This window comes from Radiobacillus sp. PE A8.2 (assembly GCF_045635475.1).
Classification (GTDB): Bacteria; Bacillota; Bacilli; order Bacillales; family Amphibacillaceae; genus JBJGXI01.
Genome location: NZ_JBJGXI010000014.1, coordinates 1 through 57671 on the forward strand (window position 1 = coordinate 1; position 57671 = coordinate 57671).

Below are 57671 nucleotides of genomic sequence, written 5' to 3' on the forward strand. Positions count from 1 at the left end.
CACCTGTATGTGTAATTTGGAAGTGATAACTGAAATGAGGTACAATAGAGTTTAGCACGGTACTTTGTGATGGTGGGGACCACACATTTCAACCTCCTTCCAACAATTTTAATTGTAATTATAAATTGGTGGAAGGCAGGATAGTCGATGGAAATCATTGCAGAAATACTCTTGGGTACTTTTCGTAGCAGGAACTTTCTTTGTGAGGTTGCTAGAATACATCTGGAAACTCATCAAAGGCATGATCGACAAGAAAAGAACCCCCACCCGTGATTCCAAAATCACATAGGGTAGGGGTTCTTCTTTGTTTAACCAGTTAAGAAGGATGATTGGGTTGGTAGTAAAAGGGGGGATGAATATTGCTTGACATTTTTAAGGACTTTTTTTTACAGTTGGTATTAATAGCAACTCTAATATTTATCTTTCAAATTTTTTTGGCATCGAGATTTGAAAAAGGTAAATACATCAAAATAATCCAATCATTGTTATTTTCAAGCGCTATTATCATATGTATGTCTTTTCCTGCCTACATAACCCCTGAATTTCGTTTAGATATAAGAATTGTTCCACTACTTCTAGGAACGTTATATGGAGGATGGGGAACAGGATTATTCCTTTCTTTTATTATTATCTTATATAGATTTTATGTTGGTGTTGATTTAGGGTTTTATACAACGATTATTACCCTTATTATAAGTATACCTACTTTCATTTACTATCAAAAGTTGTTCTTGAAAGCTAATAAAAATAAAAGAATTCTAATAGCACTGTCCCTATCTGCTTCTTATTGTGTTATGGGAATAATTTCAACGTCGATCATTAGAGAATTTTCAATTGACGTTCTTTATGCACAACTCATTCAAACCGTTGTAACGTTAGCGGTTGTGTCGTTCTTTGTTGCTCTTAATGAAATGATAAAAGAAACGCTCAAAAAAAATCAGCAGTTGCAAACCGAAATCAAGGACGCGGAGCTTGCATTTTTGCGTTCCCAAATCAAACCACACTTTCTATACAATACCCTGAATTCAATTGCAGCATTATGTATTGATCAACCCAGGGAAGCGGAAAAATTAACGTTGGATTTATCCAGAGTTTTGAGAAGTGGTTTTGATTTCAAACAATTGGAGGCATTTACAACCTTAGAAAATGAATTGGAACTCGTTAATGCTTACGTAAATATTGAAAAGGTGCGCTTTGGTGCCAGATTATCTGTGATATACGATGTAGATGCAGATATGAATATTCAGATTCCTCAGCTGATATTACAGCCTTTGGTTGAAAACGCAATTAGGCATGGACTAATGTCTAAACTGCAAGGTGGAAATCTGAAAATATCCATTAAAGAAAAGGAAGCAGGTTCTGTCATTAGTTTTGGAGTTGAAGACAATGGATGTGGAATGAGTAAGGAAAAATTGGGAGAAATACTGAACTCAAATAAGACAAAGAAAGGTATAGGACTAGCGAACATTAATAAACGAATCAAGTTTTTATATGACCAAAATATCCGTATTGAAAGTGAAGAAGGAAAAGGTACGAAGGTTTTCTTCGAGATACCAGTATGACCAATGACATAGTAGGGGTGAACGAATGCTGAGAACGATTATTGTGGATGATGAAGAATTATCGGTGAAACGTTTAAAGCATATCCTTTCGGAGAGCGACATGATTGAAATCTGTGCTACATTTTTGAATCCTGTAAAAGCTTATGAATATGTAGAAAAACATCCGATACAACTCGCCTTTGTTGATATTTCCATGCCTGAAATTAATGGTATGAATCTTACTAGTATGTTGCTTGAACATGATCCTTTCATAGATATCGTCTTTGTAACCGGATATGATGATTATGCGGTGCAAGCCTTTGAAGTGAGCGCATTGGATTACCTAATAAAGCCTGTAACTGATCAGCGCATGTCCAAAACTTTGGACAAGATTAGACAGAAACATCAACATTTGATTGCAGAGTCTTCCAATCGCCATAATGATAATCTATTAACAGCGCAAGAAGTAAGAATTTTACGGCTCATCACAGAAGGGTTGACGAACAAAGAAATCGCTTTTCAATTGGACATTTCAGCAGAAACAGTAAAGTCACACATTAAAAATGTATACAGAAAGCTAAAGGTCAGCAATCGAATCCAAGCTCTGAAGCGTGCTAAGGAATTGAACATACTACAATGAATCACTCCTCACCCATTTGGGTGATTTTTATTTGTAGAGAGTAGATATATAGTTAAATAAGTCAGGAGTTGTTGCCTGAAGTATCGAGTCAGATCTCATAGCCAACAGGCAGCAATTCTACTCAAATTTAATAGGAAGGAATGGTAATTGAAGTAACGAAGTTTGTTTATCTTTTTGAAACTTGTATTTGGGGAATTTAGGGAGTTTAAGGGGAGAGTATATGAAAACAGTTAATTGGATTCGGTTAATTCGAATAAGCACCATACTTTTAGTTTTAATGCTATTTATCTCTGGTTGCACTTATAAGTTATATGATGTAGATATGGGACTACAGGATCATGAGATTTTGTATTTGCAGAAGGAGGATGGAAGTACTTTAGTGAAAGAACTAAATGATGAGGGAAAAGCGGATTTTGAAGAAGACTATTCGCTCGTTGGTTATTACGTGGAGACACCTATAGATACTGAGTCTGTCTACTGGGTTCCTGATTATAATTTAATAGAGGATTTCGGGGGTAGTTTAGGAAACTATACGTATACCTATGAATTTACAACAACTAGTGGACGTCCCACTAAAATTCCTGCTTCTGTAGAAATAAAACAGGTGATTAAAGATTCAAATTCAGACGAATACTTTGTAACCCTCTTAGTATATGATGAGAATGGCGATCGAGTAGATGGTAATACACATATATTTGTTAACTCACCATACAACAATTCATTAAAGTTTTTGGAATTAGATCGTCCAAGTAGTGCCCCTTATTATGAAGAATGGAGAGGTGGAAACGCTACAGCAACGGTTTTTGGTTTTCCAATTGATCAAGAAGTGTTTAATTATGATGATTTCAGAGGCAAACAACCAATTAAGGAACAACAGGAGCAAGGGGTTGCAGGCTTTCATGTGAAGTCAGATAACACGGAAGTCTTAGAAAATGGACCGATTTTTATTGATGTTTATAATGGGCCCAATACGGTTGCTTCTAAAGTTCCAGTGTTCTTGTTTGATTCTTGGGATGATGAAGTAAATTTATATGTGACATTTGATATCCTATCTAATAAAGCTGTCCTCGGGTGGCCAGAAGCTAATGGAAAAGAGGTAGGCTATCGAATTCAAGTCGATGGTGAAAAGATAGCAGATGTCATGCCAGATGATTTGGAGTCAAGTGATGTAGACGGAATAACTATGTATCATTACGACATCTCAGATTTGGTTCCAGCCCAAAGCTACAGTTTCAGCGTTGCACCTCTTTATCAAGATGGTGAAGAATTATTCGCTAATGCAGAAATTTCAACAGAGGAAGTCTTCTTAGATACAACGAAACCAGTTATTACTTTAAATGGTGATTCTACATTAAACGTAGAAGTTGGATCTGACTATGAAGAACCTGGTGCAAAGATAACTGATAATTCGGGAGAGGATTTATCAGAAGAGCTACACATTGATGCCAGTGCAGTCAATACAGACAAAGTTGGAAGCTATAAGGTCCACTATAGTGTGGAAGACAGTTCTGGCAACGAAGGAAAAGCAGAGCGTACGGTAAAAGTTGTAGATACAACAAAGCCGGTCATAACATTAGCTGGAGACAATCCGTTAGTAGTAGAATATGGAAACATATTCGTTGATCCGGGAGTAACAGCAGCGGACAACTACGACGAAGATGTAACAGAAGAAATAACGGTGGCCGGAAGTGTAGATGAAAATGTAGTAGGAGAATATACACTAACCTATACCGTGGAAGACAGTTCTGGCAACGAAGGAAAAGCAGAGCGTACGGTAAAAGTTGTAGATACAACAAAGCCGGTCGTAACATTAGCTGGAGACAATCCGTTAGTAGTAGAATATGGAAACATATTCGTTGATCCAGGAGCAACAGCAATGGACAACTACGACGGAGAAGTAACAGAAGAAATAACGGTGGCCGGAAGTGTAGATGAAAATGTAGTAGGAGAATATACACTAACTTATACCGTGGAAGACAGTTCTGGCAATATAGGAGAAGTAGAGCGTACGGTGAAAGTTGTAGATACAACAAAGCCGGTCGTAACATTAGTTGGAGACAATCCGTTAGTAGTAGAATATGGAGACACATTCGTTGATCCGGGAGTAACAGCAACGGACAACTACGACGGAGATGTAACAGAAGAAATAACGGTGACCGGAAGTGTAGATGAAAATGTAGTAGGAGAATATACACTAACCTATACCGTGGAAGACAGGTCTGGCAATGTAGGAGAAGTAGAGCGTACGGTGAAAATCGTAGATGATAATATTGTCAGCTTAGGTGAAGAACGTAAGGTAAGGAAAGGTGAAGGCTTCATTATTGAAGGAACAAATAGTTTTATCTCTATGCCGGAAGACCTTCCAGAAGGTACAACAATAAAGATTGAGAAGGTAGACGGTGAGCCTAATGGTGATTTGATAGTAGCTGGAGATGTATATCGAGTTACTATTGTATATCCAGGCGAAGCTTCACCACCACAAGATGGGTTCATTCTTACGCTTTCGTATGATAATGATGCTGATTCAGACTTAGTTAACATCTATTATTTTGATGAAGAAGCAAATGAATGGATTTTAAAAGGTGGTCAGGTAAATACTGAAAACAAAACGATTACGTTGAATGTCCCGCATTTTTCAACGTATGGTGTATTTCAAGAGGTAGGCAGTGATGAACAAGTTGACGACTCGGATGGAAATGAAACACCACACACAGATGTTAACGACGATGGAACTGTTTTGCCTAAAACTGCTACTCCGATATTTAACTGGTTACTGATAGGAACTATCATGTTACTGATTGGAAGCGCGTTAGTGCTTTGGAAGAAGCGAAATGTAGAAAGATAATAAAGTAACAGTGAACAAGTTTAGTCGGCTTTAGATATATGCTGACATACCCACCCGCACCTAGTCGGGTGGGTATTTTTAGTGGTTTAGGAGGAACGGAGGGTCAGGTTTCTTGTTCCGCGAGATGTTTAACGTTTTAAAGGGAATAAAATTCTCTTGAGAAAAGAAGTTGTGTCGATATGTCAAATGGGTAACCTAGAGTGACGGCAGTTGCAAATGAATTTTTGTAATATTTTATTTTCTAAAAAGTATTGACGAATGAAATTATTTGAGTTAAGGTATGTGTAACCGGTTACATGGAACTTGATTACTCGGTGAGTTGTTCTATGTAATAAAAATATTATAAATATGTAACCGGTTCCAAGGCTGGGTATAAACTAGACATGATTATTTTGCTATATTTAAAAAATAATATGTAACCGGTTACTTATGCGATGATATTTTCTCGTCCTAGGATTCAAATATTTCAATAATCTGAATATTCCCGCGCCGTTTTATTTATCAAAATATATATTATACCAATAGGGGGTACATATGAAATCAGTTAACATTGTCTCGCCGTGTGGAATGCTTGGGTATGGTTTCCCTAAGGAATCCTTCAATCAGGCCTTTTTAAAAGATATAGACGGAATAGTCGTAGATGCAGGATCAACGGATGCTGGTCCACATAAGTTGGGTGCAGGCGTATCGATTGTTAGTAAACGTGCTGTAAAGAAAGACCTTGAGATCATGTTGGAAGCAGGTATACCGAAAAAAATACCAATTATTATAGGTTCTGCAGGTGGAGCAGGAGCAAAGCCACATGTGGAACAAACACTGGCAATCTTATATGAAATTTTAGGCGAAAGATCGTATAAAGCCAAAATAGCAATTATATGGGCTGATTTTTCTCAAGAATTTGTGATTGATGCAATGGAAAGCAATAAAACAGAACCGTTATCAGTTAATATTCCACCGTTAACGGAAGAAGCGATTAGGCAAACGTCTTCGATTGTTGCACAAATGGGGCATGAGCCAATCGTTGAAGCACTAAAGCAAAATGCAGACATCATTGTCTGTGGGCGTGCTTATGATCCATCACCATTTGCGGCGATTGGTATTTATCATGGTATGGATGAAGGTCTTTCTTACCATTTAGGAAAAATACTCGAGTGTGGTGCACTATGTGCAGAACCAGGTACGACAAAGGATAGTATTTTAGGAACTTTATATGAAGATGGTTTTACAGTTGAATCACTAAATTCAAAACGTGTCTGTACCACAACGAGTGTTGCTGCACACACATTTTATGAGAAAGAACATCCTTACTTGTTGCATGGTCCAGGCTTTACACTCAATTTAGTGGATTGTACCTTTACTGAAATTGCACCTGGTATCGTAAAAGTACAAAACAGCAAATTCGAACCAGCTACCGCGCACAAGATCAAACTAGAAGGTGCAAAACAAACAGCATATCGCACGTTTGTAATAGCAGGTGTTAGAGACCCGCTCATGATTGAACGCATTGAAGAAATAGAAGCAGAGATTCGCAAAGAAGTAAGTAATTATTATGCGGAGATTTCACATGATGACTATCAAATTAACGTCTATCACTATGGGAAAGATGCAGTGTTAGGCAAGAACGAACCAGAAGTGTTTCATGGCCATGAGATTGGCGTGCTTTTCGAAGTGCTTGCGGTAACACAGGAACTCTCAAATTCTATCTGCGCCAATCTTCGTTCAACATACTTACATTACGGATATGATGGGCGCAAATCTACAGCAGGGAATCTAGCATTTCCTTTTGCCCCAAGTGATATAGAATTTGGTCCAGTTTATGCTTTTTCCATCTACCACCTTATGGAAGTGGATGATAATCCTTTCCAAATAGAATTCAGGGAGGTAGGGGTTCATGAGTAAATTGTATGAATTGGCAAAAATACTACGTAGTAAAAATTCTGGACCATATGAAGTAACAATGGATGTCTTATTCGACAATAAGGAAACGTATGAACGTGTGAAGAAATCTCAAGCCATCACAAAAGAAAATATTGCGAGAATTTACAATCTTAAGGACACTGATATTCATCATTTAGTATTTTTCGACCCTGCCTTAGGAATTAAAATTACTATGGCGAGAGAGGTTTCGTCAGGAAGTATAGGGGATCGCGATGTATACGGCGCACAACAACACGCACCATTAATGCATATTGAGATCGATGGGGAGTAGATGAAAATGAAGAGAATAGCCGTAGTCGGGAGTATTAATATTGACTACTTTGTAGAAAGCAACAAGTTGCCAAAGTTTGGTGAAACAGTGATGGGTAATAATTTTTTTATGGACCTTGGTGGTAAAGGAGCGAATCAGGCTGTAGCAGTCGCTCGTTTAGGTGGTGATGTAACGCTGTTTGGTTCAATCGGTAATGATGAACAACGTGTCCTGCTTATTAATCATTTTCAAAACGAAAAGGTAGGTATCGATCATTTAAACGTTGTGGAGGGTGTCTCTACAGGGGCGGCGTTTATTCAACTATTTCATAGTGAAAATCGAATCATTATTGTACCTGGAGCTAACGAATACACAAATGCTAACTATAGCAAAAAAATCAAGAACCAATTATTGCAGTATGATGTGTTCCTATTCCAACTTGAAATCCCTATAGAGACATTGGAATTTTTGATACCAATCTTACATGAACACAATAAAACAATCATTCTTGACCCAGCACCAGCAGAAAAATTAGATAAAGATTTATTGGATCAAGTAACTTATCTAACACCAAATGAACATGAATTTGCAACGGTACTGGGACATGAAGAGAAAATATCCGATACCTTAATCAAGTATCCCAATAAGGTCATAGTAACTTGTGGTGAAAAAGGCGTTGTATACCACAACGGTAATAAAATCGTAACCATTCCTGCGAGAAAGGTTAAAGCGATAGATACAACAGGTGCCGGGGATACATTTACTGGAGCATTCACCGTAGCGGTTTCCAAAGGAAAACCATTAGAAGAATGTATTCAATACGGTGTATATGCTGCTAGTTTATCTGTCATGAAAAAAGGTGCACAGGCAGGTATGCCGTTTCATGATCAATTAGAAACAGTAGAGGGGTGAAAGTGTTGAAGACCTTAAAAAGGATGCGTGAAGATTGGGTTTTATACTTTATGCTTTTACCCGGCATTGTGTTTTTCGTTATTTTCCATATCGTCCCTATCGTTGATATGAAGTTAGCTTTTCAAGATTATCGAATTATTGGCGAAAATACATGGGTAGGATTAAAGCACTTTAAAATACTTTTTAGTTCACCTGCTTTTATGGATGTTTTATGGAACACAGTTATCATTAGTACTCTGAAAATATTGTGTATTTTCCCGGTTCCAATCGTTATGTCTTTATTGATAAATGAAGTAAGGTCGGGACCATTCAGAAAATATGTGCAATCCGTGTCGTACTTACCACACTTTCTATCATGGGTTGTTATTGCAGGGATTTGGATCAGTTTGTTAAGCCCTGAAGGTGGAGTTAATATAATCCGGGATTTTTTCCAACTACCTTCTATCGATTTTATTACAAGTAAAGATCACATCAGGTGGGTGCTCGTATTTTCTGAAATGTGGCGAAGTGCTGGTTGGGATAGTATTTTATACATTGCAGCCATTATGAGAATAAGTCCAGCTTTATATGAAGCGGCGGACTTAGATGGTGCAAGTACCCTGCAAAAAATGCGGTATATTACACTACCGTCTTTAGTAAGTACAGTAGTTACGGTATTTATTTTAAATCTCGGTTTCTTTATGAATGCAGGGTTTGACCAAGTCTTTAACCTAATGAATGACTCCGTTATTAGTAAAATCGATATTCTTGATACGTATGTTTACCGGATTGGTCTCTTAAACGGGCAATTTGCCTATGCAACAGCAGCTAGTTTATTTAAAGGTGTTATCGGCCTATTTTTAATCCTAGGTACACACTTTATATCGAAAAAGTATACAGGGAATGGTGTTTGGTAATGGAGGGTTGTAGATGAGGAAATTTAGTTGGTCGCGCACTATTATATACAGCATATTGTTTATTGTCACATTGGCGGTGTTAATTCCCTTATTTAATTTAATTGCCATGTCATTATCAGACCCTGAGCGTGTAGGGGAATTATCGGGTCTAGGAATCTGGCCGAAAGGATTTTCCTTTATAAACTATGAAATTATTTTATCGAACCCGTTAATTACAAGAAGTATTTTTAACTCTGTTTTAATCACGGTTGTCGGTACTCTTTTGAATCTGTTTCTAACTTCAATGACCGCGTATGTGCTAGCAAGAACGGATTTTGTAGGCAAGAAGGCTGTATTAGTTTTCTTAATTGCCATCATGGTATTCGAACCTTCAATGATTACAGAGTATCTATTAGTACGTAATCTTCATCTGTTGGATAGTTATGCATCACTAATATTATATAAAGCAATTAATGTTTACTATCTATTTATCTTAATGCGTTTCTTTAAGGAGATTCCAATTAGTTTAATAGAAGCTGCAAGAATTGACGGTGCTGGTCACTTTAGGATTTTCACAAGAATTGTACTACCTTTATCAAAGCCAGCTTTAGCAACGCTAACTTTATTTTACGGTGTATACCATTGGAATGAATATTTTCGTGCAACTATTTATATAAGTGATCCGAATAAATGGCCATTACAAGTCGTGTTAAGACAATTCGTATTATCGCAGGACAATAAAACCATGCTACAAGGTACGGATATGTCTGCTGAAATGTTAGCAAAGATAGATTTTGGATCCTTACAGGCAAGTACAATTATTATCGCCGTAGTTCCTTTACTACTTCTGTATCCACTTATTTTACGCTATTTTACAAAAGGAACAATGGATGGTGGAGTGAAGGATTAACTTTTTGTTTACCTGCTACAATTAAGGGGGGGATGCTCACAAAATAACTAGAAATGTAAGGGATTACATTATTTAAAAAATGGAGATTTCAGGGAGGTTTATTGAATGAAAAAAATTATGTTATTGGTCATGACGGTACTCTTTGTTGGTATGTTAGCCGCTTGTTCAGATGATTCAGGGAATGAAAATGCAAATCCATCGAGTAATAACAGTGGAAATACGAACGAAGAAACAAATGACAATGGTGAAGATAATGCTACAAATGATGAGAAGAAGGTACTTAAAGTAGTATATAAGGATGATGGTCCTTCGAATGAAGTTGCTGTTAAGTATTATGAGAAATTAGCGGAGAAACTGAAAGAAGATAAAGGTTTAAATGTTGAATTTGAACTAGTAGAGGTAGCACAAGGGGATTATGCAGAGAAATTAACCCTATTATTAAACTCTGGTGAAATTCCTGATTTAATTTACTTCCAAGGTGGAGACCAACAGATTGCGAACCAGGATTTATTAGTAGATTTGACACCTTATATTGAAGAATCTGAAAATCTTAAAGATATTTTACAACCACATAATGTATCGAGACTAGAAAACTATCCGTATTTACTCTGGGTGAAACCACTTAGTCAAAAGACACCTGTAGTACGTTCGGATTGGTTTAACGCAATGGATTCATCACAAGCCTTATTAGATAACCCATCTCCAGAAAACTATGAAGCATTCTTCCAAGAGCTTGTAGACAGTGGCAATGTTGATTATGCAACAACTGTTTCTGGTGACATTAGTGAACTAGATTATATTTTTAACATGGCATTCGGCATTAATAAAACATGGTTAGAAACTGATGATGGTTACGTATTTAGTAAAGTATCTGATAAAGAAAAAGATAAACTTGCTTACTATCGTGATCTTTACGAGAAAGGATTATTAGATCCAGAATATCTAACAAAGCAATGGGATACGAAGGAAGATGCATTCTATAACGGAAATGCTGGTGTAATTGTTGGTACAAATGGAAAAGTAGTAGATTTCTATAACAGTCGTATGAAAGAAGTAAATGGGGATGAAGCAGCATTAACGGTTCTACCTCCAGCAGAAGGAGAATATCAAGGATTCGGTGCGACAGACGTTACAAAGGAATCACGTGGTTTAGCAATTTCTGCAGTATCTGATAATCAAGACCTTGCATTCCAGGTATTAGATTACTTAGCAAGTCCAGAAGGGCAAATGTTAGATCGCTTAGGGTTTGAAGGTGAGGAATACAATCTTGAAAACGGTGAAATCGCGTTAACAGACAAATACTATTCAGCATGGTATTCACGTTATTGGGAGCCATTAGAAGTAGACTTTGGTACACCAGTTAGTGAAGAGACACCGATGTTAAGTGAACCTGGAAAGAAATCACAAGAAATGGTAAATGAATATTTTACAGCTGATAATTCTTTCTTAATTCCTGAAGAATACGTGGCACAGTGGGATGCAATGCAAAACCTGTATAAAGAGTATTCAGCAGACATTATTACAGGTAAGAAACCACTTGATGCTTTCGATGATTTTGTTGAGGAATGGTACGCAGCTGGTGGAGAGAATTTAACTGAATTAGCAAATGATACACTGAAGTAGGGAGTTATTTTCCATGACAGAATTTACAGACAAAGTAAAAGGTGTGTTAATCTCAACGGCGCTAGGTGATGCACTTGGCGCCCCCGTTGAAAAACTTACTTATCAGGAAATAAAAGAAAAATATGGTCGTGTAGAATCTCTGGAAACGAAATGGTATAAGCAAGAATTAGGCAAGGATGTCAATAAAGGTAGACAACGAGGCCATGGTATTGTGACGGACGATACGCTAATGACGTTAGCATTATGCAATGTTTACAATATTGAAAAAAGGCATGTAGATGCTTATGATATGGCAAATGAATTTGTTAAAGAAATCGCTTTTCGAAAACGATACATTCCCGAATTTGGACGGGAAGACATGATTATTGAACGTCTATTTTACCCTGAGAAGCATATTTTCTTACGCCATACGCTAGCAAACTGTGAGCCACGTGAAGGTGGCTATGGCAATATGATCAATTGTGGTGCAGCGATGTATATTGCACCAGTTGGTATCGTAAATGCTGGGAATCCTAAGGCTGCCTACGATGAAGCAATACTATTTGCAATGGGTCACCAAACAAGCTACGGGTTAGAAGCTGCTGGCGTGTTAGCGGCATGCGTTGCAAAAGCATTTGAACCTGGTGTAACGGTAGAAAATGTGGTGCAAACGGCGATTGATTATGCTAAAGACGGAACAAGAGAGGCTATTGTCGCGATTACGGATGAGGCTCGGAAATTAAAAGGTGAAACACGTTCTTTTGATGAAGTGATTGCTACATTTCATAAAGCAATACAACCATATTCTCCAATGCGTGATGATGTTTCCAGAAGGCTAGAAAAAGTTGGTGTACCTTCAAATCATTACACCCCTAGTAGACTAGGGTCCATTGAGGAATTGCCACTTGCATTGGGGTTTATAGTCTACAATGACGGAGCTTATTATCCATCCCTATATGACGGAATTAATTCTGGTAGAGATACCGATTCTATTGGAGTCATGATTGGTGTTGTTTTAGGGGCAATGTATGGCGTTTCTATTATTAATTCAGAAGATATAGCCTTACTTCAATCAGCGAACCAGCTTGATTTCGATACCATTACTGAGAATTTTAGAGAAACAGCATTATCAATTATCCATAAAGATATGGATAAAATGGAAATAGTAAAAAGTATATTAGACTAATTTTGGGAGGTGATTCGCGTGATACCAAATGACTATTTAGAAAGAGTATATGCAGGATTTCTAGGTATGAATGCCGGTATCCGCTTAGGTGCTCCCGTTGAACCAGGAGAATGGACACCTGAGATGATTCGTGATGTGCACGGAGAAGTAAATGGATATTTAAAAGACTATGAAGTATTTTCTGCTGATGATGATGTAAATGGTCCAGTGTTTTTCCTTCGTGCCCTAATCGATGATGCTGTCGACCGTGAGTTAGAAGCACAAGATGTTGCCCGCGCTTGGCTTAATTATTCCAGAGAAGGAATTGGGATGTTCTGGTGGGGTGGAGATGGTGTCAGTACGGAACATACTGCTTATTTAAACTTATTGCGAGGTATTCCAGCCCCAAAATCAGGGGCTGCTGAGACCAATGGATTAGTGATGGCGGAACAAATTGGTGGGCAAATTTTTATCGATACATGGGGATGGTTATTTCCGAATGATCCAACAAAGGCTGCGGATTATGCTGAAAAAGCCGCGAGTGTATCCCATGATAAGAACGGACTCTATGGTGCGCGTTTTATTGCTGCTTGTATTGCCAGCGCATTTACTACCAATAAGATTGAAGCAATTATCGAAAGAGGACTTACAGAAATCCCTTCTGATTCGACATATACGAAAGTAGTTCGTGCAGTTCAATCTTTCTATGAAAAGCATCCGGATGATTTCTGGAAGTGTCGTGCTTATTTAGAAGAAGAGTGGGGATATGATAAATATACGGGTGTGTGTCATATCATTCCGAATGCCGGTGTTTGTGCTCTTGCGCTTTACTATGGTCAAGGTGATTTATCACGGACTATTGAAATTGCAACAGCATGTGGCTGGGATACGGATTGTAATGCAGGTAATGTCGGATCGATTGTTGCGACACTTACCGGATTAGACGGCGTTGTTGAAAGATATCGTAGACCTATGAACGATTTTATTGTTACGTCAGGTGTTTCTGGTTATTTGAACATATTAGATGTGCCTACATTTGTAAAGTCACTAGTGTTACTCGGGTATCGTGTTATGGATGAGACTCCTCCTCATGCCTTAGTTAATAGTCATAAGGAAGAAGAAGTATACTTTGATTTCATGCTCCCGGGTTCCACCCATGGATTCCGTACTAACTTACCATTTAAAGCAATTTTAAAAGCAAATGACACAGTAGGGTATCAATCTCCTGGTTCCCTAGAGGTTTTTATTGACCGTATGTTGGAGGAAGATAAAGCAAGGATTTATTATCAAACGTTTTACCGCAGAGAAGCTTTTAATGACGAAAAATATAAACCAACCTTTGCTCCGAAAGCTTATAGCGGACAAACGGTTTCGATGAAGCTCCACTTGGAAAAATATCAGGGTGAAGCAGTATTTGTTACCCCATATATTCGAGACACCTATTCAAAAGAAGTGATCGAATTAAAACGTTTAGAACTTGTTGAAAACGAGTGGCAGGATCTTATATTCACAATTCCAGATTCTAACGGGTCTTCCGTTCAAGAAGTAGGATTCGCCATTGAAAGTCCTTCCCCAAGAATGAATCGTTTATTTGCTAAAATATATGTGGACGAATTTCATATTTATGGTGCACCGAGCTATGACATCGATTTTTCTAAACAAGCGATGGAATTTTTAAGTGTGACGCCATTTGCCCATCACCGTGGTGAGTGGAGCTTAAAGGAAGGTCATATGGTTGTCAATAGTAAGTCGGATTGTGCTTCATTTACCGGCCATTACTATATGAAGGATGCGGTGATTGGATCCGTACTAAAGCCTATTTCTGGTGAGCATCATGCACTTGTGTTCCGGGCGCTTGGTACACAAAGGTATTACCAAGTAGGTTTTGCAGGAAAAGGGAAAATAGCTCTCTATTTAAATGATTTTGGGTTGAAAGTATTGGAAGAAGTAGAATATGATTGGAATCATGGGGAGCGCTACGTATTTGAAGTCGATGTTCATGGCGATTTGATCAAGTTCTCAATAAATGGGGAAGAAGTACTAGAACATGAGGATAACAACTTAAGCCTAAGTCATGGCATGATTGGCTTTGCCTTAGCTGAGGCAGGTGCTTGTTCCTATGAAAAAATCGAAGTGCGGCCCTAACCACTTGGTTGTATTACAGGACATGGGGTTTAAATTAATGAAGGTATAGGAGAATGGATTTGTGGTGAAAAAAAAGATAACGATAAGAGATATTGCAAAAGAATCTGGAGTATCCGTTGCTACGGTGTCGCGATACATTAATAAAGTAAGTTATACAAGCGAAGAAACGGAAAAGAAAATACAGAAGGTTTTAGATGAATTTAACTATACGCCTAATGCAATTGCGCGCGGATTAGCTAAGCAAAAGTCGAATGCTATTGCTTTTGTCACTCCAGATATCACGAATCCGTTCTTCCCTGAAATAGTAAAATCGATTGAGAGCATTGCAAAAAAACAGGGTTATAGTTTGTTATTAATTAATACAAATGAAAATGATTTAGAGAGTACAGAATTTTGGAATCGCTTGAAAAGCCGCTATATCGACGGATTTATTTTAGCAGAGTCGGATTTAAGTTCAGAAGTTCGAACGCATCTAGACAGCCTAAATATTCCTTTTGTAAGAATTGATAGGGCAGTTAACTCTGACAAGGATAATTCTGTAAGTGTCAACAACTATGAAGGAGCTCGATTGGCTACTCAGCATTTAATAGAGGTTGGTTGCCAAAAGATCGCACACATAAGTGGTCCAACATCCCAATTTCCGGCACTTGGAAGACTGAAGGGCTATAAGAGTGTGATGGATGCTTATGGTCGGGAAGTAATTGTCTATCAAGGTGGTTTTACGTTGGATAGTGGAGCCAAAGAAACAGAGGTACTACTTCGTGACCATTCGGATGTAGATGGGATTTTTTATTCAAATGATCTGATGGCAATTGGAGCATTACGTGCATTTAAAAAACTCGGGATCAGTATCCCAAAGGATGTTGCTATTATTGGATTTGATGGTATACAACTGACGGAGATTGTAATCCCTGAAATCAGTACCATCAGGCAGCCCATTGAGAAGATAGGTGAAATTGCTACAAATAATTTAATTAATGCTATCGAAAATCCAGACACCGAGTACTCTGACAATATCATACTCGATGTGGAATTAATTAAAAGAGAAAGTACAATCAGAGGTAAATAAGCATGCCCTCTACAATAAGACAGAAACGACATCAGTGTTTACTAGAAAAGCTAGGCTTTAATGAAGGACTCGTTTTGACAGCTGGCATATTACACTAAACACAGAGGCCGTTTCTGTTTTTTTATGAAATTCATGGAAAATCCGGATAGGTTATTTAAATAAAGTAAAGGGGAGAAAATAAATGAAATTATTCTACAAAATTTATATTGCGTCGTTATTTATACTAGCAATGCTATGTATACCGTTGACGACTGTACTCGCTGAAAGTGTTCAATCTAGTTCTACACTAAAGCTAGAATCCATGGAATCAGAGGCATTAATTGGCGATCAAAATCCAGACACGAATAGTTTGAACTATAAAATCTATCTTCCTGAAGGATATGATGAAAATCGCGCTGAAGGCTACCCGGTACTTTATTTATTACACGGCAGCCATGGTTCGGTAGATAGTTGGGATGATTTTTGGGATAGTCTAGATTCAATGATTGAGAATGAAATTATTGAACCGGTGATTGCAGTAGTGCCAGCTACAAACAATAGCTATTGGGTGGACTCGAATCGTTTAGGTAATTATGAAAGCGCAATCATAGGCGATTTGATTCCCAATATTGATAGTGACTACAACACAATTGATGATAGAAAAGGACGTTATTTAATGGGCTATTCTATGGGTGGGTACGGTGCGTTACGGTATTCCTTAGCCTATCCAGATAAGTTTAATGCTACCACGTTACTTAGCCCTGCCATTCAACAAGGCGAACCACCATCAACATCTAGAGCTTACACAGGTGGGGCATTTGGTGATCCCTATAATGCTGACATTTGGAACAGTAAAAATTACCCGGCGCTAATTAATAGTTATGTAAATCAGCCTTATCGTGTACCGATTTATACCGTTGTTGGGGATGATGATTGGAACCATTTAAGTGAAAAGGAAGATTTACCGGCAGATGCAAGTAAATACAATATGGAAGTACAGGCGGTTAAGTTATACCAGGCACTTAGTAGAAAAAATATATTTAACACCGATTTTCCAAAATGGGAAGCTGTCCCTGCCAACCCGGGAGAACTCAGAGTCGTAGATGGTGGTCATGATCTTGATGTTTGGTCGAAGGGATTTGAAGAGGGCATAAAATATATGTTTGATAAAGGTGAAGAAGATCCAGAATGGGCACCAAAGTATGAAGTAGCTAATTACGCAACTGAAAACAAAGGTACAATAACTACAAAAACGCTAGAATCACCAGTTCTTGCAAATGATAGCACATCAGGAGACACAATGGATTACCAAGTATATCTGCCGAATGGTTATTCTAGTGCTGCTAATACAAAGTATAGTGTATTATATCTCCTTCATGGAAGTTGGGGAGATGATAGTAGTTGGGATGATTTTTGGCCAATCTTAGATTCGATGATTGATAATGGCGATATGCCACCAGTTATTGCAGTTGCGCCAATTACGGGAAATAGCTACTGGGTAGATTCTGGCACTTACGGTTCAGTAGAGTCGGCAATCATCCAGGATTTAGTTCCAACGATCGAGCGAGATTATCCAACAGTCCAGGAACGTAAGGGAAGAGCACTTGTTGGTTACTCTATGGGAGGATATGGAGCAGTACGTTATTCTTTAGTGTATCCCGAATTATTTGGAGGCACTGTATTGCTTAGTCCAGCAATTGAAGATGGAGAAGCACCGATTACTTCTGGTGCTGTTACGAGAGGTTCATTTGGTGACCCATTTGACTCAGACCGTTGGGATGAGTTGAACTACCCGAATGCACTGAATGGATATGCATCTAAAGAATTTCAGGTACCGATGTATATTATTGCTGGTGATGATGACTGGAACCATTTAAGTGAAAAAGAGGACCTTCCAGATGATGCTTATAAATACAACATGGAAATGCAAGTGGTAAGCCTATATGAACGATTACATCGTAAAAATATCTATAATAAAGATTTTGAAAAATGGGAAGAAGTACCCGCTAGCCCTGCTGAACTACGTATCGTAAATGGAGGACATGGCATGGATGTTTGGGGGTATGGTTTTGAAGAGGGTATGCATTATTTAGTAAACAATGGATTACTTTTAAGTAATGAAGGCGATGATGAAAATCCGCTTCCAGATGAGCCTACAGATGATGCGAAGATTACGATTGAGGATAACGAGATCATTGATTTGACTGACGGGAGTTCGCTTTTAATAAATATAGATGAAATAAAATCCGTAGTTGAGATTACAGCCTCCCAAGTCGAGCAATTAAAGGACAAGAAAGTCATCATTCATTTGAAAGGTTTAGGTGTCGAGCTTAGAATTCCTGCAGAAAACCTTACAGGTGAAGGTGATGTTCAAATTATAATCAAAAAGGACAAAGATAACGGAGATGCACTAACCGCTGTTTATGATTTCAGCATTACGCAAGGTGATAAAAAAATTGATAGCTTTGGTCAGCCAGTAACTTTAATATTTAAGGTTGCTGATACGAAAGTTAGTAACACAAAAGACGTAAAAATCTATTATTATGAAGAAGAAAATGGAGAATGGATAAAGATAGGTGGTACGTATAAGGATGGAACAGTAACAGCTGAGACAGATCATTTCACTAACTTTACGGTATTTGAACGGAAAGATCAGAATGACTCAGAACAACCAACAGATGAACAGGAAGATCAGAATGACTCGGAACAACCAACAGATGAACAGAAAAATAACGAAGATGATGGGGAAACGGGTCAATCAACAGGTAATGAAAATACGGACAATGATGATGGAGCTGGCGATAAAACGGATAATGAACTCCCTAACACAGCATCTAATATGTTTAACTTTCTTATTCTTGGAGTGGTGTTTCTTCTGGTGGGATTATTTAGCTTAATTTTTATAGTGAGGTTGAAACGAGTTAGATTATGAAATCAGAGTCAGGTACCCCAAAAAGCCAAATTTACGAAAGGATAATACCCAACTTTTCGGACAATAATAATTCAATAGATTGACCATCAAAAGAAGAACACTCAGGTGTTCTTCTTTTGATGTGATCGCTTACACATCCATGTTGAGTAAGGTATGAAGTTTGCTGAGATTGTAATAATGCTAGCGAAATTAAATTAGTTTTTTGATTTTTCACTAGGAGGAAAGTTAATTTTTTAATGGATATGTGTTTCATAATTGGATTTTTTCTTCTTAACATTATTGGGAAAACAGGTTATCTTTGAAACTAGCAGACTAGTAAACACCGGAAAGAAAATGGGACCATTTATTGACATAGTAATTGCGCTGGGAATCTTAAAGAGGAAAAAATCCAAGGTTCAGACTCGCGCCGTGAGATATACTGAGGGAAATTCATGGAATAGGATACGATGTAACAAAAAACTACTGTAATGCAACTTTTCAACATAGCGCCAACGTTATTCTCCATAATCAAGGATTCATTTATTGTTTCTAAAATTATTGTAAGACTAGTGTAGTAACTTTATTTAGTAATATTATAATGCAGATCCAAATAGGGATACAAATAATAATTGCAACAAGGCAACCTTTTGCAAAATTTCCGTCATCTCGTTCCATTGTAAATAAGATCTCCCCTCAAATAAGCTAGTTTAAAACGTAATATGCACCCTGTGAGATGTCTGTGAATGTAGAAATCTGTGTGATTTAATTCATTTCATATGTAGTTCCACAGAATGGAATAACTGGCTTATGTATTTATATCGGTTAATCTTAATAAGAGTTTAGGGTTAGGTTTCGGATTTATGCATTTACCAGTTTTAATTACTTCATGCTAACGCTGAAACGTGAATATTGAACGGGCTATTGCCCTGCAACAATCTCCCCACGCTCCTGATACTTATTCATAATCGCAGCAATATCTGGCAACATTTTCGTCAGCGCAGGGGTTTTCTGTTTTTCAACAGGTTCCTGTCGCTCTTTAAAAAAGTCAGGTATTATTTCTGTTCGGTTATGACGTTTATTTGCATGGCGCTTCTTTTTCCTAAAGGTATCCTCCTCCATACGTATTTGTTCCACACTAGTGATCCCTTGTAGGGTCCAGTTATTGAGCACCTTTTTTACATATCCCCAGGAGATTTTGTTATAATCCAACGCTCGTTTCATTGCTTCTAATACTAACGCCTCACCAACATCCGTGATCGATTTTTCTAACTCATTCCGCATGTAGGGCTGCAATTTACCAAAGTTTTGTTCGTAAAACGTGACTGCTTCTGTTGGGATTGTGTTATCTTCTTCTTTTATATTGTCTTGTTTAGCTGTGGCTTCCGCGCTTTGCTCTTTCGTCTGGGTTGTGAATTGCTCTGTAGGATGCTCGATCATGGATAAAAGGCTTACCATTTGATATTTGGCGGCTTGATTTCCACCTTGTGATTGAAAGCTGATATACCCTTTTTCCTGTAGCTGCTTTCTAGCACGCTTAAATGCGCTGTCTTTTAATCCGGATTTCATTTTGAGGACGGTGGCCGCGACGGTGAATTGCTTTTTCCAACCGGTCTTATTGCTAATGTGCATCAGTGTGTACCATAAAGTGATTGCTGATGAGGAAAGTGGGTTTGTTTCGATGTGGTTATAAAAGGCATTGATTTCTTTAATATAGTTCATGAGATTCTTCCTTTCGGGGAGTGAATGGTTGGTTAGATCGTGGCATCTGGTTGTTTAATCGTGGGGAGAATTGTAGCATACACATCGCGGTTCGTTGCATTTGTTTTTCCAGTTGGAAATACGATTCGTGCATCGATAATGCTTGTCCGGTCTGAAATGCAATGATTGATTTATAATCGGATTTTTTCAATGGATGGTTCGATTGGATTGCTTTCACGTGGGAGAAGAAAATCCAGGTGCAATCATAATGTTTGGCGGACTGCGTTGGAAATGCGTAGATGTTGTAGCTAATGCTGATCGGAATAGGTACCTTTTTACGGAAGTTGAGTTTATGGGTGACTGCTGCTCGCCTACCGTCATAAGAAGCACCATAGTCGATGCATGCACTTTTGATCAGTTGCAGCGGCGTTTTCTTCACGTACAGCGTCCTGTCGCGTTCATAGACGATCGTGTCATAGTCAATATGTCGAGCTGGGCATAGCGCCATGGTGGATATGGTAATCGCATAGTTAGTGTCGAAAGTTCCGTTAATATCTATGTCTAGTACTTGGTAGAGTTTGAAAAGCGTTTCAGACGAAGGGGCACCTTTGCGACCGAGCTCCATTTTGCCAAGATGTTTAGCATCCATGTCGATCAAGCCCGCAAGCTCCTCTAATGTCATCCCATGTTTTGTTCTATATGCTCGAATAGATTTGCCTAACTGCTTCGCAAAAAGTACGTCACTCACACCCATCGCCCTTCCTTTTACCAATTATCAAACGAGCGAAAGAGAAACACCACGTCCTATAGGACTCTTTATGGTAAAAAGTGGGTATTTTGAGGAAAATATTTTTAGTAGATTGATAGGGATGGGGGGAGGGGGATCTAGTTGGTGGTTGACATGGGTTGTTGGGTAGTTTTTGAGGAATCTGTCGAAAATGCTGTTATTGTTATATTGTTTTGTTTTTTAATTGTTTCGTTTATATAATGGGGCCGGGGTGTGGTTCGTGGTGTGGCTTGGAGTGTGGGTCGTGTTGTGGTCCATAGTGGACTGCAGGCCTCAGTTTGATCATCTCCTAGAATGGTTAGGTTTTTGGAACCTAGAGCGATTTTTTGAGTTTAGGATGTGAGAATACAGAGTAGAAGAGCTATTAAGCAGAGTTTGGTAGCTCACACTGTCATAGGTGGCAGCTAGATTATCTCCATATGTATGATGCATAGAAAAGATACACAAAATTGCAATAGGATTTACCTGATGACAAGCTATGGTGGTTTTAGTTTGTTGCAGGTGCGTTTTAATTATCATAGAGATTGCCAAGAAACACCACGGTGCTAGCGCCATATTTTTACATAGAAAAAGCAAAGAAATATTCTTTGCTGGGATGTCACAGTATTGTTTCAGTTCAAATAATGGGACCGTGATCCAGTTTGAAGTGTTGTCTTATAGTGAAAGGCAGGCTGACCTTTGTCAAAATACGACGAAGTCTTGGCGAACTATTAGATAAAATAACAAAAAGTTGGGGGTGGAGGAAGACTAATAGATATCGAGGAAAGTTGCTGGGGTTTTCATAAGTTGTATTTGAAAATCGTTTTTCTAGAACATTCTCGTCGCAAGGGAAATAAGCTTCAACGTTTATTATAAATAAGTAACTTTTTCAGACTCTGATGCCTGTATCGAGGATATAGAATATTACGAGGACAGAAAGATAGATGAAGAGTTGATTTTATTGCTTGCCAGTGGTACCTATATCCATGGCGGTCGCAATATCATATTTAAGTAGCCGACTGGTTCCGATAAATCATATCTAGCAAGTGCATTTGGATTATCAGCATGTCACCAGCTCTATAAAGTGAAATACATTCGCCTACCAGAACTATTGGATGAATATTCACACACGAAATTAGCTGCAGACGGAACTTATCGGAAATGGATAAAGAAATATAAAAAAGTTGACTAACTCATACTTGATAAATGGCTACTTGAAGTATCTTCAAAACAACTCTGATTAACAACAACATAAAAGCAAAACCCTACAGTTTATAATACAAGTACACTGTAGGGTTTTATTATGGTTGATAAACTTAGGGGCATTTTGTTTTCCTTAAATGAGATTTCAAATCTACCTCCTCAGACAATAAGAATAGCATAATACTACTTATCACAGTAAGTGGTTCTTTTAAACGTGTGAGTGTGAATTACGCTTTTCCAATTATTAACAAGAATCTATGTCTGAAAATCAAAAATTAAATAACGGTTTTTCAAAAGCATAGGTAAGCGTTTTCATATATTGTTAATATATAAGAAAGCAGAAATTCGATTTGAGTGGACAAACAAAGGTGGTGATAGATGGCGGTATAATTTAGATCGCATTATTAGGATGATTGAACAAGTATCCTAATATGCAATTTTATGAAGGGAGTAAGAATAGTGGAATCTTTTTAGATCCATTGATAATGACTATGGGAATATTACGCTTTAATTTTCGTTCAGAAATTTTAGGAATGAGTACGAATATTACAATTTGCTATCCTACAGGATCTTTAACAACCGGGCTAGGTTTTCGGCATCCAGGGTTCAGTGATGATTGGAAACAACCTTATGAGTTGGGAATGAAATTTCAAACTGTTTACTTACTTCATGGTGGAGGTGAGGATGATACTGTCCCATACCGCTATACTCGATTGGAGCAATATGCGGAAGAAAATATGGTCATGCTGGTTTCTCCTTCTGTAAACGACAGCTTTTATATGAACACAAAATATGGAATTAAATATTTCGATTATTTAACACAAGAGCTACCTCAAGTGGTGAAATCATTGTTTGCTTCAGCACCTAGACGTGAGAATACATTTATAGTTGGAATGGCCATGGGTGGGAGTGGGGCACTAGGATTAGGTCTTATGAAGCCTGATTTATACGAGGCTGTTGTGGATTTATCTGGTGGAATCGGTGTAACGCTTGATCGCGAGGAATATATCCGCAGTTTGCATTGGCATTTTCCTCGTGTTCGACACACTTTGTTGGGAGAGAGTGATTTTGTCGGATCGGAACACGATTTGAGATGGTTTGCGGAAAAGAATATGTCGGATGGGGTTGACGTACCTAAGATTTTTATCGGTGTAGGTGAAAAGGATTTTATTCGCGATAGAGTTCGCGAAGACTATGAAATTCTGAAGAAATTGGGTTACAACTTAGTTTATGAGGAAGCTCGAAATATGAAACATGATTTTGATATGTGGGATGTTTACTTGAAAAAAGCGCTAAGTAAATGGCTTCCTCTTAAGAGGAAGCCAATCTATGAAACATAGCACATGTAAAGTTAATAAATAAGGGGGATTTGAATATGTTTCGAAAAGTATTGTCACTTTCGATCGCTGTAGTTTTGTTAGCTATTATACTTATGGGTTGTACAGAAAGTTCTGAAAACGAAGGGACATCACCTAGTTCAGATAACACTTCTGAAGAAGTGTATACAGTGAACTTCGCCTATCATGCACCAAAAGAAGGGAACCAAAAAGAAGTAAATGAGTTAATTAATGAGTTAACGATGAAAGAATTGAATATGAAAGTAAATCTGATCCCATTGACTTGGGATACGTATAACTCAAAATTACCTATGATGCTTGCATCTGGTGAACCTATTGACATTACGTTTGCATTTGCATTTAGCATGCCGAGCTTTATCGACGGCGGTTATATCGTAGATGCTTCTGAGTACGAAGAATATACAAAAGATATTTATGACGTATTCAACGAGGAGATTCAGACCGGATATATCGGTGATGCATTAGTGGGATTCCCTATGAAGAACGTTAGAGCTACTCCATCTGGAATATTTGTAAGAAAAGATATTTTCGATGCACTTGGCTATAAAGAATCCGATTTTAGCGACGTCACGACAGATGATTACTCTAGCTTTGACAAGATTACAGAAATGTTTTCAAGGGTTAAAGATGAATATCCTGAAATAACTCCTTTCGATGGATTCCGGACTTTTGGTTTAAATACGTTCACATATGTCGATAGTTTAGGCAACAATTATGGTGTTCTTGAGGACTACGGACAGACGACAACTATTACGAACTGGTACGAGTCGGATCAATTCAAGCAATTTGCTATGTTAAATAGAAAATGGTTTACAGAAGGTTACTCGTCAAAGGATATTGCAGTCGATAAAGAGTTGGGCCAAGCAAAAGTGAAGGCTGGAAATACCTTTGCAATTTTCGCTTCATATGGTTCTAATATTATTGCCGAATTAAAAGCGCAAACGGGTTACGATATGGTGCATATTCCGGTATCCAAAAAAATGAAATCAACAACAGCTGTGAATGGTGCGCTAAATGTTGTATTAACTACATCAAAAGATAAAGCAAAAGCGTTTGAGTTCTTAAATTGGGCTTATACGAGTGCTGACTTTAACAATCTTCTCAATTGGGGGGTTCCAGGCAAGGATTGGATCGTGAATGAGAATGGCATGGCTGATTATCCAGAGGGAGAAACAGCTTCATCAGTAAACTATCACTCGGATTACGGCTTTATATATCCAAACCAGTATTTGATGACCCCTTGGGAGGGCAGTCCGGAGAATATCTGGGAAAAATACGAAGAGTTTGGTGAAGACGCACTGGTTTCGAAAGCTTTTGGCTTTAACTTTGACCCAGCTCCGGTTGCAGAAGAGTTAGCTAGATTAGGGAATGTACTTGCAAAATATGAAATTCCAATAAGCTTCGGGGCTGTTGATCCAGAAGAGAACCTTAAAAAGCTAAATGATGAAATGTATGATGCCGGATTGCAGAAAGTCATTGATGAAAAACAAAGGCAGCTAGACGCTTGGTTAGCTGAACAATAATAGCGTAATTATTCAATTTCGGAGATTACTTTTGCGTAAGTGGAGGTAATCTTCGAATCAACAGAGGTGAATTGCCAAAATGATGAAGAAATTCGTTAAAATGAGAGAGTTTATTCCACTTTATCTCATGATGATACCTTGTGCTAGTTATCTTATTATTAATAACTATATTCCAATGTTTGGGATCATAGCCGCTTTTAAAAAGTTTCAAGTGACAGAGGGAATATTCGGTAGTCCATGGATAGGTTGGGAAAATTTTGAATACCTTCTTGGTTCCGGAGACTTAGCTATCATTGTCCGGAACACCCTACTGTATAATGCTGCTTTCATTATAGTTAATATGGTTGTCGGTCTCTTGTTGGCCATTTTTATTTCCGAAGTTAAAAACAAACGCATGAAGCAACTATATCAGAGTTCTATACTATTGCCATTCACTATTTCGATGGTTGTAATTAGCTATATTGTTTTTGCCTTTCTAAGTCAAGAAAACGGAATGCTCAACAACACAATCTTACGAAGCAATCCTGTTCAATGGTATAGCGATCCAACTTGGTGGCCCCTGATTCTGATCCTTGTTGAATGTTGGAAAAACGTAGGGTACGGTGCATTGATTTTTATTGCGGGAATAGTCACCATCGATCGATCTTTATATGAAGCGGCGGCCATTGATGGTGCGGGGAAATGGAAACAAATATGTCACATTACACTGCCATCGTTGGTCCCTTCTATTATTATTTTGTTTCTATTAAGTGTCAGTAGAATTGCATATTCGGATTTCGGACTCTTTTATTTAATTCCTCAGAACTCCGGTACTCTGTTTAATGTTACGTCTACAATTGATACGTATGTTTACGGTGCATTGATGTCTCCTGGCGGGATCGGTCGATCAGCTGCGACAGGATTAATTCAGGCAGTTGTAGGCTTTGTACTGATTATATTTGTCAATGGCTTTATTCGCAAAGTGAGTGCGAAAAATGCGATTTTCTAGAAAGATAGGTGGTCAACGATGAAAGAAAAAAAAGCGTATCAGGTTATAGTCAACATCGCTCTCTTATATGTGACTTTAATTATGATTCTTCCATTGGTTTTATTGTTTATTAATTCTATAACCGACGAAAACACACTTATAGCTAACGGATATTCCTTCTTTCCATCAAAGCTAAGTCTTGACGCATATGAATATATAGCTACTAATTTCTCAACCATTGGTCGTGCTTATGGTATTTCAATCATTGCAACAGCCACAGGGACGTTCGTTGGTCTTCTAATTACTAGTATGATGGCTTTTTCATTATCCATTAGGAAATTGCCGGGAACTCGAATCATTAGCTTCTTTGTATTTTTCACCATGCTATTTAACGGCGGACTAATGCCAACCTACGTTGTATGGACTAGCTTAGGAATTGTAGACACGATTTGGGCTTATATATTGCCATTCTGGTTATCAAATGCATTTAACATTATCTTGGTTCGATCTTATTTTGCCACGAGCATTCCAGAGGAATTATACGAATCTGCCAAAATGGATGGCGCAGGGTATTTCAGAATATTCTTCACGATGGCAATTCCTCTTGGAAAACCAATATTGGTCACGGTGGGGCTTTTCTCACTCCTTCTTTATTGGAATGATTGGCAGAACGGACTGTATTTTATCACAGATCCTCAAATGCTAAGTATACAAGCATTGCTTAACAAGATGAATCAAAATCTGCAAGCAGTACTACAAAATGCAACTTATTCGAGTTCAGGTGATATTCAGAATCTTCCTGCAGTTTCTATTCGGATGGCAATTGCCTTTGTGGCCATGCTACCTATCCTGGTCATGTATCCATTTCTGCAGAAGCATTTTACCAGTGGAGTTATGGGAGGAGCCGTGAAGGGGTAACGGTAAATTGAATTTATAATATATTATCGTTAATAAAAAGAACAAACAACAGGGGGAGTGGTATTAGTGAATGAGAAAATATTCATTAAACCAGGGACGCCGAACGATGGAAACAGGGAATATCTACCTGAAGCAATCCAAGGCTCAAATATGGTTGTAAATGAGAATGGAAATAACTCGCAGGTATATCCAACAAGGTTAACAGAACACAGTGACTCGTTGGCTGACGGAATTCCAGATACTTGGTATGAATACGTTCCTAGTTCTTATGACGGAGCCTGTAAAGTGCCTTTAGTCATATCGTTGCATGGAGGATTGATGACTGGTTGGGGACAGTCCATTTATTCCTCATGGACGATTGTATCAGAACGAGATGGGTTCATTGTTGTATTCCCGAACGCGCATGAAAGACGAATATGGGTTCTTGAATGCGAAAAAAAAACGATGGAAATTTTAGGTGAACCTAACCCGGGTGGTTTTTACATGCATACTCCCCCAAAGCAACCGGAAGATAATCACGACTTAAAATTCTTGCTCATGTTAATCGAGAGAATGAAGCAAAAATATAACATAGATGAATCCAGAATCTTTATGCATGGTATGTCTATGGGAGAGATTATGTCTAGCCAGTTCGCGAGGTATTATGGAAGAATACTTGCCGGCCAAGCTGGATCTGCGGGTGTAACATGGCCAGAGGTTCTTTTCGATGAACAAGGAGAAGTTATTAACAGGGCAGGTTCAATACCCATCTGGCAATCTCGTGTTGAGCATGAAAGTATACCCCTCCATGAAGATGAGACAGATGAATTCGTAAAAAGAAATCGTGAATATTGGAAAAAGATCAACTTAATCGACCAATTTCCAGAAATTAAAATTGTAGGTGAGGACAATTTTGCGTTTTATCAAGGTGATCATGCAGATTATGTATTCCGTGACATTAAAAATAGAGATCATGGACAAACCTTTGATGATGCCGAGCTTATATGGGATTATTTGTTCTCAGGATTACAGCGAGGGAAGAACGGCGAGGTTGTGAATAACGAGCCATTATGTCAGAGAATAGGGGATGCGTATGCCATCGCTTTAGCTACGGGCAGCGCCAAGGCATATGTTAACAATCGGATAGTTATGATGAGCGGACCTTCAATAATGCATCAAAAACTGAAGTATCACGGCCTTAATGGTGAAGCAATTGTAAGAGGCGAATACTTTTTGGTTCCGATCTCGTTTGTCGCAACTGTTTTCGAAGCGATATATATTTCAGAAGAGGGGGGACGTTTTGGAGAATTGATTTTGAAAGACGGTAGGACGCTTCAATTCGCTCAGGGTAGTATCGGTTGTGTCGTGAATAATCGGGTACATTCCATGTTTTGTGAAGCAGTGTACAAAGATGGAGAACTTTATGTGCCTATTGAATGGATTTGTAAGAAGGTTTTTGATAACCACACATCTAACTGCGAAGACGTGCTTTATATTACTGATCATTATGCAGAACTCTCTTTGAATATGGCTCTTATCATCCGTGACGAAATACTAAAATGAACTTGAGATATAAAAGGTAGAGAAAAGGGTGTACTAATAGGATTTGTGCACCAACTTGGGAGGACCAGATGAGTGAAGCGAGCAAAGCAGTTGCAGAAGGTGTGCAAACTGTTTGGAACAAGGAATTTATTAAAGTCTTTGTAATGAACATCTTTTTGATGATGGGACTATTCATGATGAATGCGCTTGTCCCCACGTATGTAGAACATTTAGGAGCAACTGCAGCAATCGTAGGTTTAGTAACCAGCATGTTTGCAGTTACTGCTCTTGCTGTTCGTCCAATCGTGGGGCCGTCAACTAGCTACTTTAAAAACAACCGATTACTAGCAGTAGCTGTCGCCATAACAATCATGGCATATATTTGTTACGGGTTAGCAGATAGTATCACGATGGTCATTGTAGGGAGGTTGTTACATGGAGTGGGCATGGGTTTTTTTGCACCTATCAGCATTGCTCTGGCAAGTAATGCATTGCCCAACAGAAAAATTGCCTCTGGAATTGGTTATTTTTCGTTAGGGCAGGCCATTGCAACCGCCATTGGTCCTGCTGTTGGCCTAGAGATGGTACATCGCTTTGGGTATCAGGGTACCTTTTTCATAGGAGCTCTAATCATGGGAATTGTGCTTGCACTTTCGCTGAGGTTGAAATCCGATACTCCTAATAGAAAAGGGGACTTCAAAATAAGGATTACAGACATTGTAGCTAGAGAAGTATATGTTCTCGCGGTACTAATGTTTTTATTGGCATTCGCTTATTCGTGCATTAACTCTTTTATTCTGATCTATGGAGGGGCGGCAGGTATTAGGGAAATAGGTCTATTCTTTACGTCTTATGCGCTATGTTTGTTTATTTCCAGGCCGTTCAGCGGGAAACTAGCAGATAAATATGGAGTGGATAAATTACTCATTCCGGGGATCATCATTTTTGCATTGTCTTTTATAATAATTAGTCTTTCTCGTACACTCCCTATGTTTTTATTAGCAGGAGCTGTTTCAGCCTTCGGATACGGAATATGTCAACCCATCATTCAAACACTATGTATACAACTAGTCTCTAAAGATCGCCGTGGCGTGGCGGGAAATACAACCTTTATCGGTGTTGATACTGGATATTTGATTGCTCCTTCCGTAGCAGGTATGATTGTAACTTTTGTGCAAAACAACGGCGGAACTGTGGTGTCGGGATATGCAATTATGTTTCAGGTGATGACGATTCCAATTATCCTTGCGTTAATTATCTTCTTATGGAAGCGAAGATTTATCCTTATGAAAATCAAGGAAATGGAATGACAGTAGTGTCATTGTTATCAATTAGATTTTTTCAAACCCTAGGAGGTAAGTGTGTATGTCTATAGCCACTCTGAATTTTGAAAGTCAATATCTAAATTCAAATCACGAAATCAGCATTATTTTGCCTAATAAACCACGTGGAATTAACTCCAAGGACTTTTATGAAAACCAAAAAAAATATAAGGTACTATGGCTCTTGCATGGTACTTATGGTGACCACACGGATTGGGTTCGCAGGACGAATATTGAATTATACGCTTGCGAAAAAGATCTTATTGTCGTCATGCCAAGTGGTCTCAACAGCAACTACTCCAATTGGGAGAATAGCATGCTCGGATTCAATATGTACGACTATTTGACAGAAGAACTCATGCCCTTAGTTTACAACTGGTTTCCAGCTTCGGACAAACGCGAAGACAACTTTATTGCGGGACTATCAATGGGTGGGAGAGGCACCATGAAATTTGCAGTGAACTTTCCAGAAAAATTCGCAGCCGCAGCCGTTTGTTCTGCTGCACCTGTAAATATTCAAAATCTGACAGAAGAGGATTTGCGAAAGGACGACTTTTTTTCTCGTCGTATGTACGGAATGGTACAAAATGCTGGCGGACTAGATAAATTTAAAAACTCCTCTGAAAATGTTTGGGATATTCTCGACTCTCATGCTGGGAGCGGCAGACTGCCTAGACTCCTATTTGCTTGCGGCACCGATGATAAGATGATTTACGATAATTTATTGGTATTTAAACAACATGCCGAACAAATAGGTCTTAAAGCGGAATTCTGGAAACTTGATGGATACGGTCATGAATGGAGATTTTGGGATTTAGCGATTCAATATGCTCTCGAATTCTTCGGCTTGGAAAATACAGGAGCAAGTCCATACTAATAAATAAAGGAAGGATAGTGGATATATGGAAGGCAAAAGAAGAATAAAGATCATCCCCGGAATGCCGAATGATGATAATCGGGATTATCTTCCGGAGGCAATTAAGGGTTCCGATATGGTTGTGAACGAGAATGGTAATAATTCGCATGTTTATCCTGAGAGATTGACTGAATTCACCGACGTTGTGGTTGACGGTGTAGAGGATACTTGGTACGAATATGTTCCTGCCTCATATGACGGATCTGAGAAAGTGCCTTTGGTCTTATCGATGCATGGGGGGTTAATGACCGGCTGGGGGCAAGCAATATATACGTCTTGGACGCATGTCGCTGATCGTGAAGGATTTATAGTCCTCTTCCCAAGTGCAGGTCAAAGACGTTTTTGGCTCATTGAATGCGAGGAGGAAAAACTAGAGGAGGCAACTAGGCCACGAGAAGATGGAGTATTTTTAAATAAACCGCCGGAAAACCAGGATGAAAATCACGATATGAATATGGTTCTGGGACTAATCGAACGTGCAAAACATAAATATTGTATAGACGATGGAAGAGTATTCATCCAAGGTATGTCCATGGGTAACTTGATGACGAGTCAAATGGCGCGGTACCACGGCAATGTGTTTGCCGGGAAGGCGGGGTCCGGTGGTCCATCGAGTCCAGGGATTCTATTCGATAATAATGATAAGGTTATCAATCGTGCAGGTCCGATTGCGGTATGGCAGTCTAGACTTGAACACGACCAGGTTCCTCCACATTTCCAAGGTGACACAGACTATGTTGTCCAGCGGAATCGCGAGTATTGGAAGAGAATCAATCAATGTCGAAATTTGCCGGAAATCAAAATTGTTGGTGAGGACAACTTCGCGTTTTACAAAGGTGAGCATGCGGACTTTGTGTTCCGTGACGTGAAAAATAGAGACCATGGACAAACCTTCGATGACGCGGAACTTGTATGGGATTATTTGTTTTCAGGCATACGGAGAGGGGAGAATAACGAAATTGTGAACTCCAAACCCTTGTGTGAAAGAAAAGGTGATGCTTATGCCATCGCTCTTGCAGCAGGCAGCGAAAAAGCGTATGTCAACAATCGTTTGGTTAAGATGAACGGACCTTCGATCAAACATCAAAAGCTGAAGTATCATGGTCTCAACGGAGGTAGTATTGTAAGAGGCGAGTATTTCTTGGTGCCGATCACATTTATCGCTACTATCTTCAAGGCGACATACATTCCGTTACAGGATGGACATTCAGCTGAATTGATATTAAAGGACGGCAGAACATTACAATTTGCAAGAGGAAGTATCGGTTGTGTCTTGGAAAATAGCATCCATTCCATGTTTTGCGAAGCAGTTTTAAAAGACCAGGAGTTATATGTACCAATCGAATGGATTTGCAGTAGGGTATTCAATAACCATGTTTCTTCCTGTGGAGATGTGCTTTATATTACAGATCACTATGCTGAGCTTTCTTTGAATATGGCTCACCTCATAAGTGACGAAATATTGACCTAATAAGGAGTGAAAGTTATGGCAGTCATAAAGATGAACTTTTTGTCTCAAGCCTTAAAGATGCAGACAAATATTACAGTTATTTTACCGACCTTCAGTTTTGAAGACAGCTTACAAGGTTTCGATGCCACCTATGTGCATAGGATGAAATATCAAGTTATGTATTTACTACATGGCGGCACTGGAGATGACAGCGACTTTGTCAATTTCACCAACATTGTTCGGTATGCAGATAAGCACAAATTGGCTGTGATTATGCCTTCCGCTAATAATTCAAGTTATACAGATTACGATGGCACGGATTTTTATACTTATATATCGGAAGAATTGCCAAAGATGTGCGAAACGATGTTCCCAATCTCTACCTTAAGAGAGGATACATTTATTGCGGGGTTATCGATGGGCTCGCACGGCGCGATGAAGATCGCAATGAATCATCCTGAAAGGTATGCGGCTGTTCTCTTGATGTCCGGCGCATCCTATCGCCCTGGAGTTCCAAGTGTGGTTAAAACGGTAAATGGAAAATACCACTTTGACGTTGAGATGCCAATTCCTATGAAGAGCGGGCTCCAGGATAAATTAAACAATCCTGAATTTATTAAGGGTTCTGTCAATGACGTATATGCTATCTCGAAAAGAAACGTAGAGGAAGGTAAGAGACTCCCTAGCATATTTTTCCGGGTAGGGGACTGCGATCATGCCCTTTATAGAGCTACTCTGGCGGAGAAGGACTTGCGAGAGTGGGGTTATGAAACGAAAATGGAAATCGTTCCTGGTATGGGGCATGAATGGGACTTGTGGGATGATTCCATACGTATTGCCATGAGGGACTGGCTCCCACTAAGACACCAGGTTATTTACTCGGAAAATTAGGAGATGGAGGAAACATAATGAAGAAAATTTCAAATCAGATCATGTTAATAACTTATGCGGATAGCATGGGCAATAACCTGAAAGACCTCTACGAAGTATTAGGTAAATATTTTAAAGGGGTTATTGGTGGGGTTCATATTCTGCCTTTCTTTCCTTCTTCAGGTGACCGAGGATTTGCAGTCATCAACTACGATGGGGTAGATCATGCATTCGGAAACTGGATGGACATCAGGAAGCTTTCTGAAAAATATTATCTAATGGCGGATTTCATGATTAATCATGTCTCCATAAGAAGCGAAGAGTTTAAAGATTATATGAAAAGAGGTGATGCTTCTCCTTACAAAGAGATGTTTATTCATTGGGAAGAATTCTGGACAAACGGTGAACCCACAGAAGAAGAATTAGAAGCCCTTTATCGTCGAAAGCTTCAAGGTCCTTATAAAGAATTTATACGAGAAGATGGTAAGGTCGTCAAGCTTTGGAATACATTCTTCGAGGAGCAGGTTGATATTGATCCGTGGGCATTGGCTACACAAGATTATTATCAACGGAACTTGGAACGCATCTCTGAATTTGTTCCTTTGATCAGGTTCGATGCTTTCGCTTATGCATCAAAGAAGCCGGGGACAAGTTGCTTCTTCGTCGAGCCAGAAGTTTGGGATGTACTCGATATAGGTATGAAGCCGCTCAGAGACCGAGGTACAGAAATGCTTCCAGAAATCCATGAGAATTACCGCATTCAATTAAAAATGGCAGAACGTGGGCACTGGGTATATGATTTTGCGTTGCCAATGCTAATGCTACATGGCTTGATGACTGGGCGTACAGATAGGTTAATCCATTGGTTGAAGATATGTCCGCGTAAGCAGTTCACGACATTAGATACCCATGATGGTATAGGGGTTGTCGATGTTGCTGGACTGCTGGAGGATGACGAGATAGATCTCGTTAGAAATAAGGTAAATATGAAAACAGCAGAGCTTCAAGAATATACGAAGCTTCCTGCCGGTATAGTAAAAATGTCTGGAGCCAAAGCAAGACAATACCAGCTCATGTGCACCTATTACTCCGCTCTCGACGAAGACGATGCGTCATACCTTCTTGCGCGAGTTGTGCAGTTATACTCACCCGGCATTCCTCAAGTTTACTATGTTGGGTTGCTAGCTGGAGAAAATGATGTCGAGTCTCTTAAACGGATTGGCGAGCCTAGGAGTGTTAACCGCCACAATTACGACGAAGAAGAAATTGTTGAACGCATGGAGCTTCCAATGCTAAAGAGGTTATATGAAATCATGCGCTTTCGAAATAATTATCCGGCTTTCGATGGCGAGATCTTAATCAATGAAAAAGTGAAGAACGGAACATTGGAAATCACATGGAGTAATCATGATCGCTGGACAAGGCTTCGTGCAGATTTCCAAAGCAAGGAATTTCACATCACCTATGTGAATGAAGATGGAGCGGAAGTCTCTTTATAGGTATCCTTTTAAAAGTGTACGGAAATAACTCCTGCAGAAAATTGATATTAAGGGGAATTTCTGGTTTATGAAAGTTTTGAAATTTAAACAAGTTTGGCAGTGAAGACTATTTAGGGAAGAGAGAAAGATGAAGAATAATTTTGATTAAGTGAACTTTTAGCTAAATGTAGAGTAATTGGTTGATTCTCAAGTGTTCACCGAGCTAACATTCAAAGAATTTAGCATGAAAGCACGGATAATTCGTGAAGAAATCCTTAATTAGATAAGGAAACTTATGAACCAAAACCTTACAAATACATGAACAAAGTGAAAGGATGAGAAAAGTTGAAAAGTAAAAACAAAATAAATCCGGAACTTGAGAGAATAATGGAAGGTTTCCCTATTATCGACCTTCACAATCGCACAATTCCAGAGGATTTCGTCCTTCCGAAACTTGAGAAGTCGCCACTCGTTAAGACATCAACGAGAATGATTCAAGGCCCGGAAACTGATCTTCTGATGAAAATATATGAACCTGTTAACAAGACAGAATCATATCTGCCTGCTTTCATGTGGATGCATGGCGGGGGTTATATCATGGGACATCCGGACTTGGATGATAATTTGTGTGAACAATTTGTACTGAACGCCAATTGCATCGTTTGTTCCATTGATTACAGACTCGCCCCGGATCATACTTATCCGGCTGCTATTGAAGATTGTTACTCGGGGTTGAAGTGGATGGTTAAATATGCAGATGAATTACAAATCGATTCGTCTAGAATCGCAATTGGAGGGGCTAGCGCAGGAGGCGGACTCACCGCAGCTCTTGCTCTACTTGCCCGTGATAGAGGAGGACCAGAGATTATTTTACAAATGCCGTTGTATCCGATGATTGATGATCGCAACATTACACCTTCTAGTCATGAAATCAATAAAGATAATTTCCCTAATGTATGGAATAGGGAAATGAACCAGCAGGCATGGGGAATGTATCTTGGTACTGCACCAAGCAATGCACACATTTCTTATGCTGCAGCGGCAAGGGCAAGAGATTTGACGGGTCTTCCCCCAGCATATACCTGTGTAGGTGCACTTGATCCTTTTAGAGATGAAACGATTGAATATGTTGCGCGTTTGGCTCAGGCTGATGTCCCTGTTGAATTTCATTTGTATCCTGGATGTTATCATGGTTTTGATTCCATTTATAACGATGCTGAGATAAGTAGACGGGCAAGGAAAGAATACATCGACGCATTAGCTCGTGGGCTGAATCCGAAAAAATACTAATAGCCGTCACTTAAGTAGAATGTGAAAGTGAAAGTGAAAGGTTAATAGAAGGAACGGGATGTCGACTCTCTTAATTATGAATCTGAATGTATAGGTAAAATGTAAAACCACTAGTATGAGTAAGCGTTTTCATATATAATGTATAAAAGTTCAGCTTAAATGAATAAACAAGGCTACGGGCTAAATCGATGGGAAGAGTAATAAATTGACGCTCTCAATTTATTACTCCTTCCTCAAGTTGGAATTTAAGAATCAGATGTTTCTCTTAGGTGAGAGGATGATCGGTACATGAAAACAAACAAAACTATTATCAATTCAATCCGTTTCAAACTCATTGCCGGAATAATTATTGTAATGCTTCCCATCGTTATGTACCTTATATACAACAATGTTTATTCTATTAAAGTAGTCAGAAATCAAGTTGCAGATTCAATAGGTAGTACAGTAAATTTATATATAGATATTGTGGATCAGAATTTAGATTCATTGGATACGTATTTAATGCGGCTTATTATCGAGGAGAATGGTTTTCTGCCATTGGAAAAAGCAGCTTCCAAGGATCCTGATACTTACCAATTGGAAAGGTTCCGTATCTTTCAAAAAATGTACGAAGATATGGTTTATTATGAAAAGCTTGAATTCACCTTTGTCTATAATATTGATAACAAAGAGATGATTTTTGTTCCTAACGAGCAAAAGCCGAGAGTGGATATGTCAAATTGGCAAGAGGTTAAAGTTCCATTAAATGAGTTCCTTCAATCCCGGTCATTGGAGGTGGAGTTCGGGTATATGTGGTTTGACATCAAATTTGAAGATGACTATTATGTCATGCGCATTATGAGGTCGGGTAGTCAATATATAGGAATGGGAGTTAAGATCGATGACCTTCTTGGGCCGGAGCACTTATTGAGCCTTGGTGAAAACGGGCGAGTGGCATTCACTAACGAAAATAATGAGCCACTCCATGATGACATCTTATTTAAGGAGCATGACGTTAACTTAGCATACCAAAATAATGATTACAGGCTGACTGGGGGAAATGAAGGATATCTCATCGTCGGAAATTCCTCTTCCAAAGGTCGATTCAACTTGGTAGCGCTGGTGCCGGATAAAGTGATTTTAGAACAACTGCCCTATCTGTTGAGAATTACGTATGTAATTGCAATTGCTTCTTTACTGAGCATAGCTGTTGCACTATTTGCTCTGAGAAGAGTTGTACTGCTACCGATCCATCGGATGCTTATAGCGATGCGCAAGGTTAAAGAAGGTAATTTAGATGCTCGAATATCACCTTATCGGACTTCTAACGAATTCGGGACTATGAATGAGACGTTCAATGGCATGGTTTCGGAAATTCAACAATTAAAGATCGACATTTACGAGGAACAACTGATGAATCAGAAAGCAGAGTTAAGGCAGCTTCAACTACAAATTAATCCGCATTTTTTCCTGAATACACTTAATATTATTTATTATTTGGCAATGGACAAAAAATCACCTCTAATACAAGAGCTATCCATATCATTGATTCAATATTTTCGATTTATGTTTCGAAGTGATATGGACTTCGTCTCTTTGCAGGAAGAGATCAAGCATACAGTCAACTATTTGCATATTCAGGCTTTTCGTTTTCCAGATAATTTATCTTATAAAGTTGATGTGCCGGAGGAGTTGTTTTCAGTTTCTTTGCCGCCCCTTTTGATTCAAACATTTGTTGAGAACTCAATAAAGTACGCAATTAATACAGATGGACAAACTTATATTCACATTTCAGTTGAGCAACTGTCTAAAGGTGATATGTTTATACAAGTTATGGATAATGGTCCGGGGTTTCCAGAAGAATTGCTACGGAGTTTAAAGAAAAACATGAATCCTATGTCCGACCAAGGAGAACAAATCGGTTTATGGAACGTGAAACGTAGGCTGGAACTTCTGTACAAGGGTAGGGCAACGATTAATTTCAGCAATAGAGACGGCGCGCTGGTTGAAATTATTCTACCAATGAAACTAGGAGATTAGTCTTCTCCTTATATATAGTCACTAAAATTATTTAGAGAGTAATATCGGAATGGTGATAGTTAACATTTGATTTTTTAGAAAGCAATTTAACAATAGTTTTCAAGTAATAACTTACGTTTTATTGAAGGGTTAGAATGAATGAAGGTTGTCCGTGGTCGTGTTCATCTCTTTATCAAAAGTATTTGCTTTAAAGGAGGGATATGAATGTTTAGGTTATTGATCGTGGATGATGAAGCTATTATCGCAAACGGTATTAAGTCTAGTGTTGATTGGAAGAGTATAGGCTTCTCTGAGGTAGAAACAGCTTATAATATTCGTCAAGCGAAGGATGCATTTGCCTTAGAGTCATTTGACGTGATGATCAGCGATATTGAGATGCCACAGGGGACTGGCTTCGACTTATTCGCTTGGACTCGTGAGAAGTATCCAAAAACTGAGTGTATATTTCTTACTTGCCATGCAGAATTTGAATTCGCGAAAAAGGCGGTTCAACTAGGCAGTCTTGATTATCTTTTAAAGCCAGTTCCGGCAGAGGAACTAGCAGGGGCAGTTACAATGGCTCTTAATAAGATTTGGAGGGAACGTGGAATTGCCGCTAGATTGCTAGAACAATTTTGGTTAGAGGTATTACGTCAGGATATACCAGCACGAATTGATTTCATACTGAAACAAGCGACAAGGCACCACCTTTCATATACAGAAACAACGTTATTTCTTCCTGTTCTTATTCATATCGATTTTTTTAATAAAGAGCTTAGCGCTAAAGATGAAAGCCCTATACTTTATGCTTTGAGGAATGCACTGGATGAGCTTGTAATGAGTCATTTCTACGACGCGCATTCGGTTCATTTGAGTCGTAGCGATTTTGTCCTTATTATTCCTTCAGAATGCTATTCGAATCAATTAGTGGATGAACTTCACGTGAAAATGAATAATTACTGCAATACTTATATTCAAGCGTGTGAAAAGAATTTTTATTGCCATCTTTCATGCTATATAGGAAAAATGATCCCCATAGATCGCTTGGCTGAAATGTGTGAGACTCTTGTTGAAACGCAGAGGAATCAAGTGAATGCGGCAGGTAGAATATTTCTTTTTGACGAGGAGCCTCATGTGGTTTGTGACGTTAAGGTCCCCAATATGCAAGTTTGGTCTGAGATGCTTAGAAACCTTGAGAAGAGGCGGCTGCTTGATGAGGTGCGTGTTAATTTGGAGAGTTGGAAAAACGCAGAAAATTTAAGTGTGAAACAGCTTCAATTGTTTTATCAAAGCTTTCTACAATCGGTGCTTCATACATTACAACAATCGGGTCTGAGAGCAGAGGAAATATTGCACGAGCTCCTTGCACCAGAACTAGCAGTGACCGCAACCCATTCGGTACGAGATTTGCAAATTTGGGTAACAGAGGTCATTGAAATTGCTGTTTCAAGTATGAAGGCTTTGTCTTCAAATGAGACGATTGTTGAGAAGATCCAGCGATATATTGAATTGCACTTGGATGATCAACTCTCTAGACAGTATATTGCGGACTATGTTTGTTTAAGTCCTGATTATGTTGTTAAACTTTTTAAAAAAGAAACAGGTTTGTCGATCTCGGATTATATCTTGAAGGAGCGATTATCTCGTGCGAAGGAACTATTGATCAAATCAAAGATGTCCATCAGCGATGTGGCATTGTCTGTAGGCTATACGAATTTCTCATATTTCTCGACCATGTTCCGCAAAGAAACATCAATGACACCTCAGGACTTTCGTAAACAACATGCCTAAGTAAGTTAAGTGCCATACAATTCACTTCAACAGGTGGTAAAGAACTGTTCAAACCAATATGTACGATGAAACACTTGAAGTAAGAGTTATAAATTACTATATTTTAAGCGTTTAAGAATTGATACGTTAAATAAGCCGCCTCTTGAGCGCTTTCTTATTAGAGGATAGCTGTGTACTTCACGGTAACCATGAATGAATAATCACTTGTAGTCACCGTGAAGGATAACAGACTATCCACAGACATTTTCGTGTGTGTTATCAGATTTAATTTAAGTGATCTGATAGTTTCATACTGTAACATTTAAACAATTTTAATTCAATAAGGTATTTCAATGCATATTTCATATTATCTTGTACATGGAATTAACTCGTCTAACCTGAAACTCAGTTAATTTAATTGGATAGTCATTTGCTGAAACTGTTAGTGTAAGTTCTTCATCATTTAAAAAGAATAGTTCTGTCATCACAGATTCTCCATCATTAATAAATAACTCCACTGAGTTACGATCAATGATTAGACTTAGCTTATCTAATTTTGAGATTTTCATTTGACCTTTGCTTAGAAAATCAACTGAAAAATCTCTTTCACTATTATTTTCTCGATCTACTATAATGTTATTTTGTTGTGCAGTAATTTTAATGAAATCCTTGCTTCTGTTGGCAAGAGTAAACGTTAAAGCTCCTGCTTTACAATTTTTTATTTTTGTTTTTAATAATAAGGTGCAGTCAGTTAGTGAAAAGTGATAAGGTGATTCATCTGTTAATTCTATGTGATCAACTTCAAAATAAACATCACTTCTTGGTATGGATAAGGGAGTCTGAAGCAAATAATGTGTATTGTTTTGTTTAATTAAGCTTAATTTTCTCGGTAATGTCATTTGCCCTCTAAACGGATAAGTTGGTACTTCATTTGCATATAGCCAATTATTCATCCAACCGATCCACCATTTTTCTTCTGAATTACTCCATGTTACTGCTGCATAAAAATCACGACCGTAATCAGCCCATTTCACGCTATCTTTATCGTCTTCACAGTGAAACACTTCACCATCAAAATGACCTGTAAAGTATTGTACAGCTGAACCGCCGTTAGGACCACCTGGGTTCACACTTACAATTAAGACCCATTTGACCTCTTGTTCTCCTTCAACAAATAATGAAATTAAGTCTGGACATTCCCATACGCCACCATGTGCACCAAATTCCTTACCAAACTGAGAAAGAAAAGTCCAATTTAGCAGGTTAGGTGATCCATAAAATTGAATATGATCACCACACGCTAAAGACATTATCCATTGCCTGGAAGATGCATGCCAAAACACTTTAGGATCTCGAAAATCTGATAATCCTGGATTATCGATTACTGGATTACCTTTATACTTGTTCCAAGTTCTACCTTTATCATTGGAATAAGCAATACTCTGCGTTTCTTTATTGTCACTATGGTGTGTAAAAACTGCTATCATTACAGCACCATCCCCGTTTTGTAAATTACTTGTATTTTCTTCATCCACCACTATACTTCCAGAGAAAATGTATCCTAACTCATCTGGATATAGAGCAATCGGTAGATCTTCCCATTGATAAAGATCTTTACTTATTGCATGCCCCCAATGCATCGGACCCCAGATAGTACTATCCGGGTGATATTGATAAAATAAATGATATTCTCCATCATGATATACTAAACCATTTGGATCATTCATCCACTGTGTATGTGGACTAAAATGAAAACTTGGACGATACTTCTCCGTTTGCATTTTACCAACTCCATTTCTGGAACTTATTATATTAACCCAGCAAGGTACACTCTTGAACAATTATTCATTTGAAATGATAAAACTATAAAGCTACAATTACATATATTTCAATATAGATTAACTGTTTATTGCTAAATATAGCGCTCCTTTTATCCCTGCTTCATCAGTTAGGCCTGGTGAAACGATGTATTGATCAATTTCTTTTCCCGTTAAATAAGGAGAGCTTACATAGCCATTAAGCATTTCGATTACCCGTTTGCGAATAAGCGGTAAAAGTTGTTGCTGATTCATTACCCCCCCACCGATAATAATGCGTTCTGGTGATAGAATGTAAATATAGTTGGTTAACGCCTGCGCTAAATAATATGCTTCGATTTCCCATACTTTTGTATCATTTGCTAGTTCATTTCCCTTTTTACCCCAACGCTTTTCTAAAGAAGGACCTGATGCGATTCCCTCTAAGCAATCTTTGTGATAAGGACATGAGCCCACATACGTATCTTCTGGGTGACGCCTTACTTTAATATGACCCATTTCCGGATGAGACAATCCTTTTAAGGTTTGACCATGAACGTATGCTCCCGCACCAATCCCTGTACCTACTGTCATATAAAAACAAGTGTTTACATCTATCGCATTACCCCATTTTGCTTCAGCCATAGCAGCAACATTAACATCTGTATCAATTTTAATCGGAACATTTAAAGCTATTTTAATAGTTTCTCCTAATGGATAGTCTACCCAATCATTTTTTGGTGTTTTTTGTAATTGTCCGTAAGTATTGCTTTCTTCGTTGATATCAATCGGACCAAATGAACCTAGACCTAATTTTTTAATGCCTTTGTTTTTAAAAAAATTAATTACTTTCGGTATAGTAATTGTTGGATGTTCTGTTGGAATTACTTGCTTGTCTAAAATATCTCCTTTTTCATTGCCTACTGCTAATACAAATTTTGTTCCACCTGCTTCAATGGCACCATACATGAATACAATCATCCTTTCCAATCTATATAAAAGCTGTGCTTATAAAAAGCACAGCCAGTAAATTTAAACATTATCTAGGCCATCTATCTTTCGCCTCTAATAATGGTTCAAAGTGTTGATGAGGTTCTGTCTGATACCAATAAGCAACAGAACATACATCATCTTGTCTTTCAAAAAGTCCATTCTTATAGACTCCAATTTGTTGTACAGTTACTTTTAGCTCTTTTTCAAATCGAATCGGATCTAGAATGTGCCAACGATAAAAGCCTCGCATTGGCGGCACATCATCATTATGATAAGGATTGTGAACCATTTCGTCATGTTTCGAATAATAAGGATAACCTAAATAGGGTGTGTTATACGTATTTTCAACCGTTTTTCCATTCTCTTGAGAAGCGAAACTCCAAGCACCGCCAAAGTAATCTTCCATACCTGTTCCGCAAATAGTAGGATAATCTGTATCACCATCTAGATACATTTTGATTTCTCCTTCACCCCACCAATATCTTTCTAAAGTGGCCAATCCTATATAAGTTCCAATATATTGTCCTTTTCCTTTAATGCCATCGATAATGACATAATCTTCAGCATTATTTGTAATTTTTTGTCGGTTCCATTTTGCGTGAAAATAAGCTGTATTACTTGGTAATTCATCATGGATTGCATAATCAATTTGATAGAACAGAGCAGGGATAGGCCCCTCGTGTTGATTTTCTATGGTGATCTTCGCTTTTTTATGAAAAGGCATAGGAAAATAACTGTTAAATCCTCGTGTTGGATTAACCGCAATTGGTAATGAATTGACGACACAACCTCTCCCAAATCCATTACAGAAAAAATCACCTAATGGCGTTTCAACAGATGGATGATCTTCATCATCCCAATACATTCTTAAGACGAGATCACGAAGTACGAAATAATTTTTTTCTGTTTGATCTGTAACAGTCATCCATATATGTTGAATAACTCCTGGACCATCTATATTACATAAGGTGACCGTTTCACCAGGTTGCACATCTCTCAAACAGGGTGAGCCTTTGCGAGATGGTCCTAAGTGACTAGATGCCTTACCACCTGCTCCTTTTTCTCCTCTAGGATTTTCTGCTGTAATCGCTCTTGATTTTACATTACTTGTTAAAGGTAAAGTAGATAAACTATTCAAAAACATATCGTGAAACATATCTTATCGCTCCTATTTGTTATTGTTTGACGCCGCCTTGCGTAATACCTTCCATAATGTTTTTCTCAAAGAATAGGACAAATAATATGATAGGTAATATAATAAACCAACCCATAGCACTAATCAGATCCCACGGAACCTCGAAGTTACTTTCTCTTGGCACGGTGGTAATTCCAACACTCAACATCTTTATTCTATATGTGAAAAATAATGGAGTGAAAAATTCATTTAAGCTAAGAATAAAATTAATGATTGATACTGTAGCTATCGCTGGCTTCATTAAAGGAAAATAAATTTTAAATAAAATATGGCCAAAATGAGCACCATCTATTTGTGCTGCTTCTTCTAGTGACATTGGAATCTGTTTTACAAAGTTATACAAAATTAACACAGAGAATGGCAGTAATAAACTTGTATACAAAATGATTAAACCTAAATAAGTATCTACTAGATTAAACGATTTCATAAAATCATATAGTGGTCTTGCTGTAATGACAGGTGGTATTAAGGCTGAGAATAATAATAATCTGAACGACCAACTGATGCTATGGAACTTTTCAAATCTTGCAAATGCATATGCTGCTGCTGTACCTAAAATAATAGTTGCAAATAATGATAGACCAGTTACCACCAAAGTATTCCAAGCCATTACTTCAACATCTAAGTCAATAAATAAATCGATATAATTTTGAAATGTAAAATTCTCTGGGAAGTAATTAATTGGTGTCGAAAATAGTTCTCCTCTTGGTGTAATAGAAGAAACAAAAATCCAATACAAAGGAACTAATATAATAAAAGCAACAGATAACGTTAATCCCCACCTAAAGATAAAATGAAATATATGGTTTTTCTTTGTATTCACGATATCCCTCCTAGTACTGTGCCTTTTTAATAAATAATAAATTAATGGCACTAAACGCAATCATGATAAAGAATAACAACAGGGCTAGTGCAGACGCGTATCCTATATTTAAGTTCGTAAAGGCTTCTACTGCAATCCGATAAGCTAATAAACTAGTAGAATCGCCAGGACCACCAGAAGTCATCGCATATACTAAGTCATACATGGTTATTCTCCACATAGTAAAGAAGATACATAGTGTCAATAATGTAGGAATTATCATTGGAAGCGTTATTTTAAAAAACGTTTTAATTTTATTTGCGCCATCAATTTTAGCTGATTCGTATATTTCTTCTGGTATAAATTGTAGTCCAGCTAAAACTAGAATTGCGAAGAAAGGTATATCTTTCCATAAATCTACTAATATAACCGATAATTGAGCAGACCATGGATGAATTAACCAATCAAAATGAAAATCTGGATTGATTCTGCGAATTAAATCATTAATTAAACCATAACTATCATTAAATGCCCATTTAGCTGCAATTCCTGTTACAACCATCGGCATAGCCCACGGTATTAAGGTAATAGTTCTTAAAAACTTTTTTCCTCTAAACTTAACATTTAGTAATAAAGCTAAAAACACACCTAGAATCACATGAAAAATCATCGAAACGACAGTGAATATAATAGTAAAATTAAGAGAAGCTATGATCTTATCATCTTGAAAAATATTAATGAAATTTTGTATCCCTACAAAAGTTGCTTCTCCACCTTTAAACATATTTATTTCAAAAAAGCTATTAATAAAAGTTACAATTAATGGATAAACAATTGTAAAACCTCTTACGATTAAAACGGGTAAAATTAATAGCCATGCGAGTTTCCATTTTGCAGATTTTTTCATAGTTCCTTGCATCTATATCACTCTTTCTTATTTAAAGATTATCGGAAGAAGTATACTTCTTCCGATAAAAGTTATACATTAATTGGTTAATCGATCAATCTCCTCTTGCGCTTGTTCCACTGTCTCATCTAGAGTAATTTCATCCGATATATAATTTTGAAATATACTACCGATACCACTGACGAATTCCATAGACTGTGGTACTAATGGTCTACCTCTTAGCGTACTTTGTTCAATATATTGTTGAACACTTTCCAAACCTGGAGCAGAGAAATCAGGATCATTTAATACATCTAACCTAGCTGGTAAACGACCAGACATCTCATAATAAGCAATTTGTCCTTCAGGGGATGCTAAATACTCCAATACTTTTTTCGAAGCTTCTTTCTTTTCAGATGATGCATTAATAACATGGTGCCAAGAAGCAATATAAGCATCATTGGTTTCAAACGTTGGCATAGGAGCGATATCTAAATGTTCTGGACCATAAGCTCCTGCTTCATCAAAAGTAGGAATAGCCCCTGTATACATAAACAACATGCCATATTTGTTATCAATAAATTTCTGGATCATTGGATCATAAATATCAGCCAATTGACTTAGTGGAGTTACTTCTTCTTCGTGTGCTAAATCATATAAGAATTGAAGTGCTTCCTGTGTTTTAGGATTTTCCCAATCAAAATAATCTCCACCAAACAAGTTAATAAATGTACCTATTTCATTAAATACATAACTTCTTTCCCAGGCACCACCATAACCATAAACATCTTCACCCAAATCAGTAACTGCTCGAGCATATTCCAAAAATTCTTCTTTATTACTAGGTACCTCCATGCCTGCTTCATCTAATAATGCATGGTTAACCCAAAATGCTAATATTTCTAAATAACTTGGTACAGAATAAACACTTCCTTCATAAGTTGGAATATCATTCATATACTGTTCTGCAAAATTCGAAATAACATCTTCAGTCATCACATCATCTTCCAGAGGCTCTAAATAACCGGCTCTCGAGAAGGCTGTCATCAATTCATCATTAATATGCATCATATCAATTTCTGTATCTCCGGATGAAAGAATTGTAGTCATTTTTGCTACCATATCATCCGGGTTAGAAGGGGTGACGACAACATCAATTTCTACACCTGTTGCATCTAAAATTTTCTCTTCTAATTCACCCCAACCTGGTCGTGATGAATCATTTGTCATCCAAGTAATTGTTTCACCTTCTACACTTTCAGAACCACTATTTGAATTTTCTCCACTACTTTCATTATTATTTGAATCTTGCTCACCACTGCTTGAATTATTAACACCAACACAACCTATTAATAATGAGAATAGAAATCCGACAACCATCAACAATAAAAAAGAGCGAAACTTATTTTTTGACAACGTAAAAACCTCCCTTTAATTAAAAGCGCTTTCATACGATGAAGGATCCTTCAATTTGAATTATAAATTGCTTGAAAAGAATAGAAAATGCAAATTTCATAGGATTTGTTTATAAAAATTCTAGGTACACTTAAATTCTTACAAAGAAGATAGTATATTAAGTAATAATAAACCTATAAAGTTGGTGACTACAGGTGTATAAATTCCACGATAAAATAAAATCCTTTTTTTCAAAGTTCAGAAATAAATTGATGATTAATTTCTTAATAATTGCTGTTATTCCCTTAATTATTGTTGGAGGCTTATCGTACGTGCTGGCTTATAACATTGCAAAAGATAAAATTGTAGATTCCGTATCTTACTCAAGCACACAGTTAAATGCATCATTAGCAGAGCGTTTTAACCAAATGAAAAATGCTGCTGATGTTATGGAATACCATATGTATACCCTAATACTACAGCCGGATAGTTCTTTATCTCGTCAGTTGACTACATATAGTAATGTTCGGAATAGCTTATTTAATTTAAGCAGCACTTTTAATTTTGGTAATATTAGCGTCTATTCTGATGAACGTTTTATTTTTAGCAATGAAGGAATTACTTTTTTTTCATTTGACGATTTACAAAATAGAAACCTGTCCTTGACTGAACTTGTACCGAAAGCAAATGAAAATAATTGGGAAGTGATGCAAAATATTAAGGAACCTTTTATTAAATATAATTCTAATGCATCTCAAGATTACATATCGATATTTAAACCATTTCAATTAGCTAATAGTGATCAAATTGAATATGTCTATTTTATTGATATTCCTGTTAATGAAATTGAAAAAGTACTAAAAGAAAGAGAGTTGGAAGACTCTATAAATATTTTTATTACAGATGAACAGGGGGAATCCATAATTGGTGAAGCTAATCATTTGCAAATTTCAACTATAAAAAATGTTTTGAATTCCGTGACATCAGAAGAAACTACTGTAATCGAAATAGAAGATACAACTGTAATTACAATAAAAAATCCTGTTACACAATGGCGTATGATAACAGAAGTGCCTAACAAATATATAAGAAGTAATACAAAAATCTTAATTAGTATTTTATTAACCACACTAATTTTAACTGTCTTGATTGCTATAATTAGCAGTCTATTCATTTCAAATAATTTAAGTAAACGAGTAAATAAAATAGCATCCATATTAGATCATTATAAAAATAAGAAAAATGGAACAGAACTTACTAATGTTCATCTACCTGTTTTGAAAAAAAAACAATTTCATGATGAATTTGACCGTCTTTCACTCGTTTTTAATGAAATGTCTAACAAAATGAACCATGATTTTGAGAAGATATTAGAAATGAAAGCAATAGAAGAAAAGATGCAATTCGAATTACAACAAGCAAAGATAAATCCACATTTTCTGTATAATATTTTAGATTCTATTAAAAGTTGTCAGAGTTCAGGTAATATTCAAGAGGCTAATAAAATGATTACTAGATTGGCAAAGTTTTATCGATTATTATTACGGAAAGAAGAGGAACTAATATTAATTAAAGATGAGCTAGAAATTGTTCAATTATTTATGGAAATTGAGAGTATAAATAAGGAAAACATTTTCACTTGGGATATCAAAACAGATGACATGATTGAAAACTTCTTAATTCCAAAATTTGTTTTGCAACCTATAATTGAGAACGCTATTAAACATGGAATTAGCAACTGTAAAGAAAAGCTATATATCCAGATAAATATCTCTTATGACGATAATTATATTCTAGTTAATATTCAAGATAATGGCGATGGTATTGAACAGCATAATTTAAAAGATTTAAATCAAACCCTTACCTCTAAAACAGTTGACTCTGAAAACTTCTTTGGAATTAGCAACGTGAATTTTCGATTAACTAGATTTTCTAATCATCAGGATCCATTGCAAATTACTAGTCAATTACATGGAGGTACGACTGTAGAAATACGAATTGATCCGATGTTACCGGAAAGTGAAATAGACTAAAAGGGGATTGTACCAATGAAAACGGTCATTATTGTAGATGATAATTTTAAAACAAGTGAAGGGATTTATCAGCAAATCAATTGGGAACAATTAGAAATCAAAGTGATAGATATTTTTACAAATCCCAATGAAGCACTTGAATGTCTACAAAATCAATCAATAGATATGATTATTACTGATATTAATATGCCTTCCATGAATGGTATCGAATTAACAAAAAAAGCTTTAAAATTGCATCCGATGATTAAAGTGATTTTTATTAGTGCTTACGATGAATTTCAATATGCGCAAGAAGCTATAAGATTAGATGTTTGTGATTACATAGAAAAACCTATAGATTTTCCATATTTACATGGCCTATTAGATTCTATGGTTAAAAAGATCGATGAAGAAAAAAGTATCCTTTTTCAAATTAGGGAAAACAAACCGCTTTTAACGGAAAAATTTTTTGTTGATTTAATCGAATCAAATCCGTATTATGCATCCTATCATTTAGCCAATCAAGCTAAATTCTTAGAAATAGATACGGAAAATGAGCAGTATATATGTGTTATTTTTGATATTAAAAATTTGCGGTCATTGATGACAAATCATAAAATAGAACACTGTCATATTACACTAATTCAGTTACGAAATGCTTTTTATCATTCTTTTGAACCTATTGGAACTATTCATTCTTTTCAGCAAGGCGATGACCTGATTTTCATCATAGGAACAGAACAAAATCAATGCAATCAATTAAATCAAGATATTGAGAAATTTTTGCGCTTTTTTCAAACCATCCTTTCCTATAAAATTGGTATAGGTGTCATCGTACAGAATATTTGGGATATTTCTATTTCATATAAAAGAGCAAAACAAGCTTTGGAATATCAATTTATTTATCCAGAATCAATTATCTTTGATGCAAAAGAATTAGATCAACGTCAAAACACACCGATTATTTTCACAAATGAAGAGGAAGAGAGACTAGTTAAATTAATATCGAATAATGAATTACAAGAAATCAAACTATTTATTAATGAATTACAAGCATTTTGGGCCGATCAATCTGTTTCTAAAAATTTCATCAATGCACATCTGTATAAGTTGATCACAAGAATTATTAAATTTTCGCAAGATACGAATATTACTGATAGTGCATTGAATCAACAAGTATCGATATTCTTTGTTAATATAAATGAGATGGATACACTAGACCAAATTACAAAGAGTTTATATCAATTGTGTGAAAAAATGTGTGAAAAGTTCGATCAATCAATCTCTAATAGAACAGAAATTATCTCAGATGAAATTAAATCCTATATTCATAACAATTATATGGATTTCAACTTAAATCTCAATAGTATTGCCGAACAAATTAATCTCAATGCTTCTTACTTAGGGTCTATATTCAAAAGAGCAACTAAGACAAATATTCCAAAATATATAACTAAAATTAGAATGGAGAGAGCCAAAGAATTATTAGAAAACCAACAACTTAAGATAAAAAATATTAGTGAATTGGTAGGCTATTCTAATCAATATTATTTTAGTGCAAGTTTTAAGAAATATTACAGTAAAACCCCGTCGGAATTTCGTGAAGGCTTAAAAAGTTAGTAGGAGATTATCTTAACTAACTTCAGTAGATGCCAGTGCCTGTACTACTCGAATGTAGTACATTTATGTAGTAGATTCGGGTACAGATGAGGATCCTTCGGCTTGGGCGAACGATTGCTGATTTAAGAGGCATTGCACATATAACGTGTGAATATAGATGGTGGTCCCTTTTTCCGCAATGACTGGCTCAAAACTCCGTGCAAGTGGCTCTATTGATCTGCAATAATCAAGGGATCGAGATCATTACGGAATTTACCACTTTACGTCAGTGCATTTGACAATAATTAGTCCTATGGTAGTTCCGCAATCATACCCGATTGCGGAACTTCATAATTATTGAATAATGTGATTGTGCTGCGAAGCAAACGACTATGATATTTAATAATTATCATTTGTTAGTATATCTCTATATCCACAAAAAAAGCATCTTTCCATTCCAAAACACAATGACCGAACCTAAAAGGTTTTGTGTTTGAGTATTGCGGACAGATTGAGCCACTGTATGCGGACGTTTGAGCCAGTTATTGCGGAAGGGAGATCCATTGGCAATGTTTAGCCATAATTAGCGCAGATACTATAGTCCGCCACCACTGACTTAACTTTTGTCCGTGTTGAGAAACAATCGCAGGTCTGCAATAAATAATGCCAATAGGCACACCCGCTCAAGTATGATAACACGGACAATCCGATTCTAAGCATCCGCTGGCGGGGCCCCGTCCCCTTCCAGCAAATGCTAAGAATCGGGCGTTACAGTCAATGGCAAGCAGCTCCGCTGTGGCTCCCAGCTCCGCAAATGGTGGCTCTATTTTCCGCAATCGGGGGCTCAAAACTACGCATAAGGGGCTTAATTCATCCGCAATAATCAGTATGCGTTAAAAAAGGACACTCACGAATCCCGTAATGACAATTTGCTATTTTGAGATTTATGCATGTAGGCTATAACAATAAAAGTAGCACACCAATCACTATGCGACCTGGTGTGCTGCTTCATGATTTTGTTTTTCTCCATAAAAGTTAACTAGTTATCCTAAGTGTTAGACGCTCTCTTCCTCAAAAGTCTTATTCAATCTACACAATTGTTTTTTTCGCAACTTCAGTCTCCACCAGCTGAAACTTGTTGACATCAACAATGCCTTTGTTAGAGATTCGTGCATCAGGAATAACTGTTAATGCAATAAGTGAAAAAGTCATAAAAGGGGCGTTGATGTTACATCCAAGTTTCTTCCAGCCCTCTTCTAGTCTTTTTACTTGATTAACTACCACTTCTAACGGTTGGTCGGACATTAAGCCGGCTATTGGCATTTCAACAAAGCCTAATACTTCCTCGTTCTTGACGACAATCATTCCCCCGCCAGCTTCAGCTAATTTATTTGCTGCAAAGGCCATATCTTTTTCATTGGTACCCATCACAAGTAAATTATGGCTGTCGTGTGCTACTGTAGAGGCCACTGCTCCACCTTTTAGTTGAAAACCATGGGCAAAGCCAAGAGAAATTTGGCCGCTTTGATGATGGCGATCAATACAGGCTAGTCTAATGATGTCATTTTTAAGATCGGTTTGAATAATTTCATTTTCAATCGGTAAATTTATTTGCATTTTCTCTGTTCTTGCACTATTTTCAATAACCTTAATCACATTTACTGTAGTTGAATTATTTACTGACTGAGACTTTAGTAAAAAGTCTTCAGGCAAAATCTCGCGTCCTACTTTTACCGAATTTAAAATATGATGAGGATAGGTAAATGTGGGAGATTCAAAATCATATTTTTTGTTGCGGACAACGATATCGCCATCTGTGATCACAGTTTCTGGTTCCATTTTATATAAATCATCGATGATAAGTAAATCAGCTTTTTTTCCAAGTGCGATACAACCTAGATCATGATCGAGGTTGAAATATTTAGCTACATTACTTGTTGCCATTTGAATTGCATCAATAGGATTAACTCCCTCTTCAATGGCACGGCGAACAACATGATTGATATGCCCTTTCTCGACCAAGGTATTAGGATAAACATCATCCGTAACTAACAAAATATTATCAATTTTCACTTTATCTTCGGTAACAATTTTAATTACCTCTTTTACATCGCACCAGGCAGAACCCTCACGTATCATCACATACATGCCTAAACGCAATTTTTCCAACCCTTGTTCACGTGTCACAGTTTCATGACAAGAGGTAACTCCGGATACAATATAAGCTTGAAGCATTTTATCTGTTCCTTCGGGAAAGTGACCAGTTATAGTTTTCTTTGTTTTTAGCGTAGCTTCAATCTCACCAAGCATTTAAGGATCTCCATTTACTACTCCAGGAAAATTCATTACTTCGCCAAGTCCAATGACATTTTCCCATGTTAAACCTTCCTGAATATCTTCTATTTCTAAAGTGGCACCTGCATCTTCTAGATCGTCTGTTGCTGGAACACAAGAGGGAAAAGTGGTAAATACTTTTAGGGGAAGTTGTTGACCTTCTTCATGCATTAATCGAACTCCTTCCACACCAAATACATTAGCAATTTCGTGTGGATCCATTACAATACTAGTTGTCCCTTTTAATAACGCAACTTTCGAGAATTCCGTAACAGAAAGCATTGTGCTCTCGACATGCATATGGCCATCGATAAAACCTGGTGATATATACTTTCCTTCTGCATCCAGGATTTCTGTTTCGGGACCAATTGTATGTTTTGCATAACCAATGTAAGCTATTCTTCCTTTACTAATTGCTATCTCTTGATCGGGTATTAACTCTCCAGTTAGTACATTTACTATAACACCATTCTTAATCACCAAATCTGCCTTCTTCTCTCCTAAAGCTACTTTTATCAAGTCATTATTTACTTCTTGTAACGTCGTAGAATTTCTCAATTTCTAACCTCATCCTTTTTAATATTTAAATTTTTTTGTAAGAATATCTGACAAAGGAATTTATATTTTTTTTTATACTATAGAAATGTTAGTTCCGTGTCATTGGTGTAAGTAACCAAAATTTTGAGAATCAACTAGTTAAAATAACTATTGGATAATTTATCCAGATTATTGTTTACTATATATCTACTGCTTTTTGATTTGGTGGTTATATAAAGTAGACAATTTAAATCTTGACTTTTGTTTACTTTGTCCATATGATATTTTCAGAATAATTTGTATAATTAAAACAATACATGGGAGGTGTTATATAAATTAACACTTGGTGTGATTATAATTAACTTTTGTAAAAAAAAGGGGGATAGACGAATGAAAACAAAGAAAGTGAAAATAGTTGATATTTCCCTTCATATAGCAACGTTTCTGACGGTTATATTTATTTGGGAAGCTGTTGTGAGGATTTTTGATATTTCGAGTTCTATATTTCCATCAGGAATAGAAACGGTGTTTAGTTTCTTTTCATTCTTCTTTAATTTTGAGAGTATTGAGCATCTTTGGGCAACGTTTAGTGAAACAATGCTCGGTTTCCTGTTAGGAAGTTTGGGTGGTGCCATTCTTGGGATTTTGGTTGCTGAGATAAAGTGGATGAAGAATCATATATTTCCTTATTTAGTCGCACTTAATTCTATCCCTAAGATGGCATTAGCTCCATTATTCATTGTATGGTTTGGCTTTGGGATCTCCTCTAAAGTTGCCATGGTTATGATAAGTACTTTCTTTCCAGTACTTATTAACATGATTGTTGGCATGGATAAAATTGATGCCAACCAAATTAAACTAATGAAAGCTTATTCTGCATCAAAATGGCAAGTTTTCCGGCGTGTAAAACTACCTGGATCATTACCGTATTTATTTTCGGGATTAGAGATTGCGATTATTTTTGGTGTAATTGGAGCTGTCGTTGCAGAGTTTGTAGGAGCAGATAAGGGATTGGGGTTTTTGATGCTGTTTTATAATGCAAGATTTGAAATAGATGATATGTTCGCAATTCTTGGGGTTATTTCCTTAATGGGCTATTTATTGCTTCTTGCAGTTCAAAAAGCATCGAAAAAGATTGTTTTTTGGCAAGGGAACGATAACAAAAAATAGAGGCTTTAAAAAATCTAATAAAAAAGGGGTATGGATATGGGTCTTACAAAGAAAAGGGCTTTAGTTTTAATCTTGGCTCTTATATCAGTATTGGTTTTTTCAGGATGTGCATCAGATGCAGCACAAGGAGCAAATGAGGGTGGGGAAAAAACAAAGGTTACGTTAGCAATTGCAACAAAAGATATTAATATTGGTTATCCTTTTGCTACGTTACCGTTAGCGATGGGTTGGTTTGAAGAGGAAGGATTGGACGTTACGTTAGTTCCTGGTGATTCATCACAAGGTGTTGTTCAGTTATTAGAAAGTGGGAAAGCGGACTTAGGGGTAATGACAACTACTACTGGTGCAATGGCTACGATAAAAGAAGGTATACCAATTAAGTCAGTTTACGGGATTTCGATTCGAAACGGAGATCGCTTCGTTGTTATGGCGGACTCTGGTATAGAAGATGTAAAAGATCTAGAGGGCAAAAAATTAGGGGTTCCAGATCTAGGTTCAGGTCAAGTTGGGTATGCACATGTACGTTTTGATGAAGCTGGTGTTCCGTTAGATTCAGTGGAAGAAATAAGTGTTGGTTATGGTGCACAAGCGTACGAAGCGTTGAAAAAAGGGACGGTTGATGCCTATGTAACATGGGCTTCCGCATTTGCATTAGGGAAAACAAGTGGGTACGATATCAAAGGACTTCCGATGGCTGATTGGCAAAACGATATGTATAACTTCAATTTGTATGCAGCTGATGACTATATTGATGAAAATAGTGAGATTATTGGCAAAATCGGTAGAGCTTTTGCAAAAGCTAGTGTCTTTATAAAAACAAATCCAGAAGCAGCAGTGAAAATCTTTTGGGATCAGTATCCTGAAAGAGCACCAAAAGATTTGGATGATGCGACAGCACTTAATAATGAATTGGAAGTTTTGAAAGCACAAATGGGTGACATGCGTGTTGAAGAATTGCCAGTAGATTACCACTGGGGTTCTCAAGAAGCTAAGGCTTGGGATTTCTTGCAACAGTATCTCTACGATACAAACATGATAGAGGACACAATAGATTCTAGTAAATTATTTGATAATAGTGTACAAGATGAATTCATTAATTTTGATGTAAATGAAATAGTGAAGCAAGCCGAAGAGTGGGAGTAATCGTGATTAGGGGTGAAGAATGTGGCAAATGCATCGGATGTCTTGTTAAAAGACGTTAATAAAATATATGAAACGCGAGAAGGGAAACAACTACACGCGATTAAAGATGTCTCTTTAAATGTAGAAAAAGGACAATTTGTATCCATTGTAGGACCGAGTGGCTGTGGTAAAAGTACACTGCTTAATATTTTGTGTGGATTATTACCATCTACCAGTGGAGAAGTACTTATTGATAATACACCACTTGTGGGGCCAAGAGATGATCTGGGGATTGCTTTTCAGCAGCCCCTCCTCTTACCCTGGTTAAAAATTATTGATAATGTATTGCTTCCGGTTGATGTTCAATCGAAAAAGCGCTCGGATTACATGGAGCGTGCCATGGACTTGTTAGAGTTGGTTGGATTAAAAGGATTTGAGAAAAGGTATCCAAGTGAATTATCCGGTGGGATGCAACAACGCGTTGGAATTGTTAGGTCGTTAGTTCATGATCCATCTTTGCTGTTAATGGATGAACCGTTTAGTGCGCTAGACGCTTTAACTCGAGAGACGATGAGTGTAGAGTTGCAAAGAATTTGGAAGGAAACAGGAAAAACAATTATTTTCATCACTCACTCGATATCTGAAGCGGTATTTTTGAGTGACCGTGTAGCGGTAATGAGCTCTAGGCCGGGGCGAATTTCTAAGATTATTGATGTGAATTTACCAAGACCACGTTCATTGGACATTATGAACTCAGATAAGTTAGGGGTCTATGCTAATCAAATCAGAAAAGAATTTGACCTGGAAGAGAAAAGAGATCTTTCATCAAGAATAAGTTAAATCAAACCTTTGAAGAAAAGAAAGTTGGGAGGGGCCTTTGACACACTATGAAAACATTTAACTATAAGAAATTAGTTATTAATATGGTGATCTTTCTAGTATTTGTAGGAATATGGCAAAGCTATGTAACTATTTCAAACGTTTCGGATACGATTTTTCCATCAGCAAGCAGTGTAGGGCAGTTTCTATACGCTAATATCGTCGATGGGACTTTCTTGAACCATTTTTGGATAACATTTGTTGAAGCGATTTTGGGATTTCTCATTGGAAGTGCAGGTGGTATCCTTCTTGCTGTTTTCGTAGCAGAAATATATTGGGTTAAGCGATTGATTCACCCGTATATTTTAGCAAGCCAAGCTGTGCCGGTTATTGCTTTGGCTCCATTATTTATTATCTGGTTTGGGTTTGGGATTCCTTCAAAAGTAGCGCTAGCTGTTACGATTGTGTTTTTTCCTGTCTTGATCAATACGATTACAGGTTTAGAGAATGCTGATAAGGCACAGATTAAATTACTTAAAGCCTACTCAGCATCAGGTTGGCAAATCTTTTTTAGGGTGAAGCTTCCTAACGCACTTCCATACATTTTTGCAGGGCTAGAAATTGCTATAGTTTTGAGTGTCATTGCTGCAGTAGTATCAGAATTCATGGGTGCAGAAGGTGGCCTTGGCTATTTAATCGTTATTTATAATAACCAACTAAATATGGCTGCTCAATTTTCGGTGTTTGTTCTTTTGGCAGTTATCGGAATAGTGTTTAGTTATCTAATCCAATTATTAACGAAAAAAGTTGTATTTTGGCATGAAAATTAATAGAAGGAAGTGTTATAAAATATGAGTTTTGAATTTATTAAAGTAGCAAAAGAATCAGGTATTGGTTTTGTTACGTTAAATCGCCCCGAGAAATTAAATGCAATGCCTGAACCGATGTGGCTAGAGTTGGCGGATGCTGTAAATGATTGTAGTTCAGATGAGGCTATCAAAGTTATTGTATTAAAAGCTGCCGGAAAATCATTTTCAGCAGGGTTTGATATATCAGGTGACCCCTACGAAAACGTTCAAAGATGGTATGAGCATGCCAAGATTGGTAACACAGCGCCTTATGCAATTTGGAATAGCCCTAAACCAGTGATCGCTCAAGTTCAGGGGCATTGCTTGGGCGGA

At 37.4% G+C, this 57671-nt stretch carries 41 protein-coding genes and 2 pseudogenes (1 of these 43 running past the window's edge); 34 read left to right on the forward strand and 9 right to left on the reverse strand.

Annotation, left to right across the window (positions count from 1 at the left end):
- Positions 1-392 precede the first annotated feature (392 nt).
- The 13 genes from ACI6MV_RS09425 to ACI6MV_RS09485 all read left to right on the forward strand — a co-directional run bounded on the left by ACI6MV_RS09425 (position 393) and on the right by ACI6MV_RS09485 (position 18803).
- Entirely contained in the window at positions 393-1562 is a 1170-nt protein-coding gene (locus tag ACI6MV_RS09425; RefSeq protein ID WP_407270113.1) for a sensor histidine kinase, read from the forward strand.
- Between the two features lie 25 nt (positions 1563-1587).
- The gene (locus tag ACI6MV_RS09430) at positions 1588-2181 is read left to right on the forward strand and encodes a response regulator (RefSeq protein ID WP_407270036.1); all 594 of its coding nucleotides are present in this window, start codon (positions 1588-1590) and stop codon (positions 2179-2181) included.
- 220 nt (positions 2182-2401) lie between these two features.
- The gene (locus ACI6MV_RS09435) at positions 2402-5026 is read left to right on the forward strand and encodes an immunoglobulin-like domain-containing protein (RefSeq protein WP_407270037.1); all 2625 of its coding nucleotides are present in this window, start codon (positions 2402-2404) and stop codon (positions 5024-5026) included.
- A 534-nt stretch (positions 5027-5560) separates the two neighbouring features.
- Positions 5561-6925, forward strand: coding sequence for an acyclic terpene utilization AtuA family protein (locus ACI6MV_RS09440; RefSeq protein WP_407270038.1), 1365 nt, complete (start codon positions 5561-5563; stop codon positions 6923-6925).
- Positions 6918-7235: a DUF4387 domain-containing protein gene (locus ACI6MV_RS09445; protein WP_407270039.1), complete on the forward strand. Its 318-nt coding sequence runs from the start codon at positions 6918-6920 to the stop codon at positions 7233-7235. The genes ACI6MV_RS09440 and ACI6MV_RS09445 overlap by 8 nt, the downstream gene beginning before the upstream one ends.
- 6 nt (positions 7236-7241) lie before the next feature.
- Positions 7242-8126 (forward strand): ribokinase, encoded by an 885-nt coding sequence (gene rbsK, locus ACI6MV_RS09450; RefSeq protein ID WP_407270040.1) that lies wholly within the window; start codon positions 7242-7244, stop codon positions 8124-8126.
- Between the two features lie 5 nt (positions 8127-8131).
- Positions 8132-9022 (forward strand): ABC transporter permease, encoded by an 891-nt coding sequence (locus tag ACI6MV_RS09455; protein WP_407270041.1) that lies wholly within the window; start codon positions 8132-8134, stop codon positions 9020-9022.
- A gap of 13 nt (positions 9023-9035) precedes the next feature.
- Positions 9036-9911 carry a carbohydrate ABC transporter permease gene (locus ACI6MV_RS09460; RefSeq protein ID WP_407270042.1) on the forward strand — a complete coding sequence of 292 codons (876 nt, stop codon included), beginning with the start codon at positions 9036-9038 and terminating at the stop codon, positions 9909-9911.
- 105 nt (positions 9912-10016) lie between these two features.
- Complete coding sequence (locus ACI6MV_RS09465; protein WP_407270043.1) at positions 10017-11534, forward strand: extracellular solute-binding protein; 1518 nt, start codon at positions 10017-10019, stop codon at positions 11532-11534.
- A gap of 13 nt (positions 11535-11547) precedes the next feature.
- Complete coding sequence (locus ACI6MV_RS09470; RefSeq protein WP_407270044.1) at positions 11548-12699, forward strand: ADP-ribosylglycohydrolase family protein; 1152 nt, start codon at positions 11548-11550, stop codon at positions 12697-12699.
- Between the two features lie 18 nt (positions 12700-12717).
- Positions 12718-14823, forward strand: coding sequence for an ADP-ribosylglycohydrolase family protein (locus ACI6MV_RS09475; RefSeq protein ID WP_407270045.1), 2106 nt, complete (start codon positions 12718-12720; stop codon positions 14821-14823).
- A gap of 61 nt (positions 14824-14884) precedes the next feature.
- Positions 14885-15892 carry a LacI family DNA-binding transcriptional regulator gene (locus ACI6MV_RS09480; protein WP_407270046.1) on the forward strand — a complete coding sequence of 336 codons (1008 nt, stop codon included), beginning with the start codon at positions 14885-14887 and terminating at the stop codon, positions 15890-15892.
- Between the two features lie 181 nt (positions 15893-16073).
- Positions 16074-18803 (forward strand): alpha/beta hydrolase, encoded by a 2730-nt coding sequence (locus ACI6MV_RS09485; RefSeq protein WP_407270047.1) that lies wholly within the window; start codon positions 16074-16076, stop codon positions 18801-18803.
- A gap of 897 nt (positions 18804-19700) precedes the next feature.
- Here ACI6MV_RS09485 and ACI6MV_RS09490 read toward each other — a convergent pair.
- Both ACI6MV_RS09490 and ACI6MV_RS09495 read right to left on the reverse strand, forming a co-directional pair.
- The gene (locus ACI6MV_RS09490) at positions 19701-20501 is read right to left on the reverse strand and encodes a DnaD domain-containing protein (RefSeq protein WP_407270048.1); all 801 of its coding nucleotides are present in this window, start codon (positions 20499-20501) and stop codon (positions 19701-19703) included.
- Positions 20488-21228 (reverse strand): competence protein ComK, encoded by a 741-nt coding sequence (locus ACI6MV_RS09495; protein ID WP_407270049.1) that lies wholly within the window; start codon positions 21226-21228, stop codon positions 20488-20490. The genes ACI6MV_RS09490 and ACI6MV_RS09495 overlap by 14 nt, the downstream gene beginning before the upstream one ends.
- A gap of 840 nt (positions 21229-22068) precedes the next feature.
- Here ACI6MV_RS09495 and ACI6MV_RS24940 point away from each other — a divergent pair.
- From ACI6MV_RS24940 to ACI6MV_RS09565, 14 genes and pseudogenes are all read left to right on the forward strand, one after another.
- A pseudogene (locus ACI6MV_RS24940) lies at positions 22069-22435 on the forward strand (ATP-binding protein); the annotation flags it as partial.
- Positions 22436-22934: 499 nt separating this feature from the next.
- Entirely contained in the window at positions 22935-23789 is an 855-nt protein-coding gene (locus ACI6MV_RS09505; protein ID WP_407270050.1) for an alpha/beta hydrolase-fold protein, read from the forward strand.
- A 35-nt stretch (positions 23790-23824) separates the two neighbouring features.
- Positions 23825-25330: an ABC transporter substrate-binding protein gene (locus ACI6MV_RS09510; protein ID WP_407270051.1), complete on the forward strand. Its 1506-nt coding sequence runs from the start codon at positions 23825-23827 to the stop codon at positions 25328-25330.
- A 79-nt stretch (positions 25331-25409) separates the two neighbouring features.
- Positions 25410-26318 carry an ABC transporter permease gene (locus ACI6MV_RS09515; RefSeq protein WP_407270052.1) on the forward strand — a complete coding sequence of 303 codons (909 nt, stop codon included), beginning with the start codon at positions 25410-25412 and terminating at the stop codon, positions 26316-26318.
- Between the two features lie 18 nt (positions 26319-26336).
- Positions 26337-27215, forward strand: coding sequence for a carbohydrate ABC transporter permease (locus ACI6MV_RS09520; RefSeq protein ID WP_407270053.1), 879 nt, complete (start codon positions 26337-26339; stop codon positions 27213-27215).
- A gap of 66 nt (positions 27216-27281) precedes the next feature.
- Positions 27282-28757 (forward strand): CE1 family esterase, encoded by a 1476-nt coding sequence (locus ACI6MV_RS09525; protein ID WP_407270054.1) that lies wholly within the window; start codon positions 27282-27284, stop codon positions 28755-28757.
- A gap of 68 nt (positions 28758-28825) precedes the next feature.
- On the forward strand, positions 28826-30046 hold the full coding sequence (locus ACI6MV_RS09530) for an MFS transporter (protein WP_407270055.1): 1221 nt from the start codon (positions 28826-28828) through the stop codon (positions 30044-30046).
- 55 nt (positions 30047-30101) lie between these two features.
- Positions 30102-30935 carry an alpha/beta hydrolase gene (locus tag ACI6MV_RS09535; RefSeq protein WP_407270056.1) on the forward strand — a complete coding sequence of 278 codons (834 nt, stop codon included), beginning with the start codon at positions 30102-30104 and terminating at the stop codon, positions 30933-30935.
- 61 nt (positions 30936-30996) lie between these two features.
- Positions 30997-32445: a CE1 family esterase gene (locus tag ACI6MV_RS09540; protein WP_407270057.1), complete on the forward strand. Its 1449-nt coding sequence runs from the start codon at positions 30997-30999 to the stop codon at positions 32443-32445.
- 15 nt (positions 32446-32460) lie between these two features.
- Entirely contained in the window at positions 32461-33315 is an 855-nt protein-coding gene (locus ACI6MV_RS09545; protein ID WP_407270058.1) for an alpha/beta hydrolase, read from the forward strand.
- Positions 33316-33332: 17 nt separating this feature from the next.
- Complete coding sequence (gtfA, locus tag ACI6MV_RS09550) at positions 33333-34793, forward strand: sucrose phosphorylase (RefSeq protein WP_407270059.1); 1461 nt, start codon at positions 33333-33335, stop codon at positions 34791-34793.
- A 324-nt stretch (positions 34794-35117) separates the two neighbouring features.
- Positions 35118-36062 (forward strand): alpha/beta hydrolase, encoded by a 945-nt coding sequence (locus ACI6MV_RS09555; protein WP_407270060.1) that lies wholly within the window; start codon positions 35118-35120, stop codon positions 36060-36062.
- Positions 36063-36350: 288 nt separating this feature from the next.
- Entirely contained in the window at positions 36351-38081 is a 1731-nt protein-coding gene (locus ACI6MV_RS09560; RefSeq protein ID WP_407270061.1) for a sensor histidine kinase, read from the forward strand.
- A gap of 204 nt (positions 38082-38285) precedes the next feature.
- Positions 38286-39851, forward strand: coding sequence for a response regulator transcription factor (locus ACI6MV_RS09565; RefSeq protein WP_407270062.1), 1566 nt, complete (start codon positions 38286-38288; stop codon positions 39849-39851).
- 341 nt (positions 39852-40192) lie between these two features.
- Here ACI6MV_RS09565 and ACI6MV_RS09570 read toward each other — a convergent pair whose 3' ends face one another.
- From ACI6MV_RS09570 to ACI6MV_RS09595, 6 genes are all read right to left on the reverse strand, one after another.
- Positions 40193-41611, reverse strand: a complete 1419-nt coding sequence (locus tag ACI6MV_RS09570; protein WP_407270063.1) for a glycoside hydrolase family 32 protein — start codon at positions 41609-41611, stop codon at positions 40193-40195.
- 117 nt (positions 41612-41728) lie between these two features.
- Positions 41729-42595, reverse strand: a complete 867-nt coding sequence (locus tag ACI6MV_RS09575; RefSeq protein ID WP_407270064.1) for an ROK family protein — start codon at positions 42593-42595, stop codon at positions 41729-41731.
- A gap of 70 nt (positions 42596-42665) precedes the next feature.
- Positions 42666-43775 (reverse strand): glycoside hydrolase family 172 protein, encoded by a 1110-nt coding sequence (locus ACI6MV_RS09580; protein WP_407270065.1) that lies wholly within the window; start codon positions 43773-43775, stop codon positions 42666-42668.
- Between the two features lie 19 nt (positions 43776-43794).
- On the reverse strand, positions 43795-44637 hold the full coding sequence (locus ACI6MV_RS09585) for a carbohydrate ABC transporter permease (RefSeq protein WP_407270066.1): 843 nt from the start codon (positions 44635-44637) through the stop codon (positions 43795-43797).
- 10 nt (positions 44638-44647) lie between these two features.
- Complete coding sequence (locus tag ACI6MV_RS09590; RefSeq protein ID WP_407270067.1) at positions 44648-45523, reverse strand: carbohydrate ABC transporter permease; 876 nt, start codon at positions 45521-45523, stop codon at positions 44648-44650.
- A 78-nt stretch (positions 45524-45601) separates the two neighbouring features.
- Complete coding sequence (locus tag ACI6MV_RS09595) at positions 45602-46918, reverse strand: ABC transporter substrate-binding protein (RefSeq protein ID WP_407270068.1); 1317 nt, start codon at positions 46916-46918, stop codon at positions 45602-45604.
- Between the two features lie 311 nt (positions 46919-47229).
- Here ACI6MV_RS09595 and ACI6MV_RS09600 point away from each other — a divergent pair, with 311 nt between their 5' ends.
- Both ACI6MV_RS09600 and ACI6MV_RS09605 read left to right on the forward strand, forming a co-directional pair.
- Positions 47230-48930 carry a sensor histidine kinase gene (locus tag ACI6MV_RS09600; RefSeq protein ID WP_407270069.1) on the forward strand — a complete coding sequence of 567 codons (1701 nt, stop codon included), beginning with the start codon at positions 47230-47232 and terminating at the stop codon, positions 48928-48930.
- A gap of 15 nt (positions 48931-48945) precedes the next feature.
- Positions 48946-50529, forward strand: coding sequence for a response regulator (locus tag ACI6MV_RS09605; RefSeq protein WP_407270070.1), 1584 nt, complete (start codon positions 48946-48948; stop codon positions 50527-50529).
- 1068 nt (positions 50530-51597) lie between these two features.
- Here ACI6MV_RS09605 and ade read toward each other — a convergent pair.
- Positions 51598-53400: pseudogene (gene ade, locus ACI6MV_RS09610) on the reverse strand (adenine deaminase).
- 369 nt (positions 53401-53769) lie between these two features.
- On the opposite strand from ade, the gene ACI6MV_RS09615 reads away from it, so the two are divergent.
- The 5 genes in view from ACI6MV_RS09615 to ACI6MV_RS09635 are tightly spaced (at most 47 nt apart) and all read left to right on the forward strand, a layout consistent with a single transcriptional unit that may run on beyond the window.
- Positions 53770-54549 (forward strand): ABC transporter permease, encoded by a 780-nt coding sequence (locus ACI6MV_RS09615; protein WP_407270071.1) that lies wholly within the window; start codon positions 53770-53772, stop codon positions 54547-54549.
- A gap of 36 nt (positions 54550-54585) precedes the next feature.
- The gene (locus ACI6MV_RS09620) at positions 54586-55692 is read left to right on the forward strand and encodes an ABC transporter substrate-binding protein (RefSeq protein ID WP_407270072.1); all 1107 of its coding nucleotides are present in this window, start codon (positions 54586-54588) and stop codon (positions 55690-55692) included.
- A 21-nt stretch (positions 55693-55713) separates the two neighbouring features.
- Positions 55714-56511 carry an ABC transporter ATP-binding protein gene (locus ACI6MV_RS09625; RefSeq protein ID WP_407270073.1) on the forward strand — a complete coding sequence of 266 codons (798 nt, stop codon included), beginning with the start codon at positions 55714-55716 and terminating at the stop codon, positions 56509-56511.
- Positions 56512-56558: 47 nt separating this feature from the next.
- Positions 56559-57320, forward strand: coding sequence for an ABC transporter permease (locus ACI6MV_RS09630; RefSeq protein ID WP_407270074.1), 762 nt, complete (start codon positions 56559-56561; stop codon positions 57318-57320).
- Between the two features lie 21 nt (positions 57321-57341).
- Positions 57342-57671: the beginning of an enoyl-CoA hydratase/isomerase family protein gene (locus tag ACI6MV_RS09635; protein WP_407270075.1), read on the forward strand. It continues 498 nt past the right edge of the window; 330 of the gene's 828 nt are visible here — the first part of the coding sequence; its start codon is at positions 57342-57344; its stop codon lies off the right edge, out of view.

What these genes read in the sequence shown, in the direction of transcription:
- gtfA (WP_407270059.1), top strand. Translation starts at nt 33,333, where the DNA reads ATGAAGAAAATTTCAAATCAGATCATGTTAATAACTTATGCGGATAGC.
- ACI6MV_RS09605 (WP_407270070.1), top strand. Translation starts at nt 48,946, where the DNA reads ATGAAAACGGTCATTATTGTAGATGATAATTTTAAAACAAGTGAAGGG.
- ACI6MV_RS09540 (WP_407270057.1), top strand. Translation starts at nt 30,997, where the DNA reads ATGCCGAATGATGATAATCGGGATTATCTTCCGGAGGCAATTAAGGGT.
- ACI6MV_RS09470 (WP_407270044.1), top strand. Translation starts at nt 11,548, where the DNA reads ATGACAGAATTTACAGACAAAGTAAAAGGTGTGTTAATCTCAACGGCG.
- rbsK (WP_407270040.1), top strand. Translation starts at nt 7,242, where the DNA reads ATGAAGAGAATAGCCGTAGTCGGGAGTATTAATATTGACTACTTTGTA.
- ACI6MV_RS09490 (WP_407270048.1), bottom strand. Translation starts at nt 20,501, where the DNA reads ATGAACTATATTAAAGAAATCAATGCCTTTTATAACCACATCGAAACA.
- ACI6MV_RS09560 (WP_407270061.1), top strand. Translation starts at nt 36,351, where the DNA reads ATGAAAACAAACAAAACTATTATCAATTCAATCCGTTTCAAACTCATT.
- ACI6MV_RS09485 (WP_407270047.1), top strand. Translation starts at nt 16,074, where the DNA reads ATGAAATTATTCTACAAAATTTATATTGCGTCGTTATTTATACTAGCA.
- ACI6MV_RS09465 (WP_407270043.1), top strand. Translation starts at nt 10,017, where the DNA reads ATGAAAAAAATTATGTTATTGGTCATGACGGTACTCTTTGTTGGTATG.
- ACI6MV_RS09615 (WP_407270071.1), top strand. Translation starts at nt 53,770, where the DNA reads ATGAAAACAAAGAAAGTGAAAATAGTTGATATTTCCCTTCATATAGCA.
- ACI6MV_RS09515 (WP_407270052.1), top strand. Translation starts at nt 25,410, where the DNA reads ATGATGAAGAAATTCGTTAAAATGAGAGAGTTTATTCCACTTTATCTC.
- ACI6MV_RS09520 (WP_407270053.1), top strand. Translation starts at nt 26,337, where the DNA reads ATGAAAGAAAAAAAAGCGTATCAGGTTATAGTCAACATCGCTCTCTTA.
- ACI6MV_RS09565 (WP_407270062.1), top strand. Translation starts at nt 38,286, where the DNA reads ATGTTTAGGTTATTGATCGTGGATGATGAAGCTATTATCGCAAACGGT.
- ACI6MV_RS09445 (WP_407270039.1), top strand. Translation starts at nt 6,918, where the DNA reads ATGAGTAAATTGTATGAATTGGCAAAAATACTACGTAGTAAAAATTCT.
- ACI6MV_RS09620 (WP_407270072.1), top strand. Translation starts at nt 54,586, where the DNA reads ATGGGTCTTACAAAGAAAAGGGCTTTAGTTTTAATCTTGGCTCTTATA.
- ACI6MV_RS09435 (WP_407270037.1), top strand. Translation starts at nt 2,402, where the DNA reads ATGAAAACAGTTAATTGGATTCGGTTAATTCGAATAAGCACCATACTT.
- ACI6MV_RS09440 (WP_407270038.1), top strand. Translation starts at nt 5,561, where the DNA reads ATGAAATCAGTTAACATTGTCTCGCCGTGTGGAATGCTTGGGTATGGT.
- ACI6MV_RS09545 (WP_407270058.1), top strand. Translation starts at nt 32,461, where the DNA reads ATGGCAGTCATAAAGATGAACTTTTTGTCTCAAGCCTTAAAGATGCAG.
- ACI6MV_RS09590 (WP_407270067.1), bottom strand. Translation starts at nt 45,523, where the DNA reads ATGAAAAAATCTGCAAAATGGAAACTCGCATGGCTATTAATTTTACCC.
- ACI6MV_RS09630 (WP_407270074.1), top strand. Translation starts at nt 56,559, where the DNA reads ATGAAAACATTTAACTATAAGAAATTAGTTATTAATATGGTGATCTTT.
- ACI6MV_RS09575 (WP_407270064.1), bottom strand. Translation starts at nt 42,595, where the DNA reads ATGTATGGTGCCATTGAAGCAGGTGGAACAAAATTTGTATTAGCAGTA.
- ACI6MV_RS09430 (WP_407270036.1), top strand. Translation starts at nt 1,588, where the DNA reads ATGCTGAGAACGATTATTGTGGATGATGAAGAATTATCGGTGAAACGT.
- ACI6MV_RS09535 (WP_407270056.1), top strand. Translation starts at nt 30,102, where the DNA reads ATGTCTATAGCCACTCTGAATTTTGAAAGTCAATATCTAAATTCAAAT.
- ACI6MV_RS09460 (WP_407270042.1), top strand. Translation starts at nt 9,036, where the DNA reads ATGAGGAAATTTAGTTGGTCGCGCACTATTATATACAGCATATTGTTT.
- ACI6MV_RS09510 (WP_407270051.1), top strand. Translation starts at nt 23,825, where the DNA reads ATGTTTCGAAAAGTATTGTCACTTTCGATCGCTGTAGTTTTGTTAGCT.
- ACI6MV_RS09530 (WP_407270055.1), top strand. Translation starts at nt 28,826, where the DNA reads ATGAGTGAAGCGAGCAAAGCAGTTGCAGAAGGTGTGCAAACTGTTTGG.
- ACI6MV_RS09570 (WP_407270063.1), bottom strand. Translation starts at nt 41,611, where the DNA reads ATGCAAACGGAGAAGTATCGTCCAAGTTTTCATTTTAGTCCACATACA.
- ACI6MV_RS09580 (WP_407270065.1), bottom strand. Translation starts at nt 43,775, where the DNA reads ATGTTTCACGATATGTTTTTGAATAGTTTATCTACTTTACCTTTAACA.
- ACI6MV_RS09505 (WP_407270050.1), top strand. Translation starts at nt 22,935, where the DNA reads ATGACTATGGGAATATTACGCTTTAATTTTCGTTCAGAAATTTTAGGA.